Consider the following 56,555-nt stretch of genomic DNA (forward strand, 5'->3'; position numbering starts at 1 on the left):
GGTGGGGGGGTTGGGGGGCATAAATATGTTTTTTGTGGGTTCGGGGCTACCCAACCGCTTGGTCGGCGGGGGGCTCCCCGGCTCGGGGGGCGCCCCGGGGGGGGGGGGGGCGGCCCCCCCCCCCCCCCACGCCCCACCTCCCAACTTCCTACCCCGAGGCGGCGAAAGATGGCGGACCCCCGGCCCTACGAGAAACTGATGTCCCTGGCGGACCTGCTGACCCCGGCCGCCATCCGTGCCGCCGCCACGCTCGGCGTCGCGGACCACATCCGGGCCGGCGCGACCACGTCCGCCGGGATCGCCCGCGCCGCGGACGCCCAGCCCGACGTCATGGACGCGCTGCTGCGGCACCTCACCGACATCGGCCTGCTGACCGCGACGGGCGGCGACGGCCCGGACGACGAAGTCGACGCCGGAGAGCGGCACTTCGCGCTGACTCCGCTCGGCGAACCGCTGCTGAGCGACCACCCCACCGGCCTCCGCCGGGTGCTCCGCAACGACAGCATGATCGGGTGGGGCGCGCAGTCCCTGCTCCGCCTCGACCACACCGTCAGGACCGGCGAGCCCGCGCACGCGGCCATCCCCGGCGGCGGCTACTGGGAGACCGTCAACAACGACCCGTCCTTCACCGAGGAATGGGCCGAGCAGGCCCTCACCGCGGACGCCGCCCAGGAGCAGCCGCTCGGCTGGGGCGCGCAGCACATCGTGGAGGCCTACGACTGGAGCGGCGTCGGCACCGTGGCGGACGTGGGCGGCCACCTCGGCGCGATCCTGATCGGCCTGCTCCGGGCCCACCCGCATCTGCACGGCACCCTCGTCGACCTCCGACACGTCGCCGAGCAGGCCGGCGCCCGGTTCGCGCGCAGTGACGTCGCCGACCGCGCCACCGCCGTCGTCGGCAGCTTCTTCGACCCGCTGCCCAAGGGCTTCGACGTCTACCTGCTCTCCGCGATCCTCGCCGACTGGTCGGACGACGACGCCGTACGCATCCTGGAGCGCTGCCGCGAGGCGGCGGGCCCCGGAGGCAAGGTCCTCCTCGCGGACGTGGCCATGCCGGCCGGCGGGCCCGCGGTCGAGCTGCAGTACCGCTCGATGATGCCCGCGCCGTCCCGCTCGGTCGCGGACCTGGAGCTGCTCTGCGACCGGGCCGGGTTCGACATCACGTGGCGCGGACCGGTCAAGGGTCCGCGCTCCCTGGTGGAACTGACGCCCCGCCCGGGTCCGGTCACCCCCGGATCGGCGGACGCGTACCGGGAGAAGGGCGGCGACCGTGGCTGACCGCACGACGACGCGCACGGCGGCACCCGCCGCGACCCCGGCCCCGGCCGACGACCGGGACTTCCGGATCATGCGGGAGCTGGCCGCCGGCCGCTACAGCCGGCTCGTGGTCATCGCCCTCCTGGCCCTGCTCTCCACGGCCTCCACGCTGCTGCTGCCCTGGGCGGTCGGCAAGCTCATCGCCTCGCTCGGCAGCGACGGCCTGAACGGCTACACCTGGCTGCTCGTCGGGCTCGGTCTGGGCTCCGCGCTGGCCGGCGCCGGCGCCACGTTCCTCCTGGCCCGGCTCGGCCAGCAGATGATCTGCCGGCTGCGCGTGCGCACCATGCGGCACACCCTGGGCATGCGGGTCGCCGACATCCGGCAGGAGGGCAGCGGCAACCTGGTCTCCCGCATCACCGCGGACACCGCCCGGGTGAAGAAGCTCGTCGACGCGGGCCCGGTCCAGCTGCCCATGGCCGCGCTGACCACCGTGGGCACGCTCGTGATCATGGGGTTCATCGACGGCGTGCTGCTCGTGGTGACCCTCGGCGCGTTCCTGGCCGCCGCGGCGCTGATCTTCGCCGTGGTCAAGGGGCTCCGGCACAGCTACACCGCGGTGCAGGAGGCCACCAGCGGCCTGGCGCAGCGCTACGTCGCCGCCGCCGACGCCGTGAAGGTCATCAAGGCGTACCGGGCGGAGCGGCAGGTCGGCGACGACCTGGCCGAGAAGGCCGGCGAGGTGGCGCGACGGGAGATCGCCGCCGCGCGCATGGAAGCCCTGATGATGCCGGTCATGACGCTGGGTCAGCAGATCGCGCTGGTCGCGGTGATCACCGGCGGTGGCGCCCGGATGCTCGACGGCAAGCTGTCGCTCGCCGACTTCGTGGCGTTCCTGCTCTATCTGCTCCAGCTGACCGGACCGCTGATGATGATCGCGTCCGCGGTGACCGCACTGCGCATGGGCAACGTCGCGCGCGACCGGTTCACCTCGCTTTTCGCCCGCGAGCAGGAGCAGGACAGGGACCGCGAGCACCCGCTCACGCCCTCCTCCTCGTCCTCGGCCTCCTCCTCGTCCTCCTCCGACGGGCAGGCCGTGCCCGCCGTCCGCTTCGAGCAGGTCCACTTCGGCTACGGCGAGGGGCCCGTGCTGCGCGGCGCGGACTTCCGCGTCCCGGCGCGCGGCCTGACCGCGCTGGTCGGCCTCTCCGGTTCCGGGAAGACCACCAGCCTGGAGCTGATGCAGCGGTTCGCCGCCGCGGACAGCGGCACCGTCGAGGTCTTCGGGCGCGACGTCGCGGACTGGCCGCTGGCCGGCCTGCGCGGCCGCATGGCGTACGTCGACCAGTCCTCGACCCTGATCCAGGACTCCATCCGGGCCAACCTCACCCTCGGCCGCGACCCCTCGTCGGTCTCCGACGAGGAACTGTGGCGAGTCCTCGACCGGGTGGGCCTCGCCGAGGAGTTCCGCGGCGGGCCGCGCGGCCTGGACACCGTACTGGCCGGCGCCGTCGACCTCTCCGGCGGACAGCGCCAGCGTCTCGCCCTCGCGCGCGCCATGCTCACCGGCGCCGACCTGGTGCTGCTCGACGAGCCGTCGTCGCACCTGGACAGCATCAACGAGCAGAAGCTGCGCGACCTCGTGGACGAACTCTCGCAGGAGCGCGCCATGCTCGTCGTCGCCCACCGGATCTCCACCGTGCAGCACGCCGACCACGTGATCGTCCTCGAGGACGGCCGCACGGTCGGCGAGGGCGACCACACGACGCTGATGGCCGACTGCCCCGCCTACGCGCGGCTCGTGCACGGCCAGATGCTGGTCGTCGGGACGGGGGCCGCGGCATGACGGACGTCTCCTTCCTCGTCCCGTTCGTCCCGACCCGGCCCGAGCAGCTGCTGCCGTTCGCCGCGCTCGCGCAGTGGAGCAGCGCGGTCCGGCTCTGGCAGGGCCAGGGCACGGTCAGCGACACCCACCAGGCGTTCGTGCACGCGGCGGCCAGCGGCTTCCGCGTGCCGGTGGGCACGTCGGTGTCGCTGATGCCCTTCTGCCACCCGTACGACGCGGCGCTGCGGGCGCAGAGCCTGGCGGCGGCCACCGGACACTCGGTGATCGCCGGGTACGGTCCCGGTGCCGCGGTCCTGCAGCGCAGCATCCTCGGCGCGCCCTACCGCAGCCAGCTCGGCGCGGTGCGGGACTACGTGACGATCCTGCGCGGCCTGCTCACCGAGGGAAAGGCCGCCCACGAGGGCGAGTTCTACACCTGCAACGCCGCCCTGCCGCGGCAGCCGCTGCCCGAGGTCCGCATCGGCCTCGGGGTGCTGCGGCCGCGCATGGCGGAACTCGCCGGCGAGCTGGCCGACGCGGCCATCACCTGGCTGACCCCGGCCGGCTATCTGCGCGACACGGTCGTCCCCGCGCTGCGCGCCGGGGCGGACAAGGCGGACCGACCGGTGCCGCGGGTCGTGGCGATCGTCCCCGTGGCCCTGGACGGGCCGGAGCGCGACGCGGCCAAGCTGGCGCTCGCCAGCAACGCCGGCCACATGAGCCTGCCGCACTACGCCGACATGCTCCGCCGCTCCGGCATCGGCGTCGACATGCGCAAGTCCCCCGAGGAGAGCGCGAAGGCCCTCGCCGGCGGCGGTGCCTTCCTCTTCGGGGACGAGAGCGAAGTACGCGACCGGCTGCGCGAGTTCACCGACGCGGGCGTCGACGAGATCGTGCTCAACGTCACCGGCGTCGCGATGACGTACGGGGGCACCGCCGCCCTCCGCGAGCTGGAGCGGCTCATCCCTCTGGTGGCCACGTCATGACGCAGCCGGAACAGGCGGGGCCGGCGCGCGGAAGCACTCCGGAAGCGCGAGAGGGCGCCCCGGAAGCGCGAGGAGGCGCCCCGGATGCCACCGCGGACGCGCTGGTCGTGCCGCCCTTCGGGATCCGCCGGCTGCTCCTCGTCGTCACCGGCTCGACGACGGCGGCCGGTCTGCCCCAGTGGCTGACCTGGCTGCGCCAGGGATACCCCGGACTGACCGTGCGCGTGGTGATGAGCCGCAGCGCCCAGCGCTTCGTGACACCGCTGTCGCTCGGCCTGCGCGCCGACGGCCCGGTGGACACCGACGCCTGGGAGGAGTGCGACGAGGCCCGGCACGTCGAGTACGCGCAGTGGGCCGAGGCCGTCCTCGTCTACCCGGCGACCTTCCACTTCACCGCGCGCCTCGCCCTCGGCCTCGCCGACACCCCGGCACTCCTCGCCCTCCAGTGCACCGACGCGCTGGTGGCGGTCGCACCGTCGCTGCCGCCCGGTGGGTTCGACAGCCCGGCCTTCCGCCGGCACTGGGCGGAACTCGCGAGCCGCCCGAACGTCGTCCTGGTGCCCCCGGTGCCGGGCTACAGCCTGACCACCGGGCGCGAGGACGGCTGGGTGCCGCCGCCGGTGAGCGACGTGGTGCGGCGGATCGAGGACCGCAGGGCGGAACGCGAGCGCCTGCGCCCGGCGACCGCCTCGTACGAGGCCATGACGGCCGACGGCGCGGGCGCGCTGTCCGGCGCGCCGGTGCGTACGGAGCAGGAGCAGGAGCAGAGGGCGGAGGCAGGGCGATGAACGGCACGGACACGGTCACGGGTCCGGTCACGGATGCGGCTACGGGCGCCGACACGGCTACGGATCCGGGCATGGCTACGGATCCGGGCATGGCTACCGGTCCGGGCATGGCTACCGGTCCGGCCATGGCTACGGCTACCGGTGCGGACACGGTCACGGCCGGGCGCGAGTCGGCGGAGCCCGGCGGCGGCCCGCACCTCCGGGAGTTCGGCACCGGGCTGCTGCGCACCCGGGTGACGGGCGGGGCGGCGGGCACCGGCGCGGGCCGCTACGTCTGGGAGCGGCGACCGGGCGCGCTGGCCCCCGCCCCGTTCGCGGCCCCCCTCACGGATGCGGCCCCCGTCACGGATTCGGCCCCCCTCACCGATGCGGCCCCCGCCACGGATGCGGTGCGCCGCCTCCTGGACGGCGGCGACGCCTCCGTACGGTGGGCGCCGGGGACGCCGACGGCCGACGGCGAGGGGCGCATCTACCGGGTCCGCGGCCCCGAGTCGGCCGCCGGCCGGCTGCTGTACCACGGCCCGGACGACGAACTGGCGGACGCTCTGCGCGGCCTCGGCGCCGCGCTGCGGACCCTCCACGACACGCCCCTGCCGACGGGAGCCGTGACCCCGGGACCGCTGCCGCGGGGCCTGGTGCGGTTCACCGACTGGCTGGCGGGCCGCTCCCCCCAGCCGCGCGCGGCGTACGCGGAGACCCTGCTGCGGCCCCGGCTCGGGGAGTCGCGGATGGCGCGGCTGCACGGACTGTGCGAGCGGATCGCCGCGGACGCCGACCGGGTGCCGTGCCACGGGGCGGCGGCGCTCGGCTCGCTCGTGCCCGCGGAGGGCGCACCGGGCGAGGCGGACATGCTGGTCGGCGAGGACCTGTGCCTCGCCCCCTGGTACTGGGACCTGGGCTGGACGCTCGGCGAGCTCGTCGAGCTCAAGTGGTACCGCGGCGACAGCGGACCCGCCTGGCCGAAGCTGCTCGACGCGCTGTTCGAGGGCTACGGGCGGAGCCTCGGCGACGACTGGTCGTCGCTGGCGGCCCTGCGCGTCCTGCTGCACCTGCACGACTACACCGCCTATGTCGGCTGGGACGAGCGGAACTTCGAGAAGTACACGGGCTTCGCCACGTTCCTGCTCGACCTCGGACTCCCGGCAGCCGACCGCTGACCCGGCCCCCGCTTCGACCTCCCCGTCCCGATCCCCTGCCAGGAGCACGTACATGACCATCCCTCGTCCGGCGCGGGCCGGCGGTCCGCACCGGCGCACGCTGCCCAACGGGCTGCGGGTCGTCGTCGCTCCGCACTGGCCCACCCCGCGCACGGCCGTCGCCGTGCACTACGGCGTGGGCTTCCGTGCGGAGCGGCCCGGCCAGGAGGGCATGGCGCACCTCTTCGAGCACCTGATGTTCCGCGGCAGCGAGAGCCTCCCGGACGGCGCCTTCTACGACGCGCTGCACCCGGTCGCGGGCGCCGCCAACGGCACCACGCACCAGGACTACACCGACTACTTCCAGACCGTGCCCGCCGGGTCCCTGGAGCAGGCGCTGTTCCGCGAGGCGGACCGGATGCGGGCGCCCCGCTTCGTCCCCGACCAGCTGGCCGCCCAACTCAGCGAGGTGGCACGGGAGATCGAGCAGATGAGGGACGGCAGGCCGTACGGCGGGCTGCCGTGGCCGCTGCTGCCCCAGGTCATGTTCAGCCGCTTCGCCAGCGCGCACGACGGCTACGGCGACGCGCGGCGGCTCGCCCGGGTCACCGTCGAGGACTGCGCGGACTTCTTCGAGGCGTACTACACGCCGTCGAACGCCGTCCTCACGGTCCTCGGACCGCACCCGGCCGAGGACGTCTGGCCGCTGGTGGAACGGCACTTCGGAGACGTACCGGGCCGGACCGCCGCCGCCGCACCGCCGCTGGACGAGCCGCCGCTGACCGAGGACCGCGTGCTGCACCGCGCGGACCCGCGCGTGCCGCGCACCGCGGTCGCGGTGGGCCACCGGCTGCCGGACCCGTCGGTGCGGCCGGAGGCGTACGTGGCCCGCATGGTGCTCGCGGAGCTGGCGCAGCAGACGGCGGCCGTCGAGGCCGGGGCGCCGGTGAGCGCCTCCTGCGGCTTCTTCGGGCCGCTCGACGTCCGGGGCCCGGACGCCCTGGTGGTCACCTCGGTGCTGCCGCCGGACCTGACCGCGGACGCGTTCCTCGGCCGGCTCACCACGTTCTGGGCCCGCCTCGGCGACGCGCGGACGGTGGGCGAGAGCGCCGCGGACGCGGCCCGTTCGCTCGCCGCACGCCTCCACCGCGACCACGCGGACCTCCAGCAGCGCTGCCGGGCCCTGGGCCGTACGGAACTCCTCTTCGGCCGCCCGGAACTCGTCGACGAACTTCCGGACCTGGTCGCGTCGGTCACCCCTGCCGACCTCGCCGAGGCCGCCGCCGAACTGGCGTCCGCGGCCCGCGCGATCCTGGTGCTCGGCGGAGAACCCGAGGGCATGGGACCGGCCGCGACCGAGGGCACGGGACCGGCCACGATCGAAGGTAAGGGACCGGCCACGGCCGGGGCGCCCGCGAAGCCCGAGACGGCCGTGGGGCCCGAGGCGACCGCGGCATCCGAGGCGGCCCAGGGGTCCGAGACGACCGCCGGGCCCGAGGCGCCCGTGGAATCCGTGACGCCCGTCGAGTCCGTAGCGCCCGTCAAGTCCGTGACGCCCGTCGAGTCCATAGCACCCGTCGAGTCCGTGACGCCCGTCGAGTCCGTAGCGCCCGTGGGGTCCATGGGGTCCATGGGGTCCGTGGGTGACGCACCCTCCGGACACGGGCCGCAGGGCCGGCGGGGCCCCGAGGCGCTCGCCCGGACGTCGCGCGGTCCGCGCCCGCTGCCCTCGTCCGGCCCGGCGGCCGGGCCGCGCCTCGACGGTGCCGTGGAGACCTCGGCCGACGGCGGGCTGCGGATCCTCGCCGTACCGGACCGGCGGGCCGGCCAGGTGGAGGTGCGGCTGCGGGTCCCGCTCGGCCCCGACGGCTGGCGCAGGCCCGCGGAGGCCGCCTGGCTGCTGCGCCACGCGGACGCCGCTACGGGGGCGTCGGCGCGCGTCCGCCGGCTGGGCGGACGGCTCGGGCTCGCGACCGGCGGCCAGTGGGCCGACATCAGCGCGTGGGCGCCGCGCGAGGCGTACGGCGAACTCCTCCGCGTCGTGGCCGACCTGCTCGCCCCACCACGGTTCCCGGACGCCTTCCCCGCGTCCGCCCTCGCAGCCGCGCCGCGGCTCTCCCCCGAGCAGCGGATGGACCGGGCGCTGCGGCTGCACTGGCTGGGCGGGGCGACGGCGGAGCCGCTCGCTCCCGCCGACCTGCACGCCCGGATGCTCTCGCCCCGCGACGCGGTGTTCGTCGTCGTCGGGGACGTGGACCCGGAGCGGTCCGCCGAGCAGGCCGCCGCCGCCCTGCGCCCCTGGCCGGCGTCCGCCGCCACGCCGGAACCGCCCAGCGGAACCGGCACCGAAACCGGCTCCGGCTCCGGCTCCGGCGCGGCCTCCCCCACCGTTCTGGTGCTGCGCGAGCCCGCGGCCGGCGACACCGTCGCGCTGACGCTCTGCGCGCCCGAGCCGGACGGCGCCCCGGACCTGCCGGCCCGCTATCTGACCACCGCGCTGTTCGGCGGTCACTACGGCGCCCGGCTCGCCGAACGCTGCCGTCGGCTCGGCCGCGCCGGGCACGTGATGCTGGCGGGCCGGGACGTCGTCGCCGGCCGGGCGCGGGCGCTGGTCCGGATCACCGCGCCCCGGGCGGAGGCGGCGCGGGCCGTGCGTGACGTGGCCGAGGAGGCCGCCGCCCTGGCCGCCGCCCCGCCGGGGCGGGACGAGCTGGACACCGTACGGCGGTACTGCGCGGCCCAGTTGCTGTCGGCCTTCGACTCGCCGGGTCTCCTCGCGGACGCGCTGCGGCACACCACGGGGTCCGGGCGCGGCCTGGACTGGGTGATCGGCCGGCCGCAGCTGCTCGACACGGTGACGGGCGACGAGGTGGCGGCTGCCGCCGCACACCTCTTCGTACCCGCCACGGAGACCGTCGTCGCCCTGGGAAACATCGAACAGGGCCGGCTGAGCGACGAACTGACGGTCAGCCAGTGAGCGCGGCGGACGGGGCGACGAGCGGTCACCACTCTCTTGCCACCATGGAAACAGAAGGCTACTCTTTCCACTATGGAAAGGGGCGGATCGCAACAGGGAAAGGCCCTCGCACCCACCGCCCGACGGGAAGGAGAGTCATGGATTCCGAAGAGGCGCGCCGCGCCCTCGAACAGGCCGGAGCGGACCGCGCGAACACGGTGGCACGGGCCGCGGCCCCGGGCTGGTACTACCCGGCCATCGGCGGCTGCCTGCTGTTCGCCTTCGCCTCGGTGAGCATCGACTGGGACCTCATCCCGTACGGCGTCATCCTCGGCATCGGCCTCGGCCCCCTGCTCGTGACGACGGCCGCGGCCCGGGCCACCGGCGTCTCGCTCGACCGCTTCCACGCCACCCCCGGCGCCCGGCGGATCTCGGCCTTCTACGGCCCGTTCGTCATCGCGCTGATCGGCATCGGCCTGGCCCTGGAATGGGGCGCGGACCTGCGCTGGTCGATGGCGGTGTGCGGGCTGCTGGCCCTGGCCGGCACGGTCGTCGCGGGCCGCCGGGTGGACCACGCCGTCGCAGAGGAGCTGAAGGCGTGAGCGAGCCGGAGTTCGACGAGGTGATCCACCCGATCAACCGGCTGCGGATCTGCTCGATGCTCGCACCGGTGGACTCGCTCGCCTTCTCCGTCGTACGGGACGAGCTCGGCCTGAGCGACTCGGTGCTCAGCAAGCAGCTCAAGATCCTGCAGGCGGCCGGGTACGTGAAGCTCACCAAGGAGCCGCTCGGCTCCCGCACCCGGGCCTGGATCGCCCTCACTCCCGAAGGCCGCACCGCGCTCACCGCCCACCTCGCCCACCTGAGGGCCATCGCGGAGGCCGCGAACCCGCCCGGACCCGGAGCCGGCTGACCCCCTCCCCACCACCCGACCCGCAGACCAACCCCGCATCCCCACCCCGCACACCGACCGCGCAGGCGGTCCCCTACAGACCGTCCCCGTCCCACCGCGAGAGGAGCCGTTCATGCAGGTCCCCACGGGCGCGCACATCGCCCTGATGTCCGTGCCCCTGCACGGACACGTGAACCCGATGCTCGGCCTGGCGACCGAGCTGAAGGCCCGCGGCCACCGCGTCACCTTCGCCACCGGCGAGGACTTCGCCCCGCTCGTCGAGGAGGCCGGCGCCACGGCGGTCGGCTACCGCTCCGGCTTCCCTTCGGCCCGCGGCGGCGCCGGCGACTGGATCCCCGCCGAGGACGACGGCACCCTCGCCGTGGCCGCCTTCGACCGGGAGTGCCGCACGGCGCTGCCCCAGCTCGCCGAGGCCTACGCGCAGGACGTGCCCGAACTCGTCGTGTACGACACGGTGACGGGCTGCGCGCCGCTGCTCGCCCGCCGCTGGGGCGCGGCGGAGGTGCAGTTCTCGCCCACCCACGCCTTCCCCGACGCGGTGGCCGGCCCGGCCGTCGGCGCGGGCCGGGCGGCACTGGACGGCACCGTGCCGTGCGTGGTGGCCATGCCGCGGTCGCTGCAGTTCCGGGCGGAGGAGATCAGCGGGCGGCACGTCTTCGTCGGCCCGGTCGGCGGTCCGCGCCGCACGGACGGCGACTGGGCCCCGCCGCGCCCCGGCCGTCGCTGCGCCCTGGTGTCGCTCGGCACGACGTACAACCGGCGCACCGACGTCTTCCGGACGTGCGTCCGCGCCCTGCGCGGACTCGGCGACGACCGGCACGTGGTCGTCGCCACCGGCCACCCCGCCACCACCGCCGAACTGGGCGACCTGGCAGGCGAAGAGGGCGTCGAGGTCCACACCTGGGTGCCGCAGCAGCGCGTGCTCCGCCACACCGACGTGTTCCTCACGGCGGGCGGCACCGGCAGCGTGCTCGAAGGGCTCGCGCACGGCGTCCCGCTCGTCGTACTGCCCCAGGCCGTGGAGCAGTTCGTGACGGCCGAACGGGTCTCGGCACTCGGCGTGGGACGGGTGCTGCGCACCCTCTCGGCGGCCGGGCCGGACGCCGCCGACGAACAGGCGCTCACCGAAGCGGTACGCGACCTGCTCGCCGACGACTCGGTCCCCTCCCGGCTGTCCGCCCTCCGGGCCGAGGCCGCCGCGGCGGGCGGCGCCCGCGCGGCCGCCGACGTCGTGGAGGCGGCACTCGCCCGCCGGACGGAACTCCAGGGCCGACGGGGCAGACGGAACGGACAGGCCGGACCGGGCGGACCGGGCCACCAGGAACACGCACGGCACAGGGACGACGTACGGGAGGAACAGCGGTGACGACGACACAACAGGCGACAGGCTCTCCCGCACCGCCGGCGACCGCACCCTCGGCGTTCGCACCCTCAGCGGTCACCCCCTCGACGGCCGCACCCTCAGCGGTCACACCGCCGGTCGTCGACCCGGCGACGGGCTCCCCCGTACGGCCGGACGCCGCACCGCCGGTCGTCGACGTGCGTGACCTGCGCATGCGGTACGGCAGCCACGAGGTGCTGCGCGGAGTGGACTTCCAGGTGCACCAGGGCGAGGTCGTCGCCCTGCTCGGCCCCAACGGCGCGGGCAAGAGCACCACCGTCGAGATCCTCGAGGGCTTCCGCGCCCGGTCCTCCGGCACGGTACGGGTCCTGGACACCGACCCCGCCGAGGGCGACGAGCTCTGGCGATCCCGCCTGGGCATCGTGCTCCAGTCCTGGCGGGACCACGGCAAGTGGCGGGTGGCCGAACTGCTGCGCCACTTCGCCGGGTTCTACGCCCCCTACTCCACCCCCGCGCACCCGAAGCCGTGGGACGTCGACGAGCTGCTGGCCCTGGTCGGGCTCGACGGCCTCGAACAGCGGCGGATCTCCAGCCTTTCCGGCGGCCAGCGCCGCCGCCTCGACATCGCGATCGGCGTGCTCGGCCGGCCGGAGGTGCTCTTCCTCGACGAGCCCACGGTCGGCTTCGACCCGGAGGCCCGGCAGGAGTTCCACGACCTGGTGCGGGCCCTGGCCGGGGCGGGGAACACGATCCTGCTGACCACGCACGACCTGCAGGAGGCCCAGAAGCTCGCCGACCGCGTCCTCATCCTCGTCGGCGGCCGGATCGTCGCGCAGGGGACGGTCGACGAGCTCACCCGGCGGGTCGGTGCCGAGGCCGAGGTCGGCTGGACGGCCGGCGGCACCGCCCACCGCCGGCGGACCACGGACGTCACCGGGTTCGTCCGCAGGCTGTTCCAGGAGAACGGAGACGACGTGCACGACCTGGACGTCCGGCGGGGCGGCCTGGAGGAGGTCTATCTGACCACCGTCAGGGAGGCCGAGGCCGGCCGCTCCGACCGAGCGGCGCGGCTCTTCGAAGGAGCGGTGCGATGAGCGCCCGCCACGTGCTGCGCGAAGGGGTGCGCCGAGGCGGCCGCGAACTGCACCAGATCGCCACCACCAAGCAGGACCTGGCCGCCAACCTCGTCTGGCTGGTCGGCCTGCTCGCCCCCCTGTACATGCTGCGCGACGAGCAACTGGCCGACACCGGCATGACCGTCGCCGGCTTCCTCCTGCCCAGCCTGATGAGCATGTGCGTCGCCTTCAACGGCATGCTCGGCCTGACCCAGCAGCTGATCGTCGAGCGCCAGGACGGCACCCTGCTGCGGCTCAAGGCGCTCCCCCACGGCATGCCGGCCTACCTCGTCGGCAAGCTGGTCTCCGTCTCGGGCACCGTCCTGTCCGCCTGCGCCGTGGTCGCGTTGACCGGCATCGTCGTGCTGCCGGACGTCTCCGCGGCCGACCCCGGGCTCTGGGCCGCCCTCGCCTGGGTGCTGCCGCTGGGGCTGCTCGCCATGCTCCCGGTCGGCGCGGTCCTCGGCTCGCTGATCGAGAGCCCGCGCAACCTCGGCCTGGTGATGCTGCCGCTGTTCGGGCTCGCCTCCGTCTCCGGGATCTTCTATCCGGCCTCCCAACTGCCCGTCTGGGTCCAGCACCTGGCCGAGGTCTTCCCGCTGTACTGGATCGGCCTGGCCGCCCGCTCCGCCCTCCTCCCCGACTCCGCGGTGGCCGCCGAGATCGGCGGGTCCTGGCGCCACGCCGAGACGGTCGGCGTGCTCGGCGTCTGGGCGGTGGCCGGCCTGCTGATCGCGCCGGTGGTGCTGCGCCGCATGGCCCGCCGCGAATCCGGCTCCGTCATGGCGACCCGCCGCGAGCGGGCGCTGCAGCGCCCCGTCTGACCCGCGCCGCCGCTCACCGCACCCGTCCGACCCGCCCCGACTCCGTACGCACACCCAGCACCTAGCGAAAGAGGCACCCGTGTCCGCTCTTGCCCAGGACCTCGCCCTGCTGCTCCTCGACGACACCTCGGGACGGAGCACGGTCGACCTCGGCCGCCGTCACCGCGCGGTGGGCAGCGCCGTCCTGCTCGACCTGGTCCGCGCCGGCCGGGTGGCCGTCGACCGCCCGGAAGGCGACCCGAAGGACGCCCGGCCGGTGGTCCTGGACGCCGCCCCCACCGGCGACGCGACGCTCGACCGTGCCCTGTCCCTGCTCACCGCGAAGGACCGGAAGCTGGCCTGGGCCGCGGAGAACATCGGACACGCCTGCTGGGAGCCCCTGATGGAGGCACTGACCGACCGCGGTCTGGTGCGCCGACAGGAAGGACGGTTCCTGGGCCTCATCCGCACCAGCTCCTGGCCGGCCGAGGACACCTCGTACGAGGCGTCCGTCGTGGCCCGCGTCCGTGCCGCGGTCACCGGGGAGGCCGACGGCGGGCCGGACGAGTCGACCGTCCTCCTCGTCATGATCCTCGACGGCATCGGCGCGCTGCCCGCCGTGCTGCCCGGCGAGGACCCGCGGGCCGTCTCCGAGCGGGCCGGCCGGCTGGTCGCCGCCCACCGCGAGCACGGTCCCTGGGCCGAGGCGTTCAAGGGCCTGGACAGCGCCCTGATCACCGTGCTGTTCGCGGGCTGAGGGGCCGGGGGGAACCACGACCATGACCGACGGATCCCCGCGGACGGCGGACCTCGTGCTCGTCGTCGACCAGCGGCTGCCCGCCCCGGACGAGGACTCCGGATCGGTGCGGCTGTCCCGGATGGTCGAGGAGCTGGTGGGCCTCGGCCACCAGGTGCTCTTCTTCCCGCTGGACGGGCGCGCCGACGTGCCGTACGCGACGCGCCTGAAGGAGCTGGGCGTCGCGGTCCTCGGCGACCCGGCCGGGCAGCTGCGGTTCCTGCGGGAGCAGGGGCACCGCATCGCGCTCGCGCTGCTCTGCCGTCCCCAGCCGGCGATCCGGCTCCTGGGGGAGATCAGGGACCACGCACCGCGGTGCACCGTGGTCTACGACACGGTGGACCTCCACTTCCGCCGGCTCGGCCGCGCCGCCGACCTGGCCGAACGGGAGGGCCGCACCGACCGGTTCGCGCTGCGCGCCCAGGCCGAGACGAGCCGGGCCCTCGAACTGCTCCTCGCCCGCACCTGCGACGTCACGCTCGTCGTCTCGGAGGACGAGCGGACCGCGCTCCGCTCCCTCGTCCCGGGCGCCGACGTCCGCGTCCTGTCCAACATCCACGTCCCGCCGGCCGGCCCCGCGCCGGGCGCGGCGGACGGCGCCCGGGTGCTCTTCGTCGGCCACTACCTGCACCAGCCGAACGTGGACGCCGCGCGCTGGCTGGTGCGCGAGGTGATGCCGCTGGTCCGCCGGGAGGTGCCGGAGGCGGAGCTCGACCTCGTCGGCAGCTCGGCGCCGGAGGCGGTGCTCTCGCTGGCCGGGGACGGGGTCACGGTGCACGGCTGGGTGGCGGACCTGGCACCGCTGTACGCGGCGGCGCGGGTGGTGGCCGCGCCGCTGCGTTTCGGCGCCGGCGTCAAGGGCAAGGTCGGCGAGGCGCTCGAGCACGGCCGCCCGGTCGTCGGCACCACGCTCGCCTTCGAAGGCATGGGGCTGCGCGACGGCACGGACGTGCTCGTCGGCGACAGCGCGCCGGAACTGGCCGACCGGATCGTCCGGCTGATCAGGGACGCCGCTCTGGGCGAACGGCTCGTCCGGGCCGCGCTCCCCCGGCTGGCCGAGCTGTTCGGCCCGGCCCGGGCCCGCGACACGCTCCGCGGACTCCTGCCGTGAGCGCCGCCGGGGCACCGGAGCCCTCTGCCGGGTTCGAACTGGTCGGCGAGCGCACCGACGCCGCGGCACCGCCCGGGCAGACGGCGGTGGTCCGTCTGCTCGTGGCGCTGCCGACGCGGTGGCAGTGCCGGCCGGTGGCCGAGGAGCAGCGGGTGACGGTACGCATCCGGGCGGCCGGGACCGGCCCGGCGGAGGCGCGGTCCCGGCTCGGGGAGGTGCTCGCCGAGCCGGCGTTACGGGGCTGGCGGTGGCGCTACTGACGGCGTGGGGCCACGGGCCCCCGCCGGGCGGCGGGCAACGCCCCGGACGCACCACGCTGGATCCAGTGCGCTCCTGACGGCGCGGGACCACGGGCCCCCACCGGCGGCGGGCAACGCCCCGGACGCACCACGCTAGATCCAGTGCCGCTCCCGTGCGAGGAGCGCGGCGTGCGCGCGGCTGGCCGCGCCGAGGGTGCGCAGCAGATCGGCCACGTGGCGCCGGTAGGTGCGTACCGACACACCGAGGTCACGGGCGCCGATCTCGTCCTTGCCGACCGTGCACATGGACTCGAGGACCTGCCGCTCGATCTCCGACAGCTCGCCTTCGTCCGGCGCGACCACCTGGGCCAGGTCGAGCGAGGAGTCCCAGATCTTCTCGAACAGCCGCTGGATGTTGTCGACCAGGCCGGTCTCGCGGGTGAGCAGGGCGCCGCGGGAGGTGTCGGACGGGTCCTGCGGGATGATCGCCGTCTGCCGGTCGAAGATCAGGATCCGTTCCACGATGCTGTCCGCGACCCTGATCCGCGCCCCGTGCTGGGTGAGTTCCTGCAGGTAGGAAAGGGTGAGCGGATCTCTGGTGGCCTCCCTGAGCACCACGTTGCGCACCTGCACGCCGCGCCGCAGACATCGGAGGTCCAGCGGGCGGGCGTAGTCGATGTCCTCCTGGGTGAGCAGGGCGTACGGCTCGACGGAGTCGACGTGCTCGCGGGTGAAGAAGGCCAGGTCGTCGAGGCGGCCCCGGATCTGGTCCAGCGTCTCCAGGCGTTCGACACCCGGCTGTTCCTCGGCGGTCGCGGCGGCCTCCGCCTCGAGCGCGGGGATCAGGCGGGAGGTCTGGGTGACGTCCTGCAGTCGCTGGTGGATGTCCGAGACCTGTTGCTCGATCAGGCGTCGTATCGCCACGGCGGGCGCCGTCGCGACGACCGCCCCGGCTTCCTCGTCGTCGACCCGCACCATGCCCAGCTCGCACAGCCGCCGAAGCGCCTCCTCGGTGTCCGCGGGCCGGGCGTGCAGGAGAAGGTCGAGGTCATTGGCCGTGGTGTGGGGGTTGCGGAGAAAGTGCCGGTAAACACGCTCCTCCAGCGCCGAGATCCCCAGTGCCGACAGGTTGTTGTTCATGTTTCTTTTCCCCCTACGTCAGCATCCGCACCGGATTGTGGTGGTCAGACCGGGCCGGTGGATAGGCAGCCTAGAAGGTATTGATCTGGTAAAGGAACAATGAACATGCGCTCGCTTTGTGATTAACGTCACTCTCCGAATGCTGCATGTGAACCGATATGCCCGCCCTTCCGGTACGCATCCGGCACTCAGGGGCAGACCCGCCCGCAAGCCCCGGCTCGAATTCCGGTACGGACCGCCGCCCTCAAACCCGCTGTACGAGAAAAGGCCGAATCGCTCGACGGGAGCACACCTGTTCGGCCAAGCTGTCCTTAACGCGCCTTCACACAGGGCCCGTTGAACGACAACAACATCTGCACACACATACGTACGGGGGAAACATGGCACGTATCGCCCAGCGCTGGTCCGCGCGCATAGCAGGCGCGGCGGCCGCAGCCGCACTGATCTTCGGCACCACGACCGGCACCGCGTCCGCCGCGACCGGCCCCACCCCGACCCCGCCGTCGATCCAGGTCGACGAGACCGCGAACTACGCGGTGGTCGCGACCCCGCACCCGGACACCACCGGCTGTAACGGCTACAAGGTGACCGGCACCGGAACCGTCACCGGCGTCCCGACCACCAACGGCACCTGGACGCAGGACGAGACGGCCTGCACCGCGACCATCCCCGGCAAGTGGGACATCAAGGGCACGGCGACCCTCGCCGAGCCCGACGGCGACAAGCTCGTCATCAGCTACGCCCTCACCGCGCCGCTGACGTCGGACACCACGGTCTACCCGTCCGGCACCTGGACGATCCTCTACGGCGTCGGCCAGTACGAGGAGACCACCGGCGGCGGCACGATGAACGCCACGGTCAACCTGAACGACCACGAGCACGTCACCTGCAAGCTGATCGGCTCCTTCCGCTACAAGTACCAGATCTGACCGAGCATCGACCCGGTGGCGGGGACGGCGCGAAGAGCGCCGTCCCCGCCACCGGCGTTCGCCGGGCGCGCGAAAACCGTTGGCGCGGCCTCGCGTCGCGCCGCTAGCGTGCGCTCGAACCAGTCGTCCAGGCGAAGGACATGCCGTTGTACACCGTGTGAGACACCCCGAGAGCTGATCGGTCGCGCGTCGCGCTTCTGCGCCGCGCTGCTTTTTGCTGCGGATTTCTCACACTGGAACCGGTGTATTTCTGTGCTCGACAACTGGGTCGTCATGCCCACCTGCCTGCCCCTCGTCCTCCGTCGCTGCCACACGTGCGCGTCCGAACGTTTCCGTGCGCACGGCAAGTTCCGCGTCAACGCCAACCACAAGCGCATCGACGCCTGGATCCTCGTGCTGTGCACCGGCTGCGGGGAGACGGCGAAACTCACGCTCTTCGAGCGGATGAACGTGCGCTCCGTCCGGCCCGACCTCCTCGACCGGCTGCACGCCAACGACATCGGCCTGGCGGCCGAACTGCTGCAGGATCCGGTCGTGCAGCGCCGCAACCGCATCGCCCTCGACTGGGAGGGCGCCTGGCGCCTCGACACCGGCGGATCCGGTCACCTGGACCGCGAGGTCATCGACGTCACGGTCCGCTTCGCGGCGCGGATCCCGGTCCGGCCGGTGCGGCTGATCGCCGAGGGCTGCGGCCTCTCGCGGGCCGGCACCGAGCGGCTGATCGAGGAGGGGAAGCTCGTCTCGGCGGTCCGGCTGAACACCCGGCTCTCCGGCGACTTCACCTTCACCCTCAAGCGCTGAGCGCTCCCCGGGGCGGAAGGGGTCGGCGGCGGCACCCGGGCGGATGCCGCCGCCGACCGCTCCCTCGCGGCGGCTGCTCAGTCGAACCAGCGGTCGCGGGCCAGCTCCGACGTCCGTGACGGGTCTTCCAGGAGGGCCGCCACCTCGAAGCGGCGGGGCCACTGGCCCGCGGCCCAGGCCAGGCCAGCGGCGACGCCCTCCAGGGTGGCGGCGTGGACGACGCCGTCGGAGGTGCGGCGCCAGTCCAGTTCGACGTCCGCGGCCCGCAGTTCCTCGTGCTCGACGTACGTGGCCGGGGTCGCCGGACCGAGCAGCGCGTGCACCGACGGCGGTACCTCGTGTTCCTCGCCGACCGTCGTGACCTCGGCCTCCACCGCCTCGCTCAGGCGGCGTACCTGGAACAGCTCGGCGAGGTCGGCCGCGCGGGACGGGGCGACCGGCAGGAGGGGGAGGCCGGCCGCGAGCGGGAGGAGGTCGGGCGCGTCCGCGACCAGGGCCTCGGCCGCGTCGACCACCACGAGCGAGCCGTCCACGACCGCGCGCAGCTCGTCGGGCAGGGTGACCTGCTCGGGGTCCAGGTCGGCCAGGGCCGTGTACAGGGCGTGCAGCTGGGCGCCGGACACCTCGCGGGACGGGTCGGCGAGCCGGCCCAGGAGCTCGGCTGCGCCGCCCGGCTCGTCCAGGAGCGCGGGCACCGAGGTGCGCACGCCCAGGGCCCGCAGCACCTGCTCGTCCTCGAAGCCGGTCGCGTCCGCGGAGTCGTAGAGGCCGATGAGGAGCGGGTCCGTGCCGGCGGCCCGCAGGCCGGCCGGGCGGCGGCCGTCGAGGACGGGGTGGTCGCGCAGCCACCAGGCGGTGTACGACCGGACGGTCTCCGTCGTGCCGTCGGGCAGCAGCACCCGTACGGGCTGGGTGAGGGCGTCCCGCAGCGGCGGCTTGGCGAGCAGGGCCAGCGCCCGCGGCCAGGCGTCGTCGTCGACCAGGTCCAGGTCCCGCACGGCCACGATCTCGGTCGCCACCGGCGGCACTGGGGTCTCCGGCAGCCGGTCCAGGACGTCCTCGCACCACACGTCGACGGCGTCGAGCAGCCCCGCGTCGTCGGGTTCCGCGAAGTCACCCTCGCGCGGCTCCAGTTCGTCCGGGTCGAGGACCAGGTCGGCGGCCCGCACCAGCTGGAAGTCCGCGAGCACACCGCACGCGGCGAGCGGCTGCTCGCCCCAGCGTCCGGCCAGCTCCGCGTCCACGAACGCGAGTTCGTCCTCGCGCATCACGGAGGCGAACGCCGAGCCGGGCAGCACGAGTTCGCCCGCCGGCGCGAGCTCCCCGTCCTCGTCGGGCAGCGCGAGCGCGCCCAGCCACGGCTCGTCCCCGGGGGCCAGGTCCGCGTCCCGTACGAGGGCGAGGACGGTCTCCGCGAGCTCGTCCGCGTCCAGGGCGTCGGCGTCCTCGTCCCAGATCTCGCCCGCGTCGAGGGAGGCGGCGACCGCCGCGCGTACCTGCGGCGTGGTGAGCACCGCGCGCGGTGTGGCCGGTACGGCGCCGAGCTTCTCCAGGATCGGGTGGGCGGCGTCCGGGTGGGCCACCTTCAGGCCGAGCCGCGCCAGGTCGACGGGCGTGTGGTCCTGGGGCAGCAGCACCTGGCGCGGGCCGATGGTGGTGCGGACGCGGGCGGCGGGCGGGGCCGCGGCCGCGTCGTCCTCGACGCCCTCCGTGTGCTCGGTGGCCCCGCCCGCCGGAACCGCGGCCTGCGTGGCCATCAGCGGCACCGGCAGGCCCGAGAGCCGGTCCGGGTCGACGCCCGCGAGCGAGTCGTAGAGCCGCCACCACCACTGCGGGCTCCGGTCCACGCCCGCGAGCCGGTCGACCGCCTCCGTCAGCGGCAGCCGGCCCACGCCGAGCGTCCGCAGCTCCGTACGGCGCTCCAGGCCGGCCGGCAGCAGCGTCGGGAAGACCTCCGCGAGCACCGCGACGGTCTCCGCGCCCGCGCCCTCGACGACCTCCGCCTCGATCGGCCGCAGCGCCGGCAGGTCCTCGGACGCGGCGGCCGGCGCCAGGAACGCCACCCGCGGCAGCCGCTCGAGGACGGCGGCGCGCAGCGCCCCGTCGAGGGCGCCCTTGCCGAGCGGGCCGGGCACGAGGTCGAGGGTGCCGGTGGTCACCGGCCGCCAGTCGGCGAGCAGCTCGGCGTACGCGTCGCCCGCCCGCTCCACGAGGAAGTCGGTGAGCGGCCCGGGCGCCGGGTGGCGGCGGGCGGTGTCCAGCGGGAAGGAGGCGATGAGCAGGGCGGGGATGCCGAGCGGCTCGTCGGTGGGGGTCGGTGCGTGGACGACGGGCGCGGTGCGCGGGAACTGCGGCGCGCCGTCCGTGTCCACGGGTACGGCCCAGGTGACCGACCAGTGCGGGCGCAGGCGTTCCTCGACGGGGCGGTCCTTGAGCAGGGCCGGGTCGAGCGGGCCGCCGTGGCTGACGGTGCGCCAGCGGCGCGGTCCGGCCGCGGAGTCGGCGATGTGGACGTATCCGGCCTCGGCGGTGCGGGTGAGGGTGCGGACGGCGCCGTCCGCCGTCTCGACGACGACCTCGGTCAGACCGGGCAGGGTGAGGAGAAGGGCGTCGTCGACGGCCGCGAGGAGCCGCTCGGCGAGGTCGACGGCGGCGGCGTCGCGCAGCGGCAGGACGACGACCGTGTCGTAGCCCTCGGGCGCGGTGCCCTCGGCGGGCAGCGGGAGCCGGAGCAGCGGTACGTGGCCGTCGCGGCGGCGCAGCTCGTCGCCGAGTCCCGGGCTGTGCCGGGCGGTCTCCGCGGCGAGCGTGCGGGCCTCCGCGAGGGACCAGCGGACGCCGCCGTGGCGGCCGAGGACGGCGGGCTCGTCGGTGACGGCGAGCACGGCGGCGAAGCCGACGCCGAATCGGCCGACGGCGCCGGTGTCGCGCTCGGTGCGCTTGGCGGAGGCGCGGAGGGTGGACAGCGACTCGACGCCCGTCGCGTCGAGGGGGGCGCCGGTGTTGGCGGCGGCCAGGACCGCCGGGCCGTCGGCGTCCGCCGGGTGGAGGGTGAGGCGGAGCCGGCCGGTGACGCCGGCGCGTCGGGCGGCGTCGGAGGCGTTCTGGGCGAGCTCGATCACCAGCCGGTCGCGGTAGCCGCCGAGGACGAGGTCCTCCTCGGCGTTGGCGTCCTCCCGGAAGCGGGCCGGGCCCGCGCCCCACGCGTCGAGCACGCCTCTGCGGAGCCGTGCGGTACCGAAGGGGTCGGTTCCGTCGGTCGACGTCCTGACGCTGACGCTCACGTCTGACTCCACTCTGCGGGACGGGGAAGTGGCCGGTGCCCGAAGGTACCGTGCCCCGCCCCACCCCGACGCCCGGGGCACGTCCACCCCCAGGGGGCGCGCGGAGGCACCCACACGCCGGAGGCGCACCCACGCTCCCAGGAGCCCCGCAGGGCCCCTGCCAGGGCGCTTGGGGCCCGGGTCGCCCAGACCCGACGAGCGGCCGGCCCGGGTCCTACGAGTGGCGGCCAGGGCCGCACGAGCGGCCGGCCGGGCTCGACGGCGGCCGGCCAAAGCTCTACGAGCGGCCGGCCCGGTCCTGAGTGGCCAGGGCCGCACGAACGGCCGACCCAGGCCGCACGAACGGCCGGCCCGGACCCGACGAGCGGCCTGCCCGGGCCCTACGAGCGCCCGGTCCAGTGCCCTACGAGTGGCCCAGGTCCTCCGACGCGTCCGGTTCCGTCGTCGACCCGGAGTCCTTCGCCGGGCGGAGGGGGAACTCGTCGGCGGCCATCGAGTCGAGGACCGGCGGGGCCGGGCGCGGGGGCTTCGGCATGACCGCGGCCTCGGAGTGGCCGCCGCAGCCGTACGAGAGGGAGACGACGCGGCCGTCGGCCGGGGAGAACTCGTTCGCGCACACGCCGAAGGCCTGCTTCAGGGAGCCGGCGATCGGCACCAGGAAGGCGCAGGACTGGCAGCTCGCGGGCGCCGCCTGGGCCATCGGGGTCTTCGCTCCGAAGGCCTCGTCCCAGCGGTCCGCGGCGATGTGCAGGCCGTAGCGGGACAGCACCCGGGCGCGGCGCATGCCGAGCTCCTCGGCGACCGCCGCGATGGCGCCGCGCGACGGGGTGCGCGAGGTGAGCTCGGCGTCCTCCTCGTCGAGGTGGTCCTCCATCTCCTCGGAGACGACGGAGTTCGGCGGCGGGGCGTCCTCGCCCGACCAGCCGGGCTCCAGGCGCAGGTCGTCCTGCTCGGTGGGCAGCAGGTCCCCGGGGCCCATGTCGCCGGGCCGCAGCCGCTCGCTCCACGGCACCCACTCGGGCGCGAGGAGCGCGTCGGAGCCGGGCAGCAGGACGGTTTCGTCGAGCGTGACGTTCTTGGCGCGGGAGGCCCGGGTGACGGTGACCGCCCAGCGCCAGCCCCGGTAGCCGGGTTCCTTGCACTCGAAGAAGTGCGTGACGACCCGGTCACCCTCGGCGACGACCTCGACGTGCTCCCCGACGACGCCGGGCGCGGCGGCCTCCTCGGCCGCCTCCCTGGCGAGGTCTACCGCCTCAACGCACAGACGGTCGGGGGTACGCGTGGCTCGCGGGGTACGCGGGGTACGGCTTCGCGTCGTCGCAGCACTCACAGGTCTCGCTTCTCTCCTACGCCGTCTCACGGGTGCGCCGGCCGAGGAGCGGGAGCGAGCGGGAGCGACGTCCCGGGCGGTGGTACGGAGCGGACCAGAGGGCCGCATCGACGTCCACGCCCGACGAGTCTCGCGTGCTTCTCGCGCGTCTCGGGCACACCTATCGTCATCCATTCTGCGGGATGCCGAAGAGGCGCGCGGCCGAGAACATCCGCCGGTGGCGCGCTACGCACGCTACCCCGTTCGCAGCGCTCAGCCCACCTGCGCGCCCCAAGTGGCCCGCATCGCGGACCGCGGCACCCCTCCGGAGACGGCTCGCGGGCCCCGCCAACGGTTCGTACGACCTGCGCGTGGGGCACTATGACGGAGTGGCAGCCGCACGGTCTTCCGCACGATCCCACGATCATGCCGGGCCGCTCAGCCGAGCGGGCCGGAAGGTCGGCCGCGCCCTGCACCTGCCCTTCACGGGGACCGCCAAGGGCATCAGAAAAGCCACCCATGCGCACGGCGCGGGCGAGTCGGGGCTCGGAAAACTGATCGAGCTGCACGCCGTCAACGGCGCCGGCGACGTCATGATCACCGTCGCCCTCGCCTCCACCGTCTTCTTCTCGGTGCCCACCGACGAGGCCCGCGGCCGGGTCGCGCTCTACCTCGGCATCACGATGCTGCCCTTCACCCTCCTCGCGCCCGTCATCGGTCCGCTCCTCGACCGCATCCCGCACGGCCGCCGCGCGGCCATGGCGGCCGCGATGCTCACCCGGGCGGTGCTCGCCCTCCTCATGTCGGGCGCGGTCGCCACCGGGGGGATCCAGCTGTACCCGGCGGCGCTCGGGGTGCTCGTCGCCTCCAAGGCGTACGGCGTGGTGCGCAGCGCCGTCGTGCCACGACTGCTCCCACCGAACTTCTCCCTGGTGAAGGCGAACTCGCGGGTGACGCTGGCCGGCCTGCTCGCCACCGGGATCGCCGCGCCGATCGGGGCGGGCCTCCAGCAGATCGGCCCGGGCTGGCCGCTGTACGGGGCGTCCGTGCTGTTCCTGCTCGGCACGTACTGGGCGCTGCGGATGCCGCACAAGGTGGACTCGGCGAAGGGTGAGCGGCGGGCCCACCTGCTGACCCACGGCGAGAAGAAGCCGAGCCTGCGGACGGTCGGACCGGCCGTCCTGCACGGCCTCCAGGCGAACGCCTCGCAACGGATGCTGTCGGGTTTCCTGATCTTCTTCCTGGCGTTCCTGCTGCGGGTGCACCCGCTGCCGGGGCAGAGCGCGGCGGTGTCGCTCGGCATGGTGGCGGTGGCGGCGGGCGTCGGCAACGCGTGCGGCACGGCGGTCGGCTCGCTCCTGAAGGAACGGGGCCACGGGCCCGAAGTGATCATCGCCACGATGGTGACGACCGTCCTGGGTGCGGCGATCTGCGCGGCGGTCTTCTTCGGCGGCCTGATGGTGGCCGTGCTCGGCGCGGTGGCCGGCCTGACCCAGGCGCTGTCGAAGCTGTCGCTCGACGCGCTGATCCAGCGCGACGTGCCGGAGTCCGTCCGGACCTCGGCCTTCGCCCGTTCGGAGACGGCACTCCAGATGGCCTGGGTGGTGGGCGGCGCCATCGGCATCTCCCTGCCGCTGAACGGCACGGTGGGCATGTCGGTGGCCGCGGGCATCCTGGCCCTGGGCGCGTCGCTGTCGGTACCGGGTCTGCTGGCGGCGGCCCGCCGCCAGCCCAAGGGGCGGGGCGGCCCGCAGAAGGCGAAGGCGGCGTAGGCCCGTCCGGCCCTGATCCGCCGGACGGCCCTGGGCCCGTCCGGCCCGCCGGGAAGCGGCCGGGCGGCGGCCGGGGGCCCGGGCGGCGTAGCCCGGACGCGGCACGCCGTACCCCCGCGTGGCGTGGGCGCGGCGGCCCGATAGCCTTCGGCCCATGACCGTTGCGTTCCTGACCCGTAAGCGCCGCCGGGCCGCCGTGGCCCTCGGGGCCGTCTCCGCCGGGCTCCTCGTCCTCTCCGCCTGCGACAAGCCGACCCCGCTCGCGACCGTGACGGTCGGGTCCTCGTCGGTGAACTCCGAGGCCGCCTGCTACAACGACGGCGACGCCCTGCCCGACAAGGAGATCACGGCCTGCCTCAACAAGAAGGCCGGCAAGTCGATCTCCGTCGACCCCTCCGACAAGATCCGCTTCGGCGTCGACCCGGAGATCGCCGAGAAGGGCTGGACGATCTTCCTGAACGGCACGAACGCCGAGCCGGAGCCGTTCAAGAAGACCTACCGGACCATCCCGGCCAGCGCGTTCTTCGCCAGCCAGATGGGTGAGTCCACGGACAAGACCCAGGTCACCATCGTCGAGAGCGATGCCGAGAACAAGAAGGTGACCGGCATCTGGTCCTTCGAGCTGAAGAAGAAGGACTCCTGACCCGCCGGACCCTCGTCGTGACGGCCGTGGCGGCGGAGGCGGACTCCGTCGCCGGCGGCCTCGCGATCCCCTGGCCGGGCGCGGGCACGTCGCCGCTGCCCGGCGGTTACGTGCTGCGCCGCCACACCGGCCCGGCGACGCACCCCGCCGTCGACGGCCCGGTCGTCGACGTCCTCGTCGCGGGCGTGGGCCCCGCGGCCGCCGCCGCCGCGACCTCGACGGCCCTCGCGCACGCGACGGCGCTCGCACACCCGTACGACCTCGTCGTCTCCGCCGGGATCGCCGGCGGTTTCCTCCCGCACGCGCCCATCGGGACCGTCGTCGTGTCCGACGCCGTCGTCGCGGCCGATCTCGGCGCGCAGACGCCGGACGGCTACCTGGCCGTCGAAGAGCTCGGCTTCGGGCGGTCGGCCCACCCGGTGGCGCCCGGACTGGCCGGGGCCGTCGCCGAGGCGCTCGCGGACGGCGGACTGCGGCACGTCGTCGGACCGGTGCTCACCGTGTCGACCGTGACCGGCACCGCCGGCCGGGCGGCCGAACTGGCGGGGCGTCATCCCGGCGCCGCCGCCGAGGCGATGGAGGGCTTCGGCGTGGCGGAGGCCGCCGCCGCGTACGGCGTGCCCGTCGTCGAGATCCGGGCCGTGTCGAACGCCGTCGGCCCGCGCGACCGCGCCGCCTGGCGGATCGGCGAGGCCCTGGCCGCGCTGCGGCACGCCTTCCAGCTGGTCGGCCAGACCCTGTTCGTGGAGCCGGAGGAGTCCTCGTCGTGCCCAAGCTGAAGATCGCCTACTCGCCCTGCCCGAACGACACCTTCGTCTTCGACGCCTGGGCGCACGACCGGGTCCCGGGCGCGCCGCGGCTCGACGTGACCTTCGCGGACATCGACCTGACCAACGGGTGGGCCGAGCGCGGTGACGCCCGGCACGACGTCCTGAAGGTCTCGTACGCCGTCCTGCCGTGGATCCTCGACGAGTACGCGCTGCTGCCCTGCGGCGGCGCCCTGGGCCGCGGCTGCGGCCCCCTGGTCCTGACCCTCCCCACGGCCGGCGGCCCGGCGGACCTCGCCGGGAAGACGGTCGCGGTGCCGAGCGAGCGTTCGACGGCCTATCTGCTGTTCCGGCTGTGGGCCGCGGACATGGTCCCGGGAGGCGTCGGCGAGGTCGTCGTCCTGCCGTTCCACGAGATCATGCCGGCCGTCCGCGACGGCAAGGTGGACGCCGGGCTCGTCATCCACGAGGCCCGCTTCACGTACCGGAACTACGGTCTGCACGCGCTCGCCGACATGGGCGAGCACTGGGAGCACACCACCGGCCTGCCGATCCCGCTCGGCGCGATCGTCGCACGGCGCTCGCTGGGCGAGGACATGCTGCGACTGCTCGCCGAGTCGGCACGGGCATCGGTCAGGATGGCCTGGGACGACCCGTCCGTCTCCCGCCCGTACGTACTCGAGCACGCGCAGGAGATGGACCCGAAGGTGGCCGATCAGCACATCGGTCTCTACGTCAACGAGTTCACCGCCGACCTCGGCGAGACCGGTTACGCGGCGGTGCGCGGGCTGCTCACGCGCGCCGCGGCCGAGGGACTCGTACCGCCCCTCGGCCCCGACGCGCTGCGTTTCCCGTAAGGGTCAGACGTCGAGCTGGTCCGCCACCGCCCGCAGCAGGCCCGCGATCTTCTTGCCGTGGACCTTGTCGGGGTAGCGGCCGCGCTCCAGCATCGGCGTGATGTTCTCCAGGAGCGTGGTGAGGTCCTGCACGATGGACGCCAGTTCGTCGGGCTTACGGCGCTGCGCCGCGGCGACGGACGGGGTCGGGTCGAGGACCGTGACGGAGAGCGCCTGGTCGCCGCGCTGGCCGGCGACCACGCCGAACTCCACGCGCTGCCCCGGCTTCAGGGCGTCGACTCCGGCGGGGAGCACCGACGAGTGCACGAAGACGTCACCGCCGTCGTCGCGGGAGAGAAAGCCGAAGCCCTTCTCGCTGTTGAACCATTTGACCTTGCCGGTAGGCACGTCCGTTCCTCGTCCTCGTACTCGATGGGTGCGCCGGGATCCCGGCTACGGAAAGAGATACAGCGGGTCACCGAGACCCGCCGGCACCAAGGCTAATGGGCTGAGGCCCGGTGACAAGACGTCCCCGGTCCGTTCCCTCCGGCCTGGGAACTACCCTGGCCGAATGCGTGATGAAACCCCTTCGGCCCCGTCGGACGACAGTGCTCCCGGTGACGGCCTCGTGCGCGCCGGTGCGATCGTCTTCATCGTCGGCGCGATCGCGACCCTGGTCACGGTGGCTCCGCTCTTCCTCGGAACCGACCCGTTCCCGACGGTCGCCTACCTGGTGTCGATGCTCATGGGCGTCGGCTTCCTGATCGCCGGAGCGGGCGTCCTCCGCTCGATCGCCGCCGGGCGCCGCCGGGCGCGGGCCGTGCAGGCGGCGGCCGCTCAGCCCCGGTAGCCCTCCCACCAGGGCCGGAAGTCCGTCAGGTCGGCGAGGACCACGTCCGCGCCGGCCGCCCGCAGCTCCTCCGGGGCGCACGGACCGGTGGCCACGGCCACCGACAGGGCGCCCGCGGTGGCCGCGCCCCGCACGTCGCCCACGTGGTCGCCGACGTACACCCCGGCGCCGTGCTCCCGCAGCGCCTCCGCCTTGCCCTCCGCCCACAGGCCGCCGATGACGGCGTCGGGCTCGATGCCGAGGTGGGACAGGTGCAGCTTGGCGTGCGGCTCGTTCTTGGCGGTGACCACGATCGTCCGGCCGCCCGCCTCGCGAACGGCCTGAATCGCATCCCGCGCGCCGGGCAGCGGCAGGCTGGGCTCGATGGCGTACGCCGGGTAGAGCGCGCGGTAGCGCGCCACCATCTCCTCGACCTGCTCCGCCGGGAACCACTCGGCTATCTCCCGCTCCAGCGGCGGCCCCAGCCGCGAAACGGCCAGATCGGCGTCGATGGCGACACCGGTCTCGGCGGTGAGCGCCACGTAGGCCGCCCGGATCCCGGGCCGGGAGTCGATGAGCGTCATGTCGAGGTCGAAGCCGACGGTCGGCGGCAGTGTGGATCGCATGGGGGCCATTGTGCCCGTGAGGGCGAAAACGGCTCTGTCTAGACTGACGAGGCCATTCCGCTTAGCGAAGCCTTACCGAACCACCTGCCCGTACCTCCGATGGGTGTCCATGTCCGCCACACGCTCCCGACGCGCCGCGCGGCGCGTCGCCGCGACCACGGCGGCCGTCGTCGCCCTGCTCCTCGCGATCCTGCTCAGCCTCGCGGTCGGCGCCCGGGCCGTTCCGCCCGCCACCGTCCTCGACGCGCTGCTGCACGGCGCCACCGGCGACGACGCGGAGGTCGTCCGGCAGCTCCGCGTGCCGCGCACGCTGATCGGCCTCATGGTCGGCGCGGCGCTCGCCCTCGCCGGCACCGCGCTGCAGGGCATCACCCGCAACCCGATCGCCGACCCCGGCATCCTCGGCATCAGCCAGGGCGCCTCGGTCGGCGTCGTCCTCGCCATCGCCTTCGCCGGGGTGCACACCCTCACCGGCTACGTGTGGTTCGCCTTCGCGGGCGCCGCGCTCGCCTCCGTCGCCGTGTACGCCGTCGCGTCCAGCGGCCGGGGCGGGGCGACACCGGTGAAGCTGGCACTCGGCGGCGCCGCGATCAACGCGCTGCTGCTGTCGGTGACGACCGGCGTGCTGACGACGAAGGCCTCGGCGCTCGACGAGTTCCGGTTCTGGCAGATCGGCTCGCTCGACGGCCGGGACGCCCACATCGTGGGCCAGATCTGGCCCTTCCTGCTGGTCGGCGCGGTCCTCGTGGTCGCCGTGGCGCGCGGGCTCGACGCGCTCGCGCTCGGCGAGGACGTCGCCAAGGGCCTCGGACAGCGCGTGGCGACCGTACGCATCGTCGGAGGCGTCGGCGCGACCGTGCTGACCGGCGCGGGAGTCGCCGCCGCCGGGCCGATCGCCTTCGTCGGCCTCGCCGTGCCGCACATCGCCCGCGCGGTCGTCGGCTCCGACCACCGCTGGGTGCTGCCGATGGCGGCGCTCATCGGCCCGGTGATGCTGCTCGTGTCGGACGTGCTCGGCCGGATCCTGTTCCCGCCGGGCGAGGTCCCGGCGGGCGTGATGACGGCGCTGATCGGCGTGCCGTTCCTGGTGACGCTGGTGCGGCGGAAGGCGGTGCCGGCATGACGGCGACCACGTCCACGACGACCACCGCCCCCGCGGGCCGGGTCCGCCCGTACGGCTACGCCCTCGTCCGCGCCGGGCGCGCTTCCTTCCTCGTGCACCGGCGCTCCGCGCTGGCCGCCGCCGGCCTCGTCCTCCTCCTGGCCGCCGCCTCGGTCGCGTCCCTGTGCGTCGGCGAGCGGTTCGTCGCGCCGGGCGAGGTGCTCGACGTGCTCGTCGGCGGCGGCACGTCCTTCGTCGTCGAGGAGCTGCGGCTGCCACGGCTGACGACCGGCCTGATGGTCGGCGCCGCGTTCGGGATCGCGGGCGCGCTCATCCAGACCGTCGCCCGCAACCCGCTCGCCAGCCCCGACGTCATCGGCATCAGCCAGGGCGCGGGCGCCGTGACCGTCGCCGCGATGACCTTCGGCCTCGCCTCGTACAGCGTCATCCCGTACGTGTCGATCGCCGGCGGCCTCCTCGCCGCCGGGCTGGTGTACGTGTTCGCGTGGCGCGGCGGACTGCACGCGACCCGCTTCGTGCTCATCGGCATCGGCTTCGCCATCGCCCTGCGCTCCCTCACCCACCTGTTCATGACGAAGGGCGACTACCTGGTCGCCCAGCAGGCCCAGATCTGGATGACCGGCTCCCTCAACGGGCGCGGCTGGGACGAGTCGGCGCCACTGCGCTGGACGCTCCTCCTGATGCTGCCCGCGGTGCTGTGGGCGGCGCGGGCGCAGCGGACGGTGTCGCTCGACGACGACACGGCGACGGCGCTCGGCGTACGCCTCGGGCGGGTGCGGCTCGGTCTGGTGACCGTGGGCGTGGTCCTGGCGTCGGTCGCGACGGGCGTGGCCGGCCCGGTCGACTTCGTCGCCCTCCTGGCCCCGCAGATCGCCCGCCGCGTCACCCGCACGGCGCAGATCCCGCTGCTGTGCTCGGCGCTCCTCGGCGCGCTGGTCGTGGTCGTCGCCGACGTGCTCGGCAGGCGGCTCTTCGCGCCCACCGAACTGCCGGTGGGCGTCCTGACGGCGGCGGTCGGCGCCCCGTACCTGATCTGGCTGATCGTGCGCAGCCGTGGAGTGGGAGGCAGTCGTTGAGCAGGCTGAGGACGCGGGAGCTGACGCTCGCGTACGAGGAGCGGACCGTCGTCCACGAGCTGGACCTGGCGATCCCCGACGGCAAGGTGACCGTCATCGTCGGGCCGAACGCGTGCGGCAAGTCGACCACCCTGCGGGCCCTCGGCCGCCTGCTGCGGCCCAGGGGCGGGGCGGTCCTGCTCGACGGCGAGGAGCTGGCGAAGGTCCCGACGAAGCGGATCGCCCAGAAGATCGGCCTGCTGCCGCAGACCCCCGTCGCACCGGAGGCCATCACGGTCGCCGACCTGGTGGCTCGCGGCCGGCAGCCGCACCAGGCGTGGTGGAAGCAGTGGTCGGAGGAGGACGAGCGGGCCGTCGTCGACGCCATGGAGCGTACGGACGTGAGCGCGCTGTCCCACCGGTCGGTGGACGAGCTGTCCGGCGGCCAGCGCCAGCGGGTGTGGATCGCCATGGCACTCGCCCAGGAGACGGACCTGCTGCTCCTCGACGAGCCGACCACCTACCTGGACATCGCCCACCAGGTCGAGGTCCTCGACCTGGTCCGCCGCCTCAACCGCGCCCGCGGGCGCACGGTCGTCGTCGTCCTCCACGACCTGAACCAGGCCGCCCGCTACGCCGACCACCTGGTGGCCATGAAGTCCGGCCGCGTGGTCGCCGAGGGCGCACCCGGCGAGGTCGTCACCGCCGGTCTCGTACGCGAGGTCTTCGGCCTGGAGTCGGTGGTCGTCCCGGACCCGGTGACGGGCTCACCGCTGGTGGTACCGGGTGCGCCGTGGGAAGCGGACGCCCCCGCCGAGGTGTACTCCGACGGGGCGGTTCCACCTGCGTGACGGCCGGACCCGGGTGCCGCCCCGCGCCGCCCCCGGGATTTCACCGCCTTCGCGACCGCCACAGCAGGAACAACGCCGACGCGATCGCCGCCGCGCGCAGCGTCCACGGCCAGGTGGCGGAGACGGCGGCGCCCATGGCCTCGCCGCCCGGGGCCACCGGGTCGCCCCAGCGGCCCTCGACGCGGCCCCAGAGCCAGACCGCGCCGGCGGCGGCCACCGCGCCGGGCAGGACGAGGACGGCGGCGCGGCGCTCGCGGGAGGCGTAGGCGAGGAGCCAGCCGGCGGCGAGCGGGACGAGGGAGCCGACGGCGGCGCCGACGAGGAGGAGCACGGCGGCGGCCAGGAGCAGCGGACTGCCCAGGCGCAGGCCGCGCAGGCGGGCGGTACGGCCCGGCGGGGCCTCCTCGTCCGTCGCGTCCTCGGGCGCGTCCCCGGGCGCGTCCTCGGCCTCGGCCTCGTCGTCCTCCGCGGGCGGGGGCTTCAGCAGCTCCGGGATCTCCACGCCGCCGACGAAGCCGGGCACCGCGCCGGTGTCCGTGGACTCGTCGTGCCACCAGTCCGCCGCACGCGGCTCGGGGACGGCGGAGGCAGGAGTCGCGGGGTCGGGGCGGGGCCGGAGCGCGGCCGCCGACGGCGACGCCGGGGACGGGGGTGCCGAAGGGGGCGTCGGGGACACCCGGCCCACGACCTCGTCCGGCGTACCGAGGGCGTCGAGGATGCCCGGCACCGCCTCGCCCTTCACCTCGCGCCGGCGTTCGATCTCGTCGCGCAGGCCCGTCACCAGCTCGCGGCGCTCCGCCGCCGGGACCTGACGCTGCTGCGCCAGATCGCCCACCCGGCTCAGATAGTCGAAGACCAAGCGGTCGTTCTCGTTCCCCACGGCACGACGGTAGCGCCTGCGCAGGGGCTAACGTGGTGCGGATGGGGATCGGTGAGCTCGACCGGGAGGCGCACGTGCCCGAAGGAACTGGCGTCGACGGCGCGACGGCCGGCACCGGCGCCGTGCCGCGCACGCTCGCGGAGGCGCTGCGCGCCGGCGGCGACGAGGCGCTGGCCGCGCTGCTGCGCGCCCGCCCGGACCTGCTGTCGCCCGTCCCGAACGACCTGACGCAGCTCGCCACCCGGGCCGGCACGCGCGGCTCCGTGGTCCGGGCCCTGGAGCGGCTCGACCGCTTCGCGCTCCAGACGGCCGAAGCGCTCGCCGTGGCCCCGGACCCCGCCCCGTACCCCGTACTCCTCGCCCTGCTCACCGGCGACGACGGCCACGACGGCGCCGAGATCGAGGCGGCGCTGCCGCGCGCGGTGACGGTGCTGCGCGAGCAGGCCCTGGTGTGGGGCGACGACGAGCGGCTGCGGCTGGTGCGGACCGCCCGCGAGCTGCTCGCGCCCTCGCCGCAGCACCCCTCGCCCACCGGGCTCGGACCGTCCGTCGCGGAGGCGACGGCGGGGATGTCGCCGGGCCGGCTCCAGGAGATCATCGCGACGGCCGGGCTGCCCCCGACGCACGACCCGGTGTCGGCGGTCGCGGCGCTGACCGAGCTGTTCACGGACCGTACGAGGATGGCGGCGCTGCTCGACACCGCGCCGCCCGACGCGCTCGCCGTCCTCGACCGGCTGGTGTGGGGCCCGCCGTACGGAGAGGTCACGGCCGATCCGGCGCCGCCGGTGCGCTGGCTGCGCGACCGGGGCCTGCTGCTGCCGGTCTCCACCCGGACGGTGGTGCTGCCGCGCGAGGCGGCCCTGCACCTGCGCGGCGGGCGGGCGCACCGGGCGCCGGAGCCGCGCGCGCCGGAGGTCGTGGCGGCCCGCGACTACCGTCCACAGGTCGTGGACAACGCGGCGGCCGGCCAGGCGTACACGGCGCTCGCGACCGTCGAGGAGCTGCTGAAGTCCTGGGACCAGGGCGGCCCGCCGGTGCTGCGGGCCGGCGGCCTGGCCGTGCGGGACCTGAAGCGGACCGCCGCCGCGCTCGACGTGCCGGAGCCGCTGGCCGCGTTCTGGCTGGAGCTGGTGCACGGGGCCGGGCTGCTCGCCTCGGACGGCGAGGCGGACGAGCGGTACGCGCCGACGCCCGCGTACGACGACTGGCTCGACCTGCCGCCCGCCGAACGCTGGGCGCTGCTCGCCGGCACCTGGCTCACCGCCACCCGCACCCCGGGCGTCGTCGGCACCCAGGACGGCAAGGGACGCACCCTGTCCGCCCTCGGACCGGGCCTCGACCGCGCGCAGGCCCCGGAGGTGCGCCGCCGGGTCCTCGCGCTCCAGGCGACGCTGCCGCCGGGCGCCGCCGCCGACCGCGAGACGCTGCTGGCCCGGCTGCGCTGGGACCGGCCGCTGCGGAGCGGCGGCCCGCTCGCCGACCTGCGCGAGCAGATCGCCGTGTGGACGCTCGACGAGGCCGAACTGCTGGGCGTCACCGGGCGCGGGGCGCTCGCCTCGCCCGCCCGCGCGCTGCTCAACCTGCCGCTCGCCGAGGCCGCTCCTGCGGACGCGCTCGAGGGGCACGACTGCGAGCCTTCCGTCGCGGCCTCGCGGGCGGCGACGCTGCTCGCGCCGCTGCTGCCGGAGACCGTCGACCACGTGCTGCTCCAGGCCGACCTGACGGCGGTCGCGCCCGGCCCGCTGCGCCGCCCGCTCGCCGACACGCTGTCCGTGCTCGCCGACGTGGAGTCGAAGGGCGGCGCGACGGTCTACCGCTTCACGCCCGCGTCCGTACGCCGCGCCCTGGACGCCGGACGCAGCGCGTCCGACCTGCAGGACTTCCTGACCGCGCACTCGCGCACGCCCGTTCCGCAGCCGCTCGCGTACCTCATCGACGACGTGGCCAGGAAGCACGGGCACCTGCGGGTGGGTGCCGCGTCCGCGTACGTGCGCTGCGACGACGACACCGTGCTCGGCGAGATCCTCGCCGACCGGCGCGCCGCGGCGCTCGGGCTGCGCAGGCTCGCGCCGACGGTCCTCGCCGCGCAGGCGGACCCGGCCGGGCTCCTGGAGGGGCTGCGGGCGATGGGATACGCGCCGGCCGCCGAGTCCGCCGAGGGCGACGTCCTGATCACCCGCGCCGACGCCTACCGCACCCCGCCCCGCACCGCCCCGGCGCCGGTCCCGGAGGGGCCGCCGACCCCGGACGCGACGCTGCTGAAGGCCGCGGTCAGGGCGATCCGCGCGGGCGACCGCGCGGCGACGGTGGTCCGCAAGGAGCCGTCCTCCGCCCTCGCCGCCGGCGAACTCCCCCGCACCTCCCCCGCCGAGACCCTGGCCACCGTCCAGGCCGCCGCCCTCACCGGCTCGGCCGTCTGGATCGGCTACGTCAACGCGGAGGGCGGCGCGAGCCAGCGCGTGATCGCCCCGGTCCGCGTCGAGGGCGGCTTCGTCACCGGCTACGACCACACGGCCGACGAGGTCCGCACGTACCCGCTGCACCGGATCACGGGCGTGGCGGAACTGGCGGACGAGGACCACGTGTAGGGCGTATAGGGCCTGGCCTCCGCGCCGTGCGGGGTCAGGCCTGCGGGCAGTCGGGTCAGGCCCGCGGGCTCACCAGCCGGCCCGGGTCGACCTTGAGCGGGAACGGCTCCTCGATGGACGTCTCCCGGCCCGCCTCGGCCACGAGCCGCTCGACGTAGCGCCCGTCGCGCAGCTCCGAGACGACCAGAGCGGGAACCGGCTCCAGTTCGAGGCGCCAGAGGTGCTCGATGTTCGCCTCCGCGTAGTACGGAGGCTTGAGCAGCCGGTCGGTGCGGCGGCCGGAGGACGAGGGCGAGACGATCTCGACGACGAGGAGGACGGCCTCGGCGTCGTACGTGATCGGATCGTCCGCGGCTGCGGATGCCTCGACCACGACGATGTCGGGGATGAAGAGCCCATCGGGCAGGACAAGATGCACTGCCTCGAGGACCTCGGCCGAGACGCCCGCTTCCTGGACGGTGCGGTCCAGCAAGGATGCCGGCCGAAGCGACGCTCGCTGGTGCTTCGTTCCCGGAGCCGGTGACATCACGAGCGCTTCCCCGATCAATTCACGACGCTGACCACGGTCCTCCCCCAGAGCAAGCACCTGCTCTGTCGTCCAGGGCCCGTGATGCGGATCGTGCGCGACGCTCCTCTCGCCACCTCCCTCTCAGCGGTCAGTCGTCTTCAGCCTGGCAGACCCCACCGGCATCGGGCGTGCGATCGCTCGCAGCTCCTCCGGCGTGACGCCCGTCAGCCCGGCCACCACGGTCCGGCCCGGGGCCGGCGCGATCGGGGCCAGCGACGGCACCGCCAGGACCGCGCAGCCCGCCGCCTCCGCCGAGGCGACGCCCGTCGGGGTGTCCTCGACGGCGACGCAGTGCGCGGGGTCGACGGCGAGGGCCCGGCAGGCGGCGAGGTAGGGGTCGGGTTCGGGCTTGGTGCGTGCCGTGTCGTCGGCGGTGACCGTCGCCGCGAACGCGGGCGCGCCCAGGGCCGCCAGCGCCGCGAGCACGGTGTCGGCGACGGTCCGCGGCGAGGCGGTGACGAGGGCGGTGGGGACGCCCGCACCGGCCAGCGCGGTCAGCAGGCCGAGCGCGCCGGGGCGCGGGACGACTCCGGCGCGGACCCGGTCGGCGAACTGCCGATGCAGCTCGGCCGCCAGGGTGGCGGTGAGCCCGGCCGTCGGCTCCACGGCCGGCCCGGCCGTCGGCGCGGCGGTGTTCCCGGCCGTCGCCGCTGCCAGCCACGCCGCGGTGTGTTCGACCGGGCGGCCGAGGACGTCCGGCCGGTCGGCCTCGGTCAGCGGGCGGCCCGCGACCTGCTCCACCGCCTCCCACCACAGGCCCTCGGTGTCGACGAGCGTGCCGTCCATGTCGAACAGGACGGCGTGGAGGGGGCGGTGCGGGGGTCCGGGGGTCACGTGGGTCACTTTCTCCTCTGCTACTGGCGTGCGGCGACGAGGACGGGGCGTTCCCGCAGCGTCACCGTCACCGCGTCACCGGCGGCGAACGCGGCGGCCTCGTGGGTGGGCAGGTCCGCCTTGACCTCGGTGGCGTCGGCGAGCCGTACGGTGAGGCGGGTGGTGGCGCCGAGGAAGGCCGTCGCGACGATCCGGGCCGCGCACGCCCCGTCCGTCGTGACCCGCAGGTCCTCGGGCCGTACGAGCACGTCGACCTCGCGCGCCGCGGGCGGCTCGCCGTCCACCGGGAGGCGGCCCCCGAGCACCTCGACGGTGCTGCCGTCGAGGTGTCCGGGAATCCGGCTCATCGTGCCGACGAACTCGGCGACGAACGCGGTCGCCGGCCGGCCGTACAGCTCTGCGGGCGGCGCGCACTGCTCCAGCCGGCCCGCGCGCATCACGGCGACCCGGTCGGCCATGGACAGCGCCTCCTCCTGATCGTGCGTCACGAAGAGCGTGGTGATGCCGAGTTCGCGCTGGATGCGGCGGATCTCCTCGCGCAGGGTGAGCCGCACCTTGGCGTCGAGCGCGGACAGCGGCTCGTCGAGGAGCAGGACGCGCGGGCGCAGGGCGAGCGCGCGGGCGAGCGCGACGCGCTGCTGCTGGCCGCCGGAGAGCTGGTGGGGGTAGCGGCCGCCCTTGTCGGCGAGGCCGACGAGCTCCAGCAACTCGGCGGCGCGCGCCTTGCGTTCGGCCTTGCCGACCTTGCGCATGCGCAGTCCGAAGGCGACGTTGTCGACGGCGTCGAGGTGCGGGAAGAGGCTGTACGACTGGAAGACCATGCCGGCGTCACGGCGGTGCGCGGGCACCTGGGTGACGTCCAGGCCGTCGACGAGCACCGCGCCGGAGTCGGGGTGCTCGAAGCCGGCGAGCATGCGCAGGGCGGTGGTCTTGCCGCAGCCGGACGGGCCGAGCAGGGCGAGCAGTTCGCCGGGCGCGACGGTCAGGTCGAGCCCGTCGAGCGCGGTGGTGGGCCCGAACTGCCTGCGCAGTCCGCGGAACTCGACGGTCGCGGCGCCGGTGGCGGCCCCGTCGGTCGCGGGCGCGGTCGTGGTCACGGTCATGGTCATTCCTTGGCGGTACGGGGGCGGCGCCCGCCGGCCCCGGCGAGGGCGAGGAGCAGCAGCCAGGTGACGAGGAGGCTGAGCACGGAGACGGCCACGGACAGCTGGGCCTGCGAGCCGGAGACGTTCACGATCCACACGGCGAACGGCCGGAAGCCGAGCAGCTGGGCGACCGTGTACTCGCCGAGGACGAGGGCCAGGGTGAGGAAGGCCGCGTTCATCAGGGCGCCGCGCAGATTGGGCAGGACGGCGCTGACCAGGGCCTGGACCCGTCCGGCGCCGCAGCTGCGGGCGGCCTCGACGAGGGTGCGGACGTCGACCGCGCGCAGTCCGGCGTCGAGCGAGCGGTACACGAACGGCAGCGCCATCACCACGTACGCGAGGACGAGGACCAGCGGGAAGCCGGGGTTCTGCAGGGCCACGAAGGTCTGGAAGAGGGGCGTGCGGGCGAGGTGCTCGGGGCCCCACTTCAGGACGGTGCCGATGCCGGCGACGAACGCGATGGGCGGCACGACCAGCGGCAGCGAGCACACGGTCTCGACGACCGGCCGCAGCCGCGGCGCGCCGAGCCGCAGGGCGACCGTGGCGGGCACCATGAGCAGCAGCACGACGGCGATCGTCGCGGCGCCGAGGCCGAGGGACAGCAGCAGGCTGCCGCCGAAGCCCTCGGTGCCGAGGATCTTCGTGTACGCGTCGAACGTGACGCCCCGGCCGGGCACGTCGACGGTGAACACGACAGAGGCGGCGAGCGGCAGCAGGAAGTACAGCCCGGCGATGCCGAGGACGGCCCGGCGCCAGAGCTTGTCGGACGTGTTCAGGCGAGCCATCGCGAGCTCCGGCGTTGCAGGGGCAGATAGACGGCCATGACGAGCCCGGCGACGACGACCATGTCGAGGCTGAGGGCGAGGGCCACGTTCTCCTGGCCGACGAGGACGTTGCCGGAGAGGGCGTCGGAGATCTGCAGGGTGACGAGCGGGACGGCGCTGCCGACCATCGCGGCGGCGGTGGCGTACGCGGCGAACGCGCTGCCGAAGAGCAGCACGAGCCCGCCGAGCAGACTGGGCAGCAGTACGGGCAGGGCCACGTGCCGCCAGTACTGGAGGGCACCGGCGCCGTTGTTGCGGGCGGCCTCGCGCCACTGCGTGCGCAGGCCGTCGAGGGCGGGCGTGATGGTGAGGACCATCAACGGCACCAGGAAGTACAGGTAGACGATCACCAGGCCCCAGAAGCTGTAAAGGCTCCAGCCCCGCTCGGCGAGGCCGAGGTGCCGGGTGAGGACACCCGCGTTGCCCAGGGTGGCGACGAACGCGAAGGCGAGCGGGACGCCGCCGAAGTTGGCGAGCACGCCGGAGGCCGTGAGCACGGCCTCGCGCAGGGCGCGGGAACGGGAGGCGACGACTGCCTGCGCGAGCGGCAGGCCGAGCAGGGCGGCGAGGCCGGCGGCGGTCGCGGAGAGCTTGACGCTGCCCAGGAGCGCGGTGAGGTAGGCGCCCTGGAGCGAGGCGGTCAGGTTCCCGGTGCCGTACGCGCCGGCTCCGGTGGCCGGGTCCTCGACGGTCAGGGCGCCGCCGAGCATCGCGACGGCGGGCACGCCGAAGGCGACCGCGGTGAACGCGAGCAGCGGGACGGCGGCGAGCCAGCCGGGCACACGCCGCCGCCGCGCCCGGACGGCACCGGGGTGCCGGGGCCCGGCGGCGGACGTCGTAACGGAGCCCGTCATCCGGAGACGGCCTTGCCCCAGCCCTGGGCGAGGACCGTCTTGGCCTTGGCCTGCTGGGCCTCGGCCGGGAAGGACGGCACGCCGGAGACGGCGGGAAGCTTGAGCGCTGCGTCCTCGTCGAGGGTGCCGGCCTTCTCGAGGGCGGGCATCAGGACGGGCCGGGCGAAGCCCTTGAGCCAGAGGTTCTGGCCCTCGGCGCTGTACAGGTACTCCTGCCACAGGCGGGCGGCCGCCGGGTGCGGGGCGTCCTTGTTGATCGCCTGCGAGTAGTACATGGCGTAGCGGCCGTCGGTGGGGACGGCGACCTTCCAGTCCAGGCCCTTGGACCGGAACTCCTCGGCGTAGCCGGCGTTGAGGTAGTCCCAGTCGATGCTGATGGGCGTCTCGCCCTTCTCGACCGTGGCGGGCGTGGACTCGACGGGCGTGTAGTTGCCGTTCTTCTTCAGCTCGGCGAAGAAGTCGAGGCCGGGCTGGATGTCGTCGAAGGAGCCGCCGTTGGCGAGGGCCGCCGCGTAGACGCCGCCGAAGGCGGAGCCGGACTTGGTGGGGTTGCCGTTGAGGGCGACCTGGCCCTTGTACTCGGGCTTGAGGAGGTCCTTGAAGGTGGTGGGGCAGTTCTTGACGCGCTTGGCGTCGCAGCCGATGGAGACGTAGCCGCCGTAGTCGTTGTACCAGCGGCCCTTCGGGTCCTTCTGGCCCTCGGGGATGTCGTTCCAGGCGGTCACCTTGTACGGGGCGAACAGGCCCTGCTGGGCGCCGCTGAGCGCGAAGCTGCTGCCGAGGTCGAGGACGTCGGGCGCGCGGTCCTGGCCCTTGCGGGAGGTGACGGCGTTGATCTCGTCCTGGCTGGAGGCGTCCGGGTTCTCGACCTCGACCTTGATGCCGTACTTCTTCTGGAAACCGTCGATGACGGCGCCGTAGTTGGCCCAGTCGCGGGGCAGTGCGATGGCGTGCAGCGTGCCTTCCTTCCTGGCCGCCGCGACCAGGGCGTCCATGCCGCCGAGGTCGGCGGCGGAGGTGGCGGTGGCGGCGCCGTTCGCGCCACCGCCGGCGGCCTCGGGGGCAGCGCCGCAGGCGGTCAGGGCGAGGACGGAGACGAGGGCGAGGGAACCGCCGAGGACGGCGTTTCTCGGGAGGTGCGCGGGGACGGGCACGGCTTCTCCAGGGAGGGTCGGGGGTGCGACTTGTCTGAACAAGTCGGCCCCAGTACGCCCGGCGCCGGTGACGCGAAGGTGAACGAGGACGGAACGGATCCCCGCCATTCCCTGCACATTGGCGGCGCTTTTCGGCCACCACATGCTCAACTACGCTGGTGTTCCTGCGCACAGCGCGTAAGAACACAGCGCACAACCGAGGACGCGACCAGGGGGAACGATGACCGCGCGCCACGAGCAGATCGCCGCGGAGCTCCGGCGGGCGATCCACCACGAGGAGTACCCGGTCGGCGCCCTGCTGCCGGCCGAGACCGAGCTCGCCGCCCAGTACGGCGTCTCCCGCGGCACCGTCCGCCAGGCCGTCGCCGCCCTCACCGCCGAGGGCCTGATCGGCTCACGCCAGGGCGCCCGCCGTGTCGTCCTGGCCCCGCGGCGCAGCCAGAGCTTCGCCGAGCTGCGCAGCTTCGCCCAGTGGGCACAGGCGATGGGCCGCACGGCCACGGGCCACGTCGTCGCCCAGGAGTACCGCCCCGCCACCGCCGAGGACGCCGGCCGTCTCCACCTGCCCCAGGGCACGCCCGTCCTCAACGTGCTCCGGCTGCGCGGCCTCGACGGCGAGCCGGTCCTCGTCGAGCGCACCGTCTACGCCGACTGGATCTCCCCGGCCGTCGAGGCCGTCGACCCGGACTGCGCCTCGGTCACCCAGCGCCTCTACGACGACACGGGCCTGGTCTTCGCCCACGGCGAGCACGTCATCGACGCGATCTCCGCCGGCTCCCAGGACGCCGCCCTCCTCGCCGTCCGCCGCACCAGCCCCCTCCTCCGCGTCCGCCGCGTCACCACGACCCACGACGGCCGCCCCGTCGAGTGGTCCGACGACCGCTACCGCCCGGACGCGGTCAGCTTCACGGTCCACAACGCGATCGGCCACAACCCACTGATGCGGACGACGGCGGGCTGACGAGCGCGGACCGACCGGGGCGGTGCCGACGAGGGCGGGCCGACGAGGGCCGGGCCGACGAGGACGGTCCGGCCATGCGATCAAGCTGGATGCACATGCCTAGCACAGCGGAAGGCCCCGCCCGGCTGTGTTGCTCGCCGTCGCCGGACGGGGCCGAATAGGGGCGCTTCACGCAGTCGGGCGAGGCTAGCCACTCACGGCCTCCACCCTCGGGCCACAGGAAGGCCGTCGGGCGCGCTCGACGCTTACCCGGCAGGTCGGCGGGGTCCACGTAGTCCGGGATCACATCACGCAGAATGCCGACCCGGCCGGCACTGTCTTCCACACGTCGACCGATGTCCTCTGCGGTGACCATCAGTGCCCTTCGGGGTGCCGCCGCAAGTAGACGTTGCAGTCGGACACCGTCGTCCAGTCGCCCACGGCCCGGGCGCGGCTTCGCACGGCGGCGAGTTCGGCGCAACCCGCGCACCCCTGGACAGCCTCCGGCTCCCGGTCCAGGTTCAGCGGCAGTTCGACAGGTGTAGCGCTGTATCGCGTGGGCTCACTCATGGCGCGATGGTCGGGCCGGTCGTCAGGACGGAGGAACCTCGTACGTTTCCCACTTTGGGACGTCCCACCATGTGTAGAACGTCCCTGGGAACGTCCGAAGCCTAGGGGGCGCAGCATGTCCAACGAGCGACTTCGAACCGTCATGGAGGCAGGAGGCTGGACACATGCGGCCTTGGCCGGCGTCACAGGTGTCGACCCCAAGTCCGTGGAACGGTGGGTCAATCTAGGGCGCACCCCGCGCCGGGCAACGGCGCTGGCGGCAGCGGAAGCATTGGGCGAGGACGTGCACGCCCTGTGGCCGGCACTACGACAGGCGCGTGCCGCACGCGCTGTCAGCTCCGAACTGGTCGCTCTCTACGGGCAGCGGGCAGACCTTCCTGTGTCGGTCTTCGTGGACCTCCTCTCCCAGGCGCGCCAGCGAATCGACGTGCTGGTGTACGCGGCCGTCTTCCTGCACGAGGCATACCCTCGCCTCAACGACCTCCTGCGCGAACGGGCCGACGACGGATGCGCGGTCCGCATCGCCGTGGGCGACGCCGATGACCCCAACGTCCAGCAGCGCGGGCGGGAAGAGAGATTCGGCCACGGCATCGAATCCCGCTGCCGTCTCGCACTCCTGCACTACCGGCCCCTCGCGGACGTACCGGGCATCGAGCTGCGCACCCACGGAACGACCCTCTACAACAGCCTGTACCGCGCCGACGACCAGATGCTGGTGAACGCACACGTGTGGGGCGTCAACGCCTACGGCGCGCCCGTGTGGCACCTCCGGCGCCACGGCGACGGGGGCATGTTCGACACCTACGCGGGAAGCTTCGACGCCGTATGGGAAACGGCCCACCCCGTGGAAGGCTGAGCGCCGTGGCCCGAACCGAGTACTACGACGATCCCAACGCCCCCCGGCCGAACAGCCTGGTCGTGGCAGCCTCCGCCGTCGTCACGGATGGGGATGGCCGCGTACTTCTCCAGCGGCGCCGGGACAACGACTTGTGGGCGCTCCCGGGCGGAGCCATGGACACAGACGACTCCCTCCCCGGTACGGCCGTGCGAGAGGTCAAGGAGGAGACCGGACTGGACGTCGAGATCACGGGACTCGTCGGCACATACACCGACCCCCGCCATGTCATCGCGTACAGCGACGGAGAGGTACGCCGGCAGTTCAACGTCTGCTTCACAGCCCGGGTCGTCGGCGGTGCTCTGGCCATCTCGGACGAGAGCACTGAACTCCGCTTCGTGGCGCCAGAAGAACTCGATTCACTTCCCATGCATCACACGCAGCGGCTGCGAATCCGGCACTTCCTGGAACATCGCGGCGCCCCGTACTTGGGGTAGGGCCACGAACCACCCGACAGAAGAAAGCCTCACTGCGGGCACATCGCCACCCCGCTTCGGCTTGCTCGACGGCACTCTGCCGCCCGTATAGCGGCCCTCCCGTCGCAGGTTCATGGGCGCTTGAGACGCTCATCCCGATCGTGTCGGACTCCAGCTCGGCGAAGACCGCGATCACCTTCACCATGGCGCGCCCCATGGACGACGTGAGGTCCAGCGGCTCACTGGCGGAGGCGAGAGCCACGCCCTCAGCCTGAGTGACCTTCATGATCTCCGCGAAGTCCACCGTGGACCGGGCCAAGCGGTCGATCTTGAAGAACACGATCACTCGAACTCGGCGAGGCGGGCCAGTATCCGCTGAAGCCCGGGACGGTCCAGGCCGCGCGAGTAGCCCGAGACGTCGACGTCCTCCTCGACGGCTACGACCTGCCAGCCACGGGCCGCGCACAGTGCCTCACAGGCCGCACGCTGACGCTCGGGCGAGGTAGAGTTTTCTGTTTCCCGCGAAAGGCGGACATAGATGGCCGCGCGCATTCCTGGCGCATTGGCTGAGACGCCCTTCGGGCGACGGGCACGGGGCAAGGCCCGGGCCGTAGCGGTGGCAGGTGTGGTGTCTGTCACGCGACGATCCTATCTGCGGAGGTATGTGTGTCCTGCCTGATCGTCCAGAGCGACAAAACGCTCCTGCTGGAGGTCGACCACGAGCAGGCCGACGCCTGTCGGCGGGCCATCGCGGCCTTCGCCGAGCTGGAGCGGGCGCCCGAGCACATCCACACGTACCGGGTGACGCCGCTCGGCCTGTGGAACGCCCGGGCGGCCGGGCACGACGCCGAGCAGGTCGTGGACGCGCTCGTGGAGTTCTCGCGGTACCCGGTGCCGCACGCGCTGCTCGTGGACGTCGCCGAGACGATGGCGCGCTACGGACGGCTGACGCTGTCCAAGCACCCCACGCACGGGCTCGTGCTCACCACCACCGACCGGCCCGTCCTCGAGGAGATCCTGCGCTCGAAGAAGGTGCAGCCGCTCGTCGGGCAGCGGATCGACGAGGACACCGTGGTCGTGCACCCCTCGGAGCGCGGCCAGATCAAGCAGACCCTGCTGAAGCTGGGCTGGCCCGCCGAGGACCTCGCCGGCTACGTGGACGGCGAGGCGCACCGGATCGACCTGGCCGAGGACGGCTGGTCGCTGCGGCCGTACCAGCAGCAGGCCGTCGAGGGCTTCTGGCACGGCGGCTCCGGCGTCGTCGTGCTGCCCTGCGGAGCCGGCAAGACGCTGGTCGGCGCCGGCGCGATGGCCCAGGCCAAGGCGACCACGCTGATCCTGGTCACCAACACCGTCTCCGCCCGCCAGTGGAAGAACGAGCTGGTCAGGCGGACCTCGCTGACCGAGGACGAGATCGGCGAGTACAGCGGGACCCGCAAGGAGATCCGGCCGGTCACCATCGCCACGTACCAGGTGCTCACCACCCGCCGGAAGGGCGTCTACCCGCACCTGGAGCTCTTCGACTCCCGCGACTGGGGCCTGATCGTCTACGACGAGGTGCACCTGCTGCCCGCGCCCGTCTTCAAGTTCACCGCCGACCTCCAGGCCCGCCGCCGGCTCGGGCTCACCGCGACCCTGGTCCGCGAGGACGGCCGCGAGTCCGACGTGTTCTCGCTCATCGGCCCCAAGCGCTTCGACGCGCCGTGGAAGGAGATCGAGGCGCAGGGCTACATCGCGCCCGCCGACTGTGTGGAGGTGCGGGTCGACCTCACCGACTCGGAGCGGCTCGCGTACGCGACGGCCGAGGCCGAGGAGAAGTACCGCTTCTGCGCGACGACCGCGACCAAGCGGAAGGTCACCGAGGCCCTGGTGCGGAAGTTCGAGGGGCAGCAGATCCTGGTCATCGGCCAGTACATCGACCAGCTCGACGAGCTCGGCGAGCACCTGGACGCCCCGGTGATCAAGGGCGAGACCTCGAACGCGCAACGCGAGAAGCTGTTCGACGCCTTCCGCAACGGCGAGATCAGCGTCCTCGTGGTCTCCAAGGTCGCGAACTTCTCCATCGACCTGCCCGAGGCCACCGTCGCCATCCAGGTCTCCGGCACCTTCGGTTCCCGCCAGGAGGAGGCCCAGCGCCTCGGCCGCGTCCTGCGCCCCAAGGCCGACGGCCACCAGGCGCACTTCTACTCGGTCGTCGCCCGCGACACCATCGACCAGGACTTCGCCGCCCACCGCCAGCGCTTCCTCGCCGAGCAGGGCTACGCGTACCGGATCGTCGACGCGAGCGAGCTGCTGGCCGCCGACGACTGACGCGACGAGGGGCCCCGTCCGTGCTTCCGTGCCCGGACGGGGCCCCTCGCGTACGACGGTCAGGCCGCCGGGTTCAGGACGATCCTCGCCCTGTCGTTCGCGGGGTTCGGGTCGAACGGCAGCGGCTCGGTGCCGTACGGCGGCCCCAGCACCACCGCGCCCTTGGCGCCCGTCACGACCGTGTCGACGCGCAGCCGGAACGGCAGGGTCACCGTCTGCTTCTCGGCGACCCAGATCGGCAGGTTGCACACGTAGCGCGGCGCGCCGGTGCGCACCTCGCCCTCCCACCAGCCGCCGTCCGCCGTGCGCGGCTCGCACGCGTCCGGTACGGCGGTGGCCGTGGCGCCCCGCGGGACCGTCACGTCGACGCGGCCGACCGGGTCGCCGGAGCCGAGGTTGGCGACCCAGGCCGGGCCGCGGTTGCGGAAGGTCACCTCGGCGGTGACGGTCTCGCCGGCCGCGGCGGTCAGCCGGGCGCCGCGGACCGCGAAGTCGGCCGTGTTGGTGACGGTGACGGCCTTGAGCGCGCCGTTGTCCTCGGGCTGGAGGTCCTCGGCGCCGTCGAGCGGCTGCACGCCGACGTCCACGCGCTCCTGGAGCCCGTACGCGGCGACGGTGGCGGTGACCGGTGACGGCAGGGTGAACGTTCCGCCGGGCTGGACGACGTCGTCGTACGCGCAGTCGACCTTGGTGACCGGGTGGATCGGGCCCTCGTCGTTGCCGGCCGGGGCGCCGACGCACTGCGGCGCGAGACCGCCCAGGGTGAGACCGCGGGTCACGTAGTAGGTGACCCGGACGCCGTTGACGGGCCGGTCGCCGTTGTTGACGGCGGAGACCGGCACGGGGACGGTGGCGCCGGGCGTGACGCCGGTGGCCGGGGCCAGAGGGGCGACGGAGAGGTCGGGGCCGGAGGCGACCCGGACGTCGGTCCAGTTCTCGCCGGCCGTGAGCTGCTCGCCGGTCGTCGTCGTGGCCGTCGCCCGGTAGCTGATCCGTCCGCTCGCGCCGACGGCCGCGCCGACCGCGGCGCGGACCTTCACCGCCACCTTGAGGGGACTGTCGTTGCCGGTGGCCGGGACCTCGGGGACGGAGCAGACGGCGGTGGTGCCGGCCGGGGCGCAGTTCTCCGGCCAGGTGACCTCGGCGATGCCGGCGAGGCCCGAGACGTCGACGGTGAGCAGGCCGTCGACGACCTGGTTGGCGGGGTTGTCGTGGGACAGGCTGAGGTTGAGCGTGGTGGGCGCGGGCTGCGGCCCGGTGTCGCTCGCCTTGGGCAGCACCAGCTGCCACGGCGACGCGGTCACCCACAGCTGGTCGCCGTCGGCGAGGGCCGGCGTGGCGACCGCTCCGACGGTGACCAGGCCCGCCGCAGCGGCACAGGCACCGAGCCGCGCGAGACGGCGGCCGGTGGAAGGCTTCTTCATGATCTCCTCGTTCGTCTGCGGCGATTGCACAGGCGGTGCAGGCGGTGCGAAGAGGAGACCTGCGAGGCCGGGCGAAGGTTGCGCTCGGCCGGTGGAGCGGCCGGCGGCCGCGTGCCGCCCCGGTCCGTCCGGCCCTGATCCGGTCCGGCCCTGATCCGAAGGAGACGGCCTAGTCCAGTGCGGCGAGCACCGGGCCGAGGACCGCCAGGGCGTAGGCGGCGGTCACGGTGATCGCGCGGGTCCGGTACGCCATCGCGTCGCGGGGCGCCGCGGCCGCCACGAGCGCGCAGAGGCCGGAGGCGGCGAGGGACCAGCCGCCGGCGGTGGCGAGGCCGCCGCTCACGCCGTCGCCCCCGATCGCGTCCTGGAGGACGGCGGCGGCGGTCAGGAGGGCGCACAGGACGAGCACGGCGAGCGCGCCGAACGCCATGGCACGCAGGGCTCGCACGGAGGGGGACGTGGGGTCCGGCGGTGTCGTCATGCTCCGATCACATCATCGGCCGGGCGGGGCCGGCACGGCTGCCGTACTCACTCGGGGGCGCGGGAGTACTCAGGGCGGGGGTCGCGCACCCCCGCCGCCTGCCCGTCCGTGTACGAGCCGAGCAGGACGACGCCGACGGCGGCCGAGCCGAAGGCGCGTATCGCGCGGAGGGCGAGGCCGAGGCGGTGCGGGACGGTGGTCGCTGGGGTGAGGGTGGTGGCGGTCATGCATCCATCATCCGAAACGGACATTCCGAACACATCGGCCTGGGGATCGAACCTGGGTCCCCCGCAGGTCGGACCCGATCCCCTACGGGTCGTACGGGGTCCGTACGCACGCCGGGCGCGGGAGAAAACCATTCGCGTCCCCTCCGGCGACGGCGTACACTCGCCAGCTTCCCCGCCTCCCGTTCGGCTCCGTACGTGGAGAGCCGCCGCCCGGTCGGAAACCGGCGGCCACCTGACGTGTCCGCGTACCCGACCCGGAGGCTTCACCGTGTCCGCACCGTCCGCGCTGTCCGCCGACGACCCGCTCGCGCGCGAGCGCGCCCACCTCACCGCGTCCCGCGCCGCCCTGCGCGCCATGCGCGAGGACGTGGAGTCGCTCGACATCAAGGACGTCACCGCGAACTGGGTCAACGCCGCCGTCCTGGAGCGGCAGATCGAGGACCGCATCAAGGCCCTCGCCGACCTCTCCGACACGCCGCTCTTCTTCGGCCGCCTCGACTACCTGCACACCACGCAGGAGGGCCAGCGCTTCTACATCGGCCGGCGGCACGTCCACGACGCCGACGGCGACCCGATGGTGATCGACTGGCGTGCGCCGGTCTCGCAGCCGTACTACCAGGCGTCGAAGCAGAACCCGCAGGACGTCGGCCTCCGCCGGCGCTTCGGGTACACGGGCGGCGACCTCACCGCGTACGAGGACGAGCACCTCTCCGACCCGGCCGAGCTGGAGCGGACCAGCCGTCTGCTCCAGGCGGAGATCGAGCGGCCCCGCGTCGGACCCATGCGCGACATCGTCGCGACCATCCAGCCCGAGCAGGACGAGATCGTCCGCTCCGACCTGTCCGGCACGGTGTGCGTGCAGGGCGGCCCCGGCACCGGAAAGACCGCCGTCGGTCTGCACCGCGTCGCGTACCTCCTCTACGCGCACCGGGAGCGGCTGGCCCGCACCGGCACGCTCGTCATCGGGCCGAACCGTTCCTTCCTCCACTACATCGAGCAGGTCCTGCCCGCGCTCGGCGAGCTGGAGGTGAAGCAGGCGACGGTCGACGACCTCGTCGCCCACGTCGAGGTGCGCGGCACGGACGAGGCGGCGACCGCCGTCGTCAAGGGCGACGCCCGGATGGCGGAGGTGCTCCGGCGGGCCGTCTGGTCGCACGTCACGCTGCCCACCGAGCCGCTCATGGTCGTGCGCGGCTCGCGGCGCTGGCGCGTCCCCGCGTACGAACTGGAGGAGATCGTCCGCGAGCTGACGGACCGTGACATCCGTTACGGGGCCGCCCGCGAGGCCCTGCCCCAGCGCATCGCGCACGCCGTGCTCGTACGGATGGAGCAGGCCGGCGAGGCGCCCGACGACCGGGTGCAGAACGCGGTCGCCCGCAACGCCGCGGTCAAGGCGGTCGTGAAGGAGTGCTGGCCCGCGGTCGACCCGGCGAAGCTGGTCCTGCGCCTGCTGGGCGACCCGGACTTCCTCGCCGAGCACGCGGCGGGCATCCTCGACGAGGACGAGCAGAAGCTGCTGCTGTGGGCGAAGCCGGCCCGCAGCGTGAAGACGGCCAAGTGGTCGGCGGCGGACGCGGTCCTCGTCGACGAGGCGACGGACCTGGTGGAGCGCACCCACTCGCTCGGCCACGTGGTGGTCGACGAGGCACAGGACCTCTCTCCCATGCAGTACCGGGCGGTGGGCCGCCGCTGCACCACCGGCTCGGCCACGGTCCTCGGCGACCTGGCGCAGGGCACCACGCCGTGGGCGACGGAGAGCTGGGCGCAGGCGCTCGCGCACCTGGGCAAGCCCGACGCGGTCGTGGAGGAGCTGACCGCCGGCTTCCGCGTGCCGCGCGAGGTCATCGCGTACGCCTCTCGGCTGCTGCCGCACATGTCGCCGGGCCTGGCGCCGGTGGAGTCGGTCCGTGAGAACCCGGGTTCGCTGGAGGTCCGCCGGTCGGAGCCGGAGACGCTGGACACGGACGTGATCGCGGCCTGCCTCGACGCCCTGACGCACGAGGGCTCGATCGGCCTGATCGCCGCCGACGCCCGCATCGCCCCGCTGGCGGAGGCCCTGGCGGCCGCCGGCCTGACCCACCTCTCCCCCGGCGAGGAGACGACGGCCGAGTCCCGCCTGACCCTGGTCCCGGCCTCGCTGGCGAAGGGCCTGGAGTACGACTACGTGGTCCTGGACGAGCCGGCCGCCGTCGTCGACGGCGAACCGGACGAGCGCACCGGCCTGCGACGCCTGTACGTGGCGCTGACGCGTGCGGTGTCGGGCCTGACGGTCGTCCACTCGGCCGACCTGCCGGGCCAGCTGACGGCCTAGGCGGGGTCGGAGGGACCGGGCGGGGCGGGCGCCGATGGTTCGCCGGGCGGCCCGGGCGGGGCGGGCGCCGATGGCTCGCCGGGCCTGGTGAACCGACGGCCCGAACCGGACCCGGCGGACCCGATCGCTCGAACCGGACCGGCGGACCGATCGCTCGATCCGCCGGGCGACCCCGACGGCTCGAACTTCCCCTGCCGGCCCTGACGGTTCGAACCGACCCGGAAGACCCGGCGGCGCGAACCGGACCCGGCGGACCGATGGCGCCATCGGCCGGGGGTGGGCGGGCTCCTAGGCCAGGATCTCCGCGTACTCGGACAGGGCCTGCGACCACGAGCGGTGGGCGACGGAGGCGAGGACCGGGTTCTTCTCGCGGTAGTAGTGCTCGGTCACGATGCCCCAGCACAGGGCCCAGCCCCGCCCGCGCGCCCAGGTCGCGCCGTCGGCCCGGGCCGCCTCGCGGAACAGGGGCCGGGTCCCGGGCGTGAAGAGGGTCCAGGCGGCCATCATGTCGCAGGCCGGGTCGCCGGTGCCGAGGCCGCCGAAGTCGATGACGGCGCTGAGCCGCCCGTCGCGGGTGAGCAGGTTCCCGGGCAGCAGGTCCCCGTGCACCCACACGGGCTCGCCCTCGTACGCCGGCAGCCGGAGTACCGACTCCCAGGCGGCGGTGGCGAGTTCGCCGTCGAGGGTGCCGTCGGCGCCGAGGTCGCGCAGGGCTCCCGCCATGGCGCCCTGCTCCCAGTCGGTCACCGGACCGCCCCGGAAGGAGGTGGGCCCGCCGGTGGCGTCCGCTCCCCGCAGGGCGACCCCGAAGCGCCCCAACTCCTCGGCTGCGTGGGCCAGATCGGTGATCGGCGCGTCGAAGGCGTCCCGGCCGTCCAGCCACGCGTACACCGACCAGGGCTGCCCGAAGCCCTCTCCCGGCACGCCGAGGGCGACCGGTACGGGCACGTCGAGCGGCAGCGCCGGCGCGAGCCGGGGCAGCCAGCGCTGCTCCTTCTCCACCTGCCCGAGGGCCCACTCGGCCTTCGGCAGCCTCACGGCGAACTCCTCGCCGAGCCGGAACATCGCGTTGTCGGTCCCGGCCGAGGCGACCTCCCGTACGGGAAGCCCGGCCCACTCGGGGAACTGGGTGCTGATGAGGCGGCGTACGAGATCCTCGTCGAGGCGGGTCTGCGGCTGCATGCGCGCGAGGCTACGGCGGGCGGCGGCGAGGCCGCCACGGAGTTTCGCCCGCGGCCGCCGCGGTGGGCCAGGCGGCGCAGCCTCGACGTGCCCGGGTGCGGCAGGCGTGGTGGGCTGACGACGGGAACACGGATCGACCGCCTACAGGGGGCCGAGGGCCGCACTCATGCTCACCACCATCACCGTCGTCATCATGCTGGCCGCGCTCGCGGCCGGCCTGTTCGCCAACCGCATGCGCCGCCGCCGCGCCGATCCCGACGGCGACGGGGACGGCGAGGAGGCCTCGGTCAGCGACCTGATCAGCCCGCTGGAGACGCTGGCCGTGCTGCTCGTGGCCTTCGTGATCGTGGTGGCGGCCGAGTCGTACGGCGCGGCCGGCACCGCCGTGGGCGCGGAGGCCCATCGGGTGGACCAGCTGTACGAGGTCGCCGACTACGCGCCCGAGCCGCAGCGCGAGGGCGTCCAGGCCGACGCGGTCTGCTACGCGCGGGCGATCATGTCCTACGAGTGGCCGATGATGACGGACACGGGCGAGAAGGCACCCCAGGCATCCGTCTGGTCCTCGGACTTCCGCCGCCATTTCAAGGAGCTGGCGCAGCGGGACAGCAACACCTTCGAGCTCCTGGTGCAGGCCGACGACGAGCGTTCCGTGGCCCGCCAGACCCGGTTGTCGGAGGCCATGCCGGCCATCCCGGCGGTCGTCTACTGGTTCATGGTGCTCTCCCTGGCCGCGACGATCGGCGCCTTCGCCTTCGGACTGCCCCGCCGTCGCGGCCCGTCCCACTACGTCCTGCTGGTCGTCCTGGCGGGCCTGTTCACCGGGGCACTGCTCCTGATCGAGGACATCGACAAGCCGTTCTCGGGCCAGATCCGCATCACGAGCGAGACCATGTCGGAAACGGCCGCCGACATCGCCGAGGACTTCAGGGCCGACCACCCGGGCCGCCCCCTCCCGTGCGACCCGACGGGCGCACGACTGGGAACGTGAGACGGAGGACGGGAGGCGGGGGACGTCAGGCGAGGGACGTCAGGCGGGCACACGGGGCGGGGGACGCCAGGCGGGACACGGGGCGGGGGACGCCAGGCAGGGGACTTCAGGCCGGGACGTCAGGCGGGGGACGTCAGGCAGGGGACTTCAGGCGGGGGACGGGGGACGTGAGACAGGGGAGCGAGGCGGGGACTTCGCATCGCGACCGGTCCCTCTCCATCCACCGGCCGTCACCGGCGGCCCGTCAGTCCCGAACGGACGGCCGTGGACGGCCGCTGACCGACCGTGCGCCAGAGGGCTCCCGGTCGTCGACCTCCGCGCCTACCATCACGCACATGTCGATCACTTCTCCCATACCCGTTCTTCACGCCGGCAGGGAAACCGTCGCGCTCGTGGAGAACGAGGCGCTGATCGTGCGCCGTCCGCACGAGCAGACGCACATCCCGCTGCAGGCTGTCAGCCGTGTACTCGCCGAGGGGCAGTCCGTCACGATCGAGCTGACCGCCGCGCCGACCACGGAGAGGACGCACGTCCACCGGATCTGGGACGTGGTGGACGCTGCGTCCGCCGTCGCCTTCGCCGACGCCGTCAACGCGGCCCTGCCGGAGCGGACCGAGGGGACGGAGGCGATCGACGGCGCGGACCTCGTCTCCGGCGAGCGCCTGTACCAGCCGAGCTACCGGAACTGGCTTCGCGGGATGAAGCGCGGCGCGCTCGTCGCGACCCTCGTGGCCATCGGCTCATGCGTGCTCGTGGGCTTCACGGGAAGCCCGGCCGCCATGGTCATCATCATTCCGTTCAGCTTCATCGGGATACCGATCCTCGCGTTCGGCGCGTACCTGGCCTACGCACCGGTCGAGGAGCGGTACCTGCGGAAGCACGGCGTCCGGACGGCCGCCATCCGGCTCCAGGACCGGTCCGGCCTGTACGCGTACACGGATCCGGGCGGCGTGATCCGCACCGTGCGGCACTCCATCCCGACCTGGAGCATCGAGGCGGCGTACGACCCACGCGACCCCGGCCGCGTGCTTCCGCTGCAGTCGCGGGGCCGGCGGATCCGGGAGGCCCTCCTGGCCGTCTTCGTCCTCGGCATCGGCCTCCTCTTCGCCGGCGGAGCCGTCGCAGCGGTGGTCGCCGCCTTCCTCGGCGAGTTCGACAGCCTGATCTGAGAAGCGCCCGCTCGAGGCGCATCGACCTCAGCCGTGTCTTCAGGGGAACAGCGGACCAAGGGAAGGCGTCCCGCTCATTCCCGCCGCGAACCGAGCCCCACGCACCGGCCCGCCACTGTCGGATCCGTCCGGAGCGATACCCGGCCCCATCCACCGCGGCCCGCCATCCGCCTACGGCGCAATGGGCTGCTCCCGCCGGATGCGATACAGCACGCAGGCCCGGAGCGGCCCCTCCGGCGCGAACGGGTCCTCGAAGTCGTCGGCCGGGTCCCGGGTCATGCCGAGCCGCCGCATCACCGCCTGGGACCGCAGGTTGCGGACGGTCGTGGACGCGACGATCTCCTCCAGCCCGAGCACGTCGAACCCGAACCCCAGGCAGGCCCGCCCCGCCTCCGTCGCGTACCCGCGCCCCCACGCCGCCCGCTTCAGCCGCCACCCGACGTCGACCCCGCCGTACGGCAGCTCGTCCCCCACCCGGTCCAGCCCGGCGCGCCCCAGGAACTCCCCGGTCTCCAGCGACTCCAGCGCCCACCACCCGAACCCGCGCTCCGCGAACTCCGCCCGCATCAGCGCCACCGTGGCATCGCTCTCCGTCCGGCCGAGCAGCTCTCCCAGATGCTCCCGGATCTCGGGATCGGCGTTCATCGCCGCCCACGGCTCCAGGTCGTCCTCCCGCCACGGCCGCAACAGCAGCCGTTCGGTCCTCAGCTCGCGCTCACACTCACCCATGCCTCCAGCGAACCGGACGGGACGGGGCGCCGTCGACCGGTTAATCCTTCCGAGGAGAGGCCCACCAGGTCGAGGGCGCCGCGACGGCGTAACCCAGCGACTCGTACAGCGGCCTGCCCAGCTTCGAGGCGGTGAGCGTGACCGGCAGGTCCGCCAGATGGGCGAGGGCGCCGAGCATGACGGCCCGCCCCACGCCACGCGACCGGAACGCCGTCGACGTGGCGACCCAGTAGTGGCTGCCGACGCCGTCGTCCACGACGCTGACGCAGGCTCCCGCGGCCGCGCCGTCGTGCAGGGCCACGAACACGTCCACGCCGGGCTGCCCGATCAGCGCCATCGGGAACAGCTCGCCGGGGCGGTAGGGCTCGAACCCGGCCAGCTCGAAGCCCTCGATCACGATCCGCTCGGCCGTCCGGAGGTCCTCCGGCCGCTGCACCCTGATCACGTCCAGCGCCGGTTCGGCGACGGGGCCGGGCAGGCGCAGCATGACAGGCATCTGCCAGTTGCGCATGCCCAGGTGGCTCAGGTCGGTCGAGCCGAACGGGTCCTCGACGTTCACCGGGCCGGCGGCCCGGTGGGCCAGCTCGCTCAACTCGGCCACTTCGCCGGGGTCGAGGTCGGGCTCCTGGACCAGGATCCGCAGACCGGCACGCTCGCCGCCGTCGACCGCGAGGAATCCCCGTCGCCGGACCACTTCATGCCCGCGGCTGCGTCCGGTAGCGGCCCAGAAGGCGGCGGAGTTGCGGGCCTGCCGCATCGGCGCATCGGCCAAGGACACGGACGCGGACGCGGACGCGGACTGTCCGGCAGAAGGGGAGCTCGTTGTCATTGCGCCTACGGTAGTGCGCAATTGGCCTGCTACACGGGCCAATTGCCTGCGAACCGACCGGGCCAATCGGCGCCGGCACCACCGACAGCGGCGGAGGCGGTACGGGCTGGGCGGGAAGCACCGGTGACACCTCGAAGCGCGCCGGTGCCGGGGCCTTGGGGCGCGGGTTTCTGAGGTGGCGGTGGGCTGAGGGGCAGGAGGGCTTCTGGTGCGGCCGCCCTCTTTCCGAGTGTGGCTCCCTCCACCACCGGGTCAAGGGCGCTCCCTTCGGTCGCGTCGCTTCGCGATGGCCTGCGGCCACCCTTGACCCGGTGGCTCCGGGAGCCTTTTCACACTCGGAGGGCGGCCGGGGGCCCGGCCACGCGGACCGGCCCGGGTAGTCCGCCGCGCCGAGGGCGGGAGGCGGGCCGGTGGTGGGTGGGGCCGGGTATCGCTCCGCGCCGGGGGCATCTGCTTCCCGGTGGGGTGGGGCTGGGCTTGTGGCCAGGGCGGGTGGGACTGCTTGTCTCCGCTCGGGGTGCGGAAGTGGAATGGGGCGGCCCGGGCCGGCTCAGCGGCCAACGACCTTCACATGGCCGGGACTCAGGCCCCGCTGGTCACTCACGGTGGGTGGAGGAGGCCAGCCCGGGGGTGGAGGAGGCCGGCCCGGGGGGTGGAGGGGGCCAGCCCGGAGGGTGGAGGAGCCGGCCCGGTGGGTGGAGGGGCCGGGGCGCGAGCAAACTCGCAGATCCCGAACCGATATGTGACGGAAGAGAACGGATGTGACGAGGGAGACGACCTTGGCCCGTCTCCGTCCCGGTTTGCTCGGAACAGGTGCGCGAACAGGCTTGCACGTCACGCCGGTTGACCTCCGGTGCGACGGGGAGGGACTCGTGTGACTCCAGTGGCATCGCTCGCCTCCTCCCCTCCGCATTCCCGTCGCCTCTGCGGGAAAAGCTGGATATCCCGGGGCCTGTGGTGTGAGGGAAGGGAACCCGTGTGACGAGCAGATGCTCGTGTGACGTGCGGGACAGGTCCGGTGGACTACTCGGCGCGGGAATCACGGACTTTGCTCGCGCCCGCCCCTCACCCGCCGGGCCAGCCCCCTCCACCCACCGCCCCGGCCTCCTCCACCCACCGGGAGTGACCAGCGGGGCATGAATCCCCATCGGAAGACGGGAGTTGGCCGCTGAGCCGGCCCGGGCCGCCCCATTCCACGTCCGCGCACCCCAAACCGAGACAAGCAATCCCACCCGCCCCGGCCACAAACCCAGCCCCCACCCACCGGCCCGCGCCGCCGCAACCGACCGGAGCGATACCCGGACCCCACCCACCACCGGCCCGCCTCCCGCCCACGGCGCGGCGGACTACCCGGGCCGGTCCGCGTGGCCGGGCCCCGGCCGCCCTCCGAGTGTGAAAAGGCTCCCGGAGCCACCGGGTCAAGGGTGGAGCGAAGCGGAATCGCGTCAGCGACGCGACCGAAGGGAGCGCCCTTGAGGCGGTGGCGGAGGGAGCCACACTCGGAAAGAGGGCGGCCGCACCAGAAGCCCACACGCCCCCCAGCCCACCGCCACCTCAGAAACCCGCCACCTCAGAAACCCGCCACCTCAACGACCTCCCACCCCAGCGACCCGACTTCCCGCCCCGCCCCCCTACTCGTCCAGCGCCTCTCGCCACGTCCGTACGGCCTCCGCCGCCACCGGGGCCGTCCAGCCGTTCGGGCGGGCCGCGCCTCCGATGTGGAAGGCGTCCAGGCCGGCGGCGCGGAGTTCGGGGAGGTGGTCGAGGCGGAGGCCGCCGCCGACGAGGATCTGTGGCTCGTAGCCGGGTTCACCGGCGCGGGCGGCCTCGGCCTTCAGGGTGGCCAGGCCGTCGTCGACGCCCGTGGCGGCGCCCGCCGTGAGGTACGTGTCGAGGCCCGGCAGGTCGGCGAGCTGCTTGCGCAGGGCGTCGCGGTCGGCTGCGCGGTCGATCGCCCGGTGGAAGGTCCAGCGGCAGCCGTCGATGACGGCGATCAGGCGCTCGA

At 74.1% G+C, this 56,555-nt stretch carries 51 protein-coding genes and 2 pseudogenes (1 of these 53 cut by a window edge); 32 read left to right on the top strand and 21 right to left on the bottom strand.

Translation table 11 applies throughout. The features are described 5' to 3' along the window. The first annotated feature begins 168 nt into the window (after positions 1-168). The 14 genes from ACFY8W_RS11590 to ACFY8W_RS11655 all read left to right on the top strand — a co-directional run bounded on the left by ACFY8W_RS11590 (position 169) and on the right by ACFY8W_RS11655 (position 15,288). Complete coding sequence (locus ACFY8W_RS11590; RefSeq protein ID WP_391103227.1) at positions 169-1,278, top strand: methyltransferase; 1,110 nt, start codon at positions 169-171, stop codon at positions 1,276-1,278. After that, a complete protein-coding gene (locus ACFY8W_RS11595; RefSeq protein WP_391103229.1) occupies positions 1,271-3,103 on the top strand; it encodes an ABC transporter transmembrane domain-containing protein in 1,833 nt (610 codons plus the stop codon). The genes ACFY8W_RS11590 and ACFY8W_RS11595 overlap by 8 nt, the downstream gene beginning before the upstream one ends. Further along, positions 3,100-4,068 (top strand): LLM class flavin-dependent oxidoreductase, encoded by a 969-nt coding sequence (locus ACFY8W_RS11600; RefSeq protein ID WP_391103231.1) that lies wholly within the window; start codon positions 3,100-3,102, stop codon positions 4,066-4,068. The genes ACFY8W_RS11595 and ACFY8W_RS11600 overlap by 4 nt, the downstream gene beginning before the upstream one ends. Continuing rightward, complete coding sequence (locus tag ACFY8W_RS11605) at positions 4,065-4,856, top strand: flavoprotein (protein WP_391103233.1); 792 nt, start codon at positions 4,065-4,067, stop codon at positions 4,854-4,856. Before ACFY8W_RS11600 ends, ACFY8W_RS11605 begins: the two co-directional genes overlap by 4 nt. A gap of 125 nt (positions 4,857-4,981) precedes the next feature. After that, the gene (locus ACFY8W_RS11610) at positions 4,982-6,013 is read left to right on the top strand and encodes a hypothetical protein (protein ID WP_391103235.1); all 1,032 of its coding nucleotides are present in this window, start codon (positions 4,982-4,984) and stop codon (positions 6,011-6,013) included. 52 nt (positions 6,014-6,065) lie between these two features. Then, positions 6,066-8,969 (top strand): insulinase family protein, encoded by a 2,904-nt coding sequence (locus ACFY8W_RS11615; RefSeq protein WP_391103237.1) that lies wholly within the window; start codon positions 6,066-6,068, stop codon positions 8,967-8,969. A gap of 137 nt (positions 8,970-9,106) precedes the next feature. Then, positions 9,107-9,550 (top strand): hypothetical protein, encoded by a 444-nt coding sequence (locus ACFY8W_RS11620; protein WP_391103239.1) that lies wholly within the window; start codon positions 9,107-9,109, stop codon positions 9,548-9,550. Further along, on the top strand, positions 9,547-9,861 hold the full coding sequence (locus ACFY8W_RS11625; protein ID WP_391103241.1) for a transcriptional regulator: 315 nt from the start codon (positions 9,547-9,549) through the stop codon (positions 9,859-9,861). Before ACFY8W_RS11620 ends, ACFY8W_RS11625 begins: the two co-directional genes overlap by 4 nt. A 112-nt stretch (positions 9,862-9,973) precedes the next feature. Next, entirely contained in the window at positions 9,974-11,227 is a 1,254-nt protein-coding gene (locus tag ACFY8W_RS11630) for a nucleotide disphospho-sugar-binding domain-containing protein (protein WP_391103243.1), read from the top strand. Between the two features lie 188 nt (positions 11,228-11,415). After that, a complete protein-coding gene (locus tag ACFY8W_RS11635) occupies positions 11,416-12,297 on the top strand; it encodes an ATP-binding cassette domain-containing protein (protein WP_391103891.1) in 882 nt (293 codons plus the stop codon). Continuing rightward, a complete protein-coding gene (locus ACFY8W_RS11640) occupies positions 12,294-13,142 on the top strand; it encodes an ABC transporter permease (protein ID WP_391103245.1) in 849 nt (282 codons plus the stop codon). The genes ACFY8W_RS11635 and ACFY8W_RS11640 overlap by 4 nt, the downstream gene beginning before the upstream one ends. Positions 13,143-13,221: 79 nt before the next feature. Further along, a complete protein-coding gene (locus ACFY8W_RS11645) occupies positions 13,222-13,878 on the top strand; it encodes a GPP34 family phosphoprotein (RefSeq protein ID WP_391103247.1) in 657 nt (218 codons plus the stop codon). A 22-nt stretch (positions 13,879-13,900) separates the two neighbouring features. Continuing rightward, positions 13,901-15,028, top strand: a complete 1,128-nt coding sequence (locus ACFY8W_RS11650) for a glycosyltransferase (RefSeq protein ID WP_391103249.1) — start codon at positions 13,901-13,903, stop codon at positions 15,026-15,028. Next, entirely contained in the window at positions 15,025-15,288 is a 264-nt protein-coding gene (locus ACFY8W_RS11655; RefSeq protein WP_391103251.1) for a hypothetical protein, read from the top strand. Before ACFY8W_RS11650 ends, ACFY8W_RS11655 begins: the two co-directional genes overlap by 4 nt. Positions 15,289-15,420: 132 nt before the next feature. On the opposite strand, the gene ACFY8W_RS11660 is transcribed toward ACFY8W_RS11655, so the two are convergent. Beyond that, positions 15,421-16,407, bottom strand: a complete 987-nt coding sequence (locus ACFY8W_RS11660; protein ID WP_391103253.1) for a helix-turn-helix transcriptional regulator — start codon at positions 16,405-16,407, stop codon at positions 15,421-15,423. Between the two features lie 380 nt (positions 16,408-16,787). Here ACFY8W_RS11660 and ACFY8W_RS11665 point away from each other — a divergent pair, with 380 nt between their 5' ends. Then, positions 16,788-17,336, top strand: a complete 549-nt coding sequence (locus tag ACFY8W_RS11665) for a hypothetical protein (RefSeq protein ID WP_391103255.1) — start codon at positions 16,788-16,790, stop codon at positions 17,334-17,336. Between the two features lie 252 nt (positions 17,337-17,588). Then, a complete protein-coding gene (locus tag ACFY8W_RS11670; RefSeq protein ID WP_391103258.1) occupies positions 17,589-18,137 on the top strand; it encodes a DUF1062 domain-containing protein in 549 nt (182 codons plus the stop codon). Positions 18,138-18,214: 77 nt separating this feature from the next. Here ACFY8W_RS11670 and ACFY8W_RS11675 read toward each other — a convergent pair whose 3' ends face one another. Beyond that, complete coding sequence (locus tag ACFY8W_RS11675) at positions 18,215-21,433, bottom strand: sacsin N-terminal ATP-binding-like domain-containing protein (protein WP_391103260.1); 3,219 nt, start codon at positions 21,431-21,433, stop codon at positions 18,215-18,217. 391 nt (positions 21,434-21,824) lie between these two features. After that, the gene (locus tag ACFY8W_RS11680; RefSeq protein ID WP_391103262.1) at positions 21,825-22,751 is read right to left on the bottom strand and encodes a DUF3027 domain-containing protein; all 927 of its coding nucleotides are present in this window, start codon (positions 22,749-22,751) and stop codon (positions 21,825-21,827) included. A 368-nt stretch (positions 22,752-23,119) separates the two neighbouring features. Between ACFY8W_RS11680 and ACFY8W_RS11685 the strand changes: the two genes are divergently transcribed. The 4 genes from ACFY8W_RS11685 to ACFY8W_RS11700 all read left to right on the top strand — a co-directional run bounded on the left by ACFY8W_RS11685 (position 23,120) and on the right by ACFY8W_RS11700 (position 26,769). Further along, positions 23,120-24,502, top strand: coding sequence for an MFS transporter (locus tag ACFY8W_RS11685; RefSeq protein WP_391103264.1), 1,383 nt, complete (start codon positions 23,120-23,122; stop codon positions 24,500-24,502). A gap of 154 nt (positions 24,503-24,656) precedes the next feature. Next, complete coding sequence (locus ACFY8W_RS11690; protein WP_391103266.1) at positions 24,657-25,145, top strand: DUF2771 domain-containing protein; 489 nt, start codon at positions 24,657-24,659, stop codon at positions 25,143-25,145. Further along, the gene (locus ACFY8W_RS11695; protein ID WP_391103893.1) at positions 25,142-25,924 is read left to right on the top strand and encodes a futalosine hydrolase; all 783 of its coding nucleotides are present in this window, start codon (positions 25,142-25,144) and stop codon (positions 25,922-25,924) included. The genes ACFY8W_RS11690 and ACFY8W_RS11695 overlap by 4 nt, the downstream gene beginning before the upstream one ends. Further along, on the top strand, positions 25,912-26,769 hold the full coding sequence (locus ACFY8W_RS11700) for an MqnA/MqnD/SBP family protein (protein WP_391103268.1): 858 nt from the start codon (positions 25,912-25,914) through the stop codon (positions 26,767-26,769). The genes ACFY8W_RS11695 and ACFY8W_RS11700 overlap by 13 nt, the downstream gene beginning before the upstream one ends. A 3-nt stretch (positions 26,770-26,772) precedes the next feature. Here ACFY8W_RS11700 and ACFY8W_RS11705 read toward each other — a convergent pair whose 3' ends face one another. Then, a complete protein-coding gene (locus ACFY8W_RS11705; RefSeq protein WP_031073201.1) occupies positions 26,773-27,156 on the bottom strand; it encodes a cold-shock protein in 384 nt (127 codons plus the stop codon). A 163-nt stretch (positions 27,157-27,319) separates the two neighbouring features. Here ACFY8W_RS11705 and ACFY8W_RS11710 point away from each other — a divergent pair, with 163 nt between their 5' ends. After that, entirely contained in the window at positions 27,320-27,598 is a 279-nt protein-coding gene (locus ACFY8W_RS11710; RefSeq protein ID WP_391103270.1) for a hypothetical protein, read from the top strand. On the opposite strand, the gene ACFY8W_RS11715 is transcribed toward ACFY8W_RS11710, so the two are convergent. Beyond that, a complete protein-coding gene (locus tag ACFY8W_RS11715; protein WP_391103272.1) occupies positions 27,586-28,203 on the bottom strand; it encodes a haloacid dehalogenase-like hydrolase in 618 nt (205 codons plus the stop codon). The two genes, ACFY8W_RS11710 and ACFY8W_RS11715, sit on opposite strands and share 13 nt — an antisense overlap. 109 nt (positions 28,204-28,312) lie before the next feature. On the opposite strand from ACFY8W_RS11715, the gene ACFY8W_RS11720 reads away from it, so the two are divergent. Genes ACFY8W_RS11720 through ACFY8W_RS11730 form a run of 3 tightly spaced genes read left to right on the top strand, consistent with a single transcriptional unit; the run spans position 28,313 to position 31,232 of the window. After that, positions 28,313-29,326 (top strand): iron chelate uptake ABC transporter family permease subunit, encoded by a 1,014-nt coding sequence (locus ACFY8W_RS11720; RefSeq protein ID WP_391103274.1) that lies wholly within the window; start codon positions 28,313-28,315, stop codon positions 29,324-29,326. Next, the gene (locus ACFY8W_RS11725) at positions 29,323-30,402 is read left to right on the top strand and encodes an iron chelate uptake ABC transporter family permease subunit (RefSeq protein WP_391103276.1); all 1,080 of its coding nucleotides are present in this window, start codon (positions 29,323-29,325) and stop codon (positions 30,400-30,402) included. Before ACFY8W_RS11720 ends, ACFY8W_RS11725 begins: the two co-directional genes overlap by 4 nt. Beyond that, positions 30,399-31,232, top strand: a complete 834-nt coding sequence (locus ACFY8W_RS11730; protein WP_391103279.1) for an ATP-binding cassette domain-containing protein — start codon at positions 30,399-30,401, stop codon at positions 31,230-31,232. The genes ACFY8W_RS11725 and ACFY8W_RS11730 overlap by 4 nt, the downstream gene beginning before the upstream one ends. A gap of 40 nt (positions 31,233-31,272) precedes the next feature. Here ACFY8W_RS11730 and ACFY8W_RS11735 read toward each other — a convergent pair whose 3' ends face one another. Beyond that, the gene (locus tag ACFY8W_RS11735; protein ID WP_391103282.1) at positions 31,273-32,112 is read right to left on the bottom strand and encodes a hypothetical protein; all 840 of its coding nucleotides are present in this window, start codon (positions 32,110-32,112) and stop codon (positions 31,273-31,275) included. 41 nt (positions 32,113-32,153) lie between these two features. Here ACFY8W_RS11735 and ACFY8W_RS11740 point away from each other — a divergent pair, with 41 nt between their 5' ends. Further along, positions 32,154-34,700 (top strand): helicase-associated domain-containing protein, encoded by a 2,547-nt coding sequence (locus ACFY8W_RS11740; protein ID WP_391103284.1) that lies wholly within the window; start codon positions 32,154-32,156, stop codon positions 34,698-34,700. 55 nt (positions 34,701-34,755) lie between these two features. Here ACFY8W_RS11740 and ACFY8W_RS11745 read toward each other — a convergent pair whose 3' ends face one another. The 6 genes and pseudogenes from ACFY8W_RS11745 to ACFY8W_RS11770 form a co-directional block, all read right to left on the bottom strand. Then, entirely contained in the window at positions 34,756-35,286 is a 531-nt protein-coding gene (locus tag ACFY8W_RS11745; protein WP_391103287.1) for a Uma2 family endonuclease, read from the bottom strand. 114 nt (positions 35,287-35,400) lie between these two features. Further along, positions 35,401-36,102: pseudogene (locus ACFY8W_RS11750) on the bottom strand (HAD family hydrolase); the annotation flags it as partial. A gap of 20 nt (positions 36,103-36,122) precedes the next feature. Further along, entirely contained in the window at positions 36,123-37,205 is a 1,083-nt protein-coding gene (locus tag ACFY8W_RS11755; protein WP_391103290.1) for an ATP-binding cassette domain-containing protein, read from the bottom strand. A 2-nt stretch (positions 37,206-37,207) separates the two neighbouring features. After that, positions 37,208-38,032, bottom strand: coding sequence for an ABC transporter permease subunit (locus ACFY8W_RS11760; RefSeq protein WP_391103292.1), 825 nt, complete (start codon positions 38,030-38,032; stop codon positions 37,208-37,210). Then, positions 38,020-38,925 carry an ABC transporter permease subunit gene (locus tag ACFY8W_RS11765; RefSeq protein ID WP_391103294.1) on the bottom strand — a complete coding sequence of 302 codons (906 nt, stop codon included), beginning with the start codon at positions 38,923-38,925 and terminating at the stop codon, positions 38,020-38,022. The genes ACFY8W_RS11760 and ACFY8W_RS11765 overlap by 13 nt, the downstream gene beginning before the upstream one ends. After that, positions 38,922-40,079: an extracellular solute-binding protein gene (locus ACFY8W_RS11770; protein ID WP_391103297.1), complete on the bottom strand. Its 1,158-nt coding sequence runs from the start codon at positions 40,077-40,079 to the stop codon at positions 38,922-38,924. The genes ACFY8W_RS11765 and ACFY8W_RS11770 overlap by 4 nt, the downstream gene beginning before the upstream one ends. A 220-nt stretch (positions 40,080-40,299) precedes the next feature. Between ACFY8W_RS11770 and ACFY8W_RS11775 the strand changes: the two genes are divergently transcribed. Next, complete coding sequence (locus ACFY8W_RS11775) at positions 40,300-41,040, top strand: UTRA domain-containing protein (protein WP_391103300.1); 741 nt, start codon at positions 40,300-40,302, stop codon at positions 41,038-41,040. A gap of 354 nt (positions 41,041-41,394) precedes the next feature. Here the strand turns inward: ACFY8W_RS11775 and ACFY8W_RS11780 are convergent, their stop codons facing one another. After that, a complete protein-coding gene (locus ACFY8W_RS11780; protein ID WP_391103302.1) occupies positions 41,395-41,589 on the bottom strand; it encodes a hypothetical protein in 195 nt (64 codons plus the stop codon). A gap of 115 nt (positions 41,590-41,704) precedes the next feature. Between ACFY8W_RS11780 and ACFY8W_RS11785 the strand changes: the two genes are divergently transcribed. Together ACFY8W_RS11785 and ACFY8W_RS11790 are read left to right on the top strand one after the other, a co-directional pair. Next, a complete protein-coding gene (locus ACFY8W_RS11785) occupies positions 41,705-42,445 on the top strand; it encodes a helix-turn-helix domain-containing protein (RefSeq protein ID WP_391103304.1) in 741 nt (246 codons plus the stop codon). Positions 42,446-42,450: 5 nt separating this feature from the next. Further along, a complete protein-coding gene (locus ACFY8W_RS11790; protein ID WP_391103306.1) occupies positions 42,451-42,921 on the top strand; it encodes an NUDIX domain-containing protein in 471 nt (156 codons plus the stop codon). A 172-nt stretch (positions 42,922-43,093) separates the two neighbouring features. Here the strand turns inward: ACFY8W_RS11790 and ACFY8W_RS11795 are convergent. Continuing rightward, a pseudogene (locus ACFY8W_RS11795) lies at positions 43,094-43,452 on the bottom strand (recombinase family protein); the annotation flags it as partial. Between the two features lie 114 nt (positions 43,453-43,566). Here ACFY8W_RS11795 and ACFY8W_RS11800 point away from each other — a divergent pair. Next, entirely contained in the window at positions 43,567-45,210 is a 1,644-nt protein-coding gene (locus ACFY8W_RS11800) for a DNA repair helicase XPB (protein ID WP_391103308.1), read from the top strand. Between the two features lie 59 nt (positions 45,211-45,269). On the opposite strand, the gene ACFY8W_RS11805 is transcribed toward ACFY8W_RS11800, so the two are convergent. The 3 genes from ACFY8W_RS11805 to ACFY8W_RS11815 all read right to left on the bottom strand — a co-directional run bounded on the left by ACFY8W_RS11805 (position 45,270) and on the right by ACFY8W_RS11815 (position 47,342). Next, the gene (locus ACFY8W_RS11805; protein WP_391103310.1) at positions 45,270-46,634 is read right to left on the bottom strand and encodes a hypothetical protein; all 1,365 of its coding nucleotides are present in this window, start codon (positions 46,632-46,634) and stop codon (positions 45,270-45,272) included. Positions 46,635-46,803: 169 nt separating this feature from the next. Then, a complete protein-coding gene (locus tag ACFY8W_RS11810; RefSeq protein WP_391103311.1) occupies positions 46,804-47,115 on the bottom strand; it encodes a hypothetical protein in 312 nt (103 codons plus the stop codon). Positions 47,116-47,162: 47 nt separating this feature from the next. Continuing rightward, complete coding sequence (locus tag ACFY8W_RS11815) at positions 47,163-47,342, bottom strand: hypothetical protein (RefSeq protein WP_391103314.1); 180 nt, start codon at positions 47,340-47,342, stop codon at positions 47,163-47,165. Positions 47,343-47,610: 268 nt separating this feature from the next. On the opposite strand from ACFY8W_RS11815, the gene ACFY8W_RS11820 reads away from it, so the two are divergent. After that, positions 47,611-49,653, top strand: a complete 2,043-nt coding sequence (locus ACFY8W_RS11820; protein WP_391103316.1) for a UvrD-helicase domain-containing protein — start codon at positions 47,611-47,613, stop codon at positions 49,651-49,653. 288 nt (positions 49,654-49,941) lie between these two features. Here ACFY8W_RS11820 and ACFY8W_RS11825 read toward each other — a convergent pair whose 3' ends face one another. Next, a complete protein-coding gene (locus ACFY8W_RS11825; protein WP_391103318.1) occupies positions 49,942-50,835 on the bottom strand; it encodes a phosphotransferase in 894 nt (297 codons plus the stop codon). Between the two features lie 166 nt (positions 50,836-51,001). On the opposite strand from ACFY8W_RS11825, the gene ACFY8W_RS11830 reads away from it, so the two are divergent. Both ACFY8W_RS11830 and ACFY8W_RS11835 read left to right on the top strand, forming a co-directional pair. Further along, the gene (locus tag ACFY8W_RS11830) at positions 51,002-51,823 is read left to right on the top strand and encodes a hypothetical protein (protein WP_391103320.1); all 822 of its coding nucleotides are present in this window, start codon (positions 51,002-51,004) and stop codon (positions 51,821-51,823) included. Between the two features lie 335 nt (positions 51,824-52,158). Next, positions 52,159-52,992, top strand: coding sequence for a hypothetical protein (locus ACFY8W_RS11835; RefSeq protein ID WP_391103322.1), 834 nt, complete (start codon positions 52,159-52,161; stop codon positions 52,990-52,992). Positions 52,993-53,163: 171 nt separating this feature from the next. Here the strand turns inward: ACFY8W_RS11835 and ACFY8W_RS11840 are convergent, their stop codons facing one another. The 3 genes from ACFY8W_RS11840 to ACFY8W_RS11850 form a co-directional block, all read right to left on the bottom strand. Further along, entirely contained in the window at positions 53,164-53,721 is a 558-nt protein-coding gene (locus ACFY8W_RS11840; RefSeq protein WP_391103324.1) for a GNAT family N-acetyltransferase, read from the bottom strand. Between the two features lie 40 nt (positions 53,722-53,761). Beyond that, the gene (locus ACFY8W_RS11845; RefSeq protein ID WP_391103326.1) at positions 53,762-54,550 is read right to left on the bottom strand and encodes a GNAT family N-acetyltransferase; all 789 of its coding nucleotides are present in this window, start codon (positions 54,548-54,550) and stop codon (positions 53,762-53,764) included. 1,631 nt (positions 54,551-56,181) lie between these two features. After that, positions 56,182-56,555: the 3' portion of a copper homeostasis protein CutC gene (locus ACFY8W_RS11850; RefSeq protein ID WP_391103329.1), read on the bottom strand. Its footprint extends 325 nt past the window's final position; only the last 374 of its 699 coding nucleotides appear in the window; its start codon lies off the right edge, out of view — the gene reads right to left on this strand; it ends in the stop codon at positions 56,182-56,184.

Source organism: Streptomyces sp. NPDC012637 (assembly GCF_042954805.1).
In the GTDB taxonomy this organism is placed as follows: domain Bacteria; phylum Actinomycetota; class Actinomycetes; order Streptomycetales; family Streptomycetaceae; genus Streptomyces.

Bases quoted from the DNA above. Each gene is read 5' to 3' on its own strand.
- ACFY8W_RS11660 (WP_391103253.1), bottom strand. From the start codon at position 16,407: ATGAACAACAACCTGTCGGCACTGGGGATCTCGGCGCTGGAGGAGCGT.
- ACFY8W_RS11760 (WP_391103292.1), bottom strand. From the start codon at position 38,032: ATGGCTCGCCTGAACACGTCCGACAAGCTCTGGCGCCGGGCCGTCCTC.
- ACFY8W_RS11725 (WP_391103276.1), top strand. From the start codon at position 29,323: ATGACGGCGACCACGTCCACGACGACCACCGCCCCCGCGGGCCGGGTC.
- ACFY8W_RS11805 (WP_391103310.1), bottom strand. From the start codon at position 46,634: ATGAAGAAGCCTTCCACCGGCCGCCGTCTCGCGCGGCTCGGTGCCTGT.
- ACFY8W_RS11740 (WP_391103284.1), top strand. From the start codon at position 32,154: ATGGGGATCGGTGAGCTCGACCGGGAGGCGCACGTGCCCGAAGGAACT.
- ACFY8W_RS11815 (WP_391103314.1), bottom strand. From the start codon at position 47,342: ATGACCGCCACCACCCTCACCCCAGCGACCACCGTCCCGCACCGCCTC.
- ACFY8W_RS11825 (WP_391103318.1), bottom strand. From the start codon at position 50,835: ATGCAGCCGCAGACCCGCCTCGACGAGGATCTCGTACGCCGCCTCATC.
- ACFY8W_RS11830 (WP_391103320.1), top strand. From the start codon at position 51,002: ATGCTCACCACCATCACCGTCGTCATCATGCTGGCCGCGCTCGCGGCC.
- ACFY8W_RS11630 (WP_391103243.1), top strand. From the start codon at position 9,974: ATGCAGGTCCCCACGGGCGCGCACATCGCCCTGATGTCCGTGCCCCTG.
- ACFY8W_RS11720 (WP_391103274.1), top strand. From the start codon at position 28,313: ATGTCCGCCACACGCTCCCGACGCGCCGCGCGGCGCGTCGCCGCGACC.
- ACFY8W_RS11605 (WP_391103233.1), top strand. From the start codon at position 4,065: ATGACGCAGCCGGAACAGGCGGGGCCGGCGCGCGGAAGCACTCCGGAA.
- ACFY8W_RS11620 (WP_391103239.1), top strand. From the start codon at position 9,107: ATGGATTCCGAAGAGGCGCGCCGCGCCCTCGAACAGGCCGGAGCGGAC.
- ACFY8W_RS11845 (WP_391103326.1), bottom strand. From the start codon at position 54,550: ATGACAACGAGCTCCCCTTCTGCCGGACAGTCCGCGTCCGCGTCCGCG.
- ACFY8W_RS11665 (WP_391103255.1), top strand. From the start codon at position 16,788: ATGGCACGTATCGCCCAGCGCTGGTCCGCGCGCATAGCAGGCGCGGCG.
- ACFY8W_RS11780 (WP_391103302.1), bottom strand. From the start codon at position 41,589: ATGAGTGAGCCCACGCGATACAGCGCTACACCTGTCGAACTGCCGCTG.
- ACFY8W_RS11755 (WP_391103290.1), bottom strand. From the start codon at position 37,205: ATGACCGTGACCACGACCGCGCCCGCGACCGACGGGGCCGCCACCGGC.
- ACFY8W_RS11840 (WP_391103324.1), bottom strand. From the start codon at position 53,721: ATGGGTGAGTGTGAGCGCGAGCTGAGGACCGAACGGCTGCTGTTGCGG.
- ACFY8W_RS11690 (WP_391103266.1), top strand. From the start codon at position 24,657: ATGACCGTTGCGTTCCTGACCCGTAAGCGCCGCCGGGCCGCCGTGGCC.
- ACFY8W_RS11590 (WP_391103227.1), top strand. From the start codon at position 169: ATGGCGGACCCCCGGCCCTACGAGAAACTGATGTCCCTGGCGGACCTG.
- ACFY8W_RS11710 (WP_391103270.1), top strand. From the start codon at position 27,320: ATGCGTGATGAAACCCCTTCGGCCCCGTCGGACGACAGTGCTCCCGGT.
- ACFY8W_RS11650 (WP_391103249.1), top strand. From the start codon at position 13,901: ATGACCGACGGATCCCCGCGGACGGCGGACCTCGTGCTCGTCGTCGAC.
- ACFY8W_RS11775 (WP_391103300.1), top strand. From the start codon at position 40,300: ATGACCGCGCGCCACGAGCAGATCGCCGCGGAGCTCCGGCGGGCGATC.
- ACFY8W_RS11615 (WP_391103237.1), top strand. From the start codon at position 6,066: ATGACCATCCCTCGTCCGGCGCGGGCCGGCGGTCCGCACCGGCGCACG.
- ACFY8W_RS11715 (WP_391103272.1), bottom strand. From the start codon at position 28,203: ATGCGATCCACACTGCCGCCGACCGTCGGCTTCGACCTCGACATGACG.
- ACFY8W_RS11785 (WP_391103304.1), top strand. From the start codon at position 41,705: ATGTCCAACGAGCGACTTCGAACCGTCATGGAGGCAGGAGGCTGGACA.
- ACFY8W_RS11835 (WP_391103322.1), top strand. From the start codon at position 52,159: ATGTCGATCACTTCTCCCATACCCGTTCTTCACGCCGGCAGGGAAACC.
- ACFY8W_RS11640 (WP_391103245.1), top strand. From the start codon at position 12,294: ATGAGCGCCCGCCACGTGCTGCGCGAAGGGGTGCGCCGAGGCGGCCGC.
- ACFY8W_RS11610 (WP_391103235.1), top strand. From the start codon at position 4,982: ATGGCTACGGCTACCGGTGCGGACACGGTCACGGCCGGGCGCGAGTCG.
- ACFY8W_RS11635 (WP_391103891.1), top strand. From the start codon at position 11,416: ATGCGGTACGGCAGCCACGAGGTGCTGCGCGGAGTGGACTTCCAGGTG.
- ACFY8W_RS11600 (WP_391103231.1), top strand. From the start codon at position 3,100: ATGACGGACGTCTCCTTCCTCGTCCCGTTCGTCCCGACCCGGCCCGAG.
- ACFY8W_RS11765 (WP_391103294.1), bottom strand. From the start codon at position 38,925: ATGACGGGCTCCGTTACGACGTCCGCCGCCGGGCCCCGGCACCCCGGT.
- ACFY8W_RS11810 (WP_391103311.1), bottom strand. From the start codon at position 47,115: ATGACGACACCGCCGGACCCCACGTCCCCCTCCGTGCGAGCCCTGCGT.